This is a genomic window from Micromonospora orduensis, from assembly GCF_006228125.1.
In the GTDB taxonomy this organism is placed as follows: domain Bacteria; phylum Actinomycetota; class Actinomycetes; order Mycobacteriales; family Micromonosporaceae; genus Micromonospora; species Micromonospora orduensis.
The window spans coordinates 1-54,779 of record NZ_VDFY01000179.1 but is presented as its reverse complement, the minus strand read 5'-3'; the positions used below and the strand labels follow the sequence as shown (position 1 = coordinate 54,779).

The following is a 54,779-nucleotide window of genomic DNA, read 5'->3' as shown; positions in this document are numbered from 1 at the left end:
CGATCACGGGCCACCCGCACAACGTCATCGCGGAACTCACGGGGGTAGGGCTTGGGCACAGCAACATCCTTCCAGCCCGCCACCAGGGCAAGCCAACTCAGATGTCACCTATCGGTGCAGCAGACCCGCCCTTCGGCCAGTCGCCATGCTCAATCCGCCGGACGAAGACGAGGGATTCGGCTGGGTCCTGGCCGGTGACGCCGCGCTGGCCGACGCCACCGGTCAGGGGGAGCGTGAGTTGGCCGTCGCCCTGGCCCGGACCTTCGGGGTGCGGGCGCTGGTCGACGACGGTGGCAGCTACCCCGACCGCTGGGTCCTGGTCAGCACCGACGGCAGCAGTGGCCGGGTCCTCACCGACGAGGACGCTGCGTCCGACGGGCACCTGCGCGTGGTGCACGCTCTCGAACCGATCAGCGGTGAGCCGCAGCTCGCCGTCGTACCGCCGCCGGATTGGGCCCGCGACTGGTGAACAGCTAATCGCCTGCCGGCCGTCGCTGGAAGCGCTCAAGGATCGACGCCCTGCGGTATCCAGGCAGCTCGACCTGCACCACCTGGGTGAACTCCTGCCGCAGCGCTTCTAGGTGGACTGGATGGCCGGCGAGTTCAGCGCACAGATCAGCCAGCGGCCAGGCCGCGTAGTGCCCGTAACGAACCGCATAGATGGCAACCGAGTGCAGGGCGAAGGCATCGGAGTAGTCCAGCAGCACGTACCCCAGGAGCTGGTCCAGATCCTCCCGACGCAGCACCGCCGCTCGACTGCCGTCCGCCCGCGGCCTGGAACCCTGCCCCGCTTTGAAGTCCACAAGTATCCCGCCGACTATCAGATCCGCGTCGGCTTGGACGTCCGCGCTGCCGTCGAACGTTGAGCCGGTTGCGACCGGCCCGGCAGGCAGTGCCGGCAGCAGACACTCGGCCGCGACATCTCGCATTGCAATCAGGTCGGCGACCTCGTCCGCGTCGGCCAGCGCGAGCAGGTCCGTGGCGCTGCTGTCTGGACTGAGTCGCATCAAACGGGAGCCGTCAACGTTCCGCGCCCGGTACAGCTCTGCCAGCAGCGCCAGCGCGTACGAGACTCGCGCCCACCACTCGTCGGGCCGATCACCGAACCGAGTCGGGCGGATTGACCCGAGGTGATTGCCGCTGTTGTCGACCGCGCCCAGATCTCGCAGCAGTTCCAGGCCAGCCCGTCCGCACGGTGCTCGCCCTGAGCGCAGCCCCGCCACCGCGAGCCTCACCGACGGCGCTGGGTCGATCAGAAACCGCAACCACCAGTCGATAGCGGCGCCCTGCGTCCCGTGCGCAACCCCCGGCGACGGCAGCACCCGGGCCGGACCGGCAGCCTCCCGGTAGTCGGCCTGCACGCCCTGATGGTGCGGGAACGTCGACCGCAGCCAGCGAGCCACCGGGCTCTTGGCGTCTTTCACCTCACTGGTCAGCGTCGCCACGCCGTGAGCCTCTCTGCGGTGGGGCCGCCGGGCGGCAGGATCATGAGCCGATGTAGAGGCGAATCAGACTGAGGAAGTTGCGAAGCTTCGCCACCTCCGTGGGCCTGACTGGGTCCGGGTTGAAGTGCATGACGTTGTTGCGCACCTGGCGCAGCTCGTCCAGACGCGCGATGAACAAGGCGCGGTCCAGAGGCCACCCGAGCTGCCCCCAGCACGCGGCGTTGTTCAGCACGGCCTGGTACTGGCCGATTGACATCGAGTCCATCGACTTGAAGGTGAGCCGGGCTGCTACGCAGGCCTGCCGGACGGTTTCCTCGTCGAAGGTGTTCACGATCAGGTGTCGAAGCTCCTGGTCGATCTCGCCAATGAGGAAGAACGGTGTGGCCGTCTCGTCGTACTTGCGCACCACGTCGGCGGCCGTGACGATCCCGCTGATCTTCCGTTGGTCGTCGCGGACGAAGATGAAGCCGTGCTGCTGCAACGTGCCCAGTACGTCCAGCAGTCGGGTGTCGTAGTCGAACACCCGATCGCGGGCCCGGCGGTCGATGGCATCACTGAAGCTGGCACCCGGGTTCCGGTGCTTCGCGGCGGCAATCGACTCCCAGGAGACCGAGCCGTGGAGCTGGTGAGAGTTGGCAAGGACCGCGACCTGCGAATAATCGTTGATCTGCATGGCGGTGATCGCCTCTTCGAAGGTAGCCGAGGGCGCCACCGAGACCAGCGACATCCGGTGCGGGAAGAGGTTTTCCAGCGTCAACCCGATGTCGACGCTCTCTTCGCTCAATTCATCGGCGTTGGCCTCGACGGTGTCGCCGGCTCCGTCGTTCGCGTCTTCACTCTCCTCCTGCTCCGGCGGCGTGACGACCCGGATGATCCGGTCCAGGCTGACGGCTCGGAAGTCCGGGCTGGTGGTCAGGCCATGATTCGCCAGGTCCGCTTCGACCTGCGCGGTCGCCATTCGGTCCCGGTCCTCCAAGCCCCACAACCCGATGAACTCTCGAACGGTGAACGATCGGGGCTGCCCGGCTTCGGCTGCGGCCCGGGCACCCTCCAGCGTGGCGAAGCGGTGGCGGACTGCCTCCGCCTCATCCTCAGACGTCTCCCGGTCCGTGCTGACTTCCTTGGCGACGTCCTGAAGCAGTTCCAGCCGAAGTCGATGCAGGGTCGGACCATTCCGTCCCACCTGCCAGGCCGACCATCCCGCCACGGCTCTCCGTTTCGCCACCGTGGCACCCGCCCGGGAGGGAGTGCTGAATTCCCGGCCGTCAGGCAGCCGGAGCCTGCCACGGTCAGTCACCACAGCCTGGTGTGGGGCCTCGCCAATGCGCTGGTAGAAGAAGAGCTCCTCGCCTGGTTTGAGCCGTCCGGCGTCGATCAGGTCGGAGATTCGAACCCGGCGGCCGTTGAGGAGGTGCTTGCGGCGGGGCTGGGAAGTGCCGTTCGACGTCGCTACTTCGACTGCGTGCATTCCGTTGGTCTCGGTCACGGAGTATCTGCCCGTCCGTCGGATTCAGGTCGTCGCAGCGTAGATGTTGATCGACAGACGCGGGTGTCGCGAATCCGACTCACCCCGCCAGCGGGCTGTTGGGCAGGTCAACCCCGGTAAGGGGTGAAGTAGCATGCGGCGGTGATCCGCTCATGAGGCCGACCATCGCCGCCGACACACTGCGTCGGACCCTCACCCAGTACCTGACCACCACCTTCGGCCTGACCGAGGACGGCGTACGCCAGGGCCTGGAGGGCTTCCTCTCCCACCCGGAGCAGGGCATCTTCCGTGGCCCGTACCTGCGGATCCGCACCCCCTTCCGCCCGGCAGAGGGCGACTGGCGGGCGCACCTCGACTGGGCGCCGGCCGGTTTTACCCCGTACCTGCACCAGGCGAACGCGTTCGCCCGGTTGTCGACGAAGGGCAAGGCGGCCGAGCCGACCCTGATCACCACCGGCACCGGCTCGGGTAAGACGGAGTCGTTCCTGATCCCGGTGCTCGACCACTGCCGGCGACAGAAGCAGCAGGGCAAAGCCGGTGTCAAGGCGATCCTGCTCTACCCGATGAACGCCCTCGCGACGGACCAGACGCAGCGCATCAATGAGCTGCTTTCCGACCCGGCGCTCAGCCAGGTCACCGCCGGCCTCTACATCGGGGACGTCGCGGCCATCGAGTACCCGCACGTGTTCACCAAGCGGTCGGAGATGCGCCGCACGCCGCCGGACATCCTTATCACCAACTACAAGATGCTTGACCTCCTGCTCCAGCGCGCCGACGACCTGCCGCTCTGGGAGGGCGCCGAGCCGGCGTACGTGGTGCTGGACGAGTTCCACACCTACGACGGCGCGCAGGGCACCGACGTGGCGATGCTGCTGCGCCGGCTCGCCGCCGCGCTCGACCTCGACGAGCCGGAGAGGCCGCTCGGCCCGATTTGCCCCGTCGCCACCTCCGCGACGCTCGGTGAGGGCGGCGGCCGGGACGGTTGTACCGCGATCCGCGAGGTCGCCGAGCAGGTCTTCGGCGTTGCCTTCGACGCCGGGTCGCTGGCGGGGGAGGACCGGTACGGGGCCGGCGAGTTCGTCGCCCGCCAGGACTTCAGCCTGCCGCTACCTAGCCCGGAGCAGCTCGCCGCCGTCGACGACCGCGACCCCGAGTTGATGATGGCCGAGGTCGCCGAGCTGGTCGTCGGTGAGCGCTGCCTCGACGCCCCGACCCGACTCGGCGAGCTGCTCCGCCAGCATCCGTTGACGAAGGCGGTGCTCGACTCGCTCCAGGCGCGGCCATGCACGCTCGACGAGATCATCGACGTGCTGCCCCGCAAGAACGCCACCGGCTGGGGCAGCGTGATGAAGACCCCGCCGGAGATCACGGCGAAGGCTCTCGCCCGGTTCGTCGGCCTGCTCTCCATCGCGCAGAACCCGGCTGTTCCCGGCCGCCCGCTGCTCAACATCGAAACCCACCTTTGGGTACGCGCCGTCTCCCGCCTGCTTCGCGGCACCTCCCACGAGGCTGCCTTCGGTTGGTACGGCGAAGCGCCGCGCGAGCTGGACCCGTACGCCACCGATACCGACGCGGTCGTGGCCGACAATCGTTACCCACGGTTACCGGCCATCTACTGCCGGCACTGCGGTCGATCCGGCTGGATGGCGCTGTCGCCCGAGAAGGATCCACAGGAGCTGGAAACCGACCCCGACAAGATCTACCGCGCCAGCGTCGGTCGGGACAAGCGCCGGGTCCGCGCGCTGATCGCCGCGACCGACGACGAGGTACGCCAGCGCTCCCGAGGCCTGCTGGTCCTGGAGTACGGCCGTCGGGTGCGCCCCTTCGACGAGCAGCGCGACCGCAAGCCCACAGACGACGCGATCGTCGTGCTCGGCGACGTTCTCGACATCGACGGCGCAGAGAAGGACCGCTGCCCGTCCTGCGAACTGGACCACGGCATCCGCTTCCTCGGCGCCGGCCTGGCCACCCTCGCCTCGGTGGCGATCACGCAACTCTTCACCGGCGGGGAGTTGGACGAGGCCGAGAAGAAGACGCTGCTCTTCAACGACTCGGTGCAGGACGCCGCGCACAGGGCCGGTTTCGTCGCCAACCGGTCCTACTCGTTCTCGCTGCGGTCCCTGCTCGCCGGCCGGCTGAACGCCGGGGAGTCGATCGGGCTCGACGACCTCTTCGTCAGGATGATCGAGGAGGCGGCGAAGCCGGAGATCCTCTCCACCGTCGTGCCGCCGGACCTGCACGATCAGCCCGGAGTCGACAGCTTGCTCGCTGGCGAGCACAACGGTAGCCGGGAGACTTGGGAGCTGATCAGCGAACGGCTCGTCTTCGCCACCGTGATGGAGACCGGCTTGCGTTCGCGCCAGGGCCGCACCCTGGAGTTGACTCGTAGCGTGGCTGTCGAGGTGGCCCTGGACGATCCGGCGCGAGCCGCCGCGATCTGCCGGGACGTTCACCTCACCGGCCCCGGTCACCTGGCCGGAATGGCGCCGGACGACGCCCGCTACCTCGCCTTCCTCCGCGGTCTGCTGGAACGGCTACGGACCCGGGGCGCGGTGTTCCACGAGTGGCTGGCGCCGTACCTCAAGCGCGGCGGCACCCGGTGGCAGATCTGGGGCGGCCGGCCCGCCGGGATGCCCGCGTTCCCGAAGGGCCTGTCCGCGCCCGCGTTCCTGCTCGCGACGCCGAAGTCCCGCTCGGAATTCGACGTGATCACCGCGCGCGGCAACTGGTACCAGGACTGGACGTCGCGCTGCCTTGGCCTCGACTCCGGTGACGCTGCCGGGTTCCTCAGCCAACTGCTGCCGGCCCTCGCCGCAGAAGGCGTGGTCGCCGTTGGCGACACCGAGGACGGCAACAAGGTGTACGGGCTGATGCCCGGCCACCTGCGGGTGACCCGACTCGACGACGCGTCCGCCGTGACTGCCGGAGTCGGCTGCGACACCTGCCACTGGCAGCAGACCGAGCACCCCGACCGGGTGGCCGACTGGATCGGCCAGCCGTGCCGGCAGTACCGGTGTAGGGGCCAGCTCCAGGGGGCTCACGACGACAGCGCCGCCGACGACTACTACCGCCGGCTCTACCTGGACAGCCCGGTGTTCCGGGTCGTCACCGGTGAACACACCGGCATGCTGACCCGCGCCCAACGGGAGACGGTGGAGAAGCAGTTCCGCGACGGCGAGCGCTACACCGACCCCAACGTGCTCTCCTGCACGCCCACCCTCGAAATGGGCATCGACATCGGAGCCCTCTCCGCCGTGGTGCTGGCGTCCCTCCCGCACGGTCCGGCCAACTACGTCCAGCGGGCGGGCCGCGCCGGCCGCAAGAGCGGCAACGCGCTCGTGCTGACCCTGGTCGGGCGATCCGAGCGGGATCGCTACTACCTCACCGATCCCCGCGACATGATCGCCGGCCAGATCGTCCCGCCCGGCTGTTTCCTCTCCGCCGTGGAGATCCTGCGCCGCCAGTACCTCGCGCACCTGATCGACCTGGCCGCCCGTGGCCGCCTCGCCGGGGTGCTGCCGATGCCACGGCGGGCACACGTGCTGTTCGGGCCGACCGGCTGGCTGACCGGCCTCGCTGAGGCTGGTCGCCGCGACAGCGGACGGCTGGTGGAGGGCTTCCTGAGTTTGTTCGGGGACAAGGTCCTTCGCGCTGCCGCAGATCAACTGCGGGAGTTCGCGGCCGATGGCATCGTCCACCGGGTCAAGGAAGCCGACGAGGTCTGGGACTCCCGACTGGCCGACCTGCGGCGCCGGATGCAGGAACTCGCCGCCGCCCGGGGCACGCTGGTGCCCAGCGACCCGGACCACGCCCGCGAAATCAAGATGTTGAAGGCGGAGGAGGGTGCGGTCCGTCGCCGATTGCGGGAGGTCAGCGCGGCTGCCGCGCACGGCACGATGGTCGAGTTCGGTCTACTGCCGAACTACGCGCTCATCGACAGCCGGACCGACCTCGAAGCCACCCTGACCTGGGAGGACAAGGTCGACGGCGATCGCCGTTTTCACAGCGAACTGCGCGAGTACGCCCGCCCCGCCCGGCAGGCGCTGGTCGAGATCGCTCCCGGCAACAGTTACTACGTGCGGGGTTACAAGCACGAGATCTCGGGGCTCGACGTCGGTCCGACGGACCGGCCGGCGTATGAGCAGTGGCGGATCTGCGCCCAGTGTGGCTACGCCCGCACCCACCTCGCCAAGGAGGACACCAGCGCCTGCCCGCGTTGTCTGGACCCGGGCATCGCCGATCACGGGCGACTGTTCCAGGTCCTCCAACCGACCCGGGTGCTCAGCCGCGACAAGCGCGACGACGCCCGAATCCGCGACGACAGCGACGACCGTGACCGGCGCTTCTACGCGACCACCATCGCCGTCGACGTCGACCCGGCGAAGGTCGATTCTTCCTGGCGGCACGCTCACGACACGTTCGGTGTCGACTACAGCCGGCACGCGATGATCCGGAACTTCAACCTTGGAGCGCAGCGCTACGACCGGGCAGCTGAACTCTTCGCAGGCGAAGAGGTGCGGATCAATCGGTTCCACACCTGCACCGCATGCGGCGGGACCACGGTCGATGGTGCCCCGGCGGTAAGCCAACAACTCGCTGCGGAGACGTCCGGGTCGACCGTCCTGAAGGGCGCCGAGCACCACCGGCCCTGGTGCCCGTACCGGCGCTCGCCTGCCGCTGCGGACGCCCACGTCGATCTGATCCTCGCCCACGAGCTGGAAACCGAGGCGCTGCGCATCCTGATCCCGGCCGCGACGGCTGTGGTGCAGGAGCGCATCGCGTCGTTCGCCGCCGCTATCCGTCTCGGGATCGCCGCGCAGTACGGCGGGGACCCCGCCCACCTTCAGGCTGTGCCGGCCACCATGCCGGATGGGCAGAGCGACGGAACACGCAACTTCGTGGTCGTCTACGACACCCAGCCGCAAGGCACCGGTTATCTACACCGCCTCGCCAAACCGGAGGAGTTCCGGGCGGTCCTGGAGCTCGCGCGGCAGCGAATTGCCGACTGCGTCTGCCGAAACGAAGGCAGGGCGGCGTGCCACCGTTGTCTTCTGCGGCATGCGCGTAACGAGCACTTCGCCCTGATGAGCCGTGACGAGGCGTTGGGGATGCTGCACAAACTCCTCGACAACTGGGATGTCCAGGAGGGCACCCGCACGGACGAGATCTCGCTGATCCATCAGGTCGAGAGCGAGTTGGAGATGCGTTTCCTCACCAAGTTGCTGGCGCTTGGCGAGACACCCACCTCGGGCCTGCGGATCGAACCGCGCACCGATCATGACGGCGCCCGCATCGCTGACCTTCGGTTCGTCCGCGACAACGGCCAGAGCGTCACCCACTGGCAGATGAAACTGCAGAACACCGTTCGAGGCACCCGCCCCGACGTCCACTTCAAGCGCCTCGATGCTCCGTCGCCAGAGGTGGCGGTCTATCTGGATGGGTTCAAGTACCACGCCTCATCTCAGTACAACCGGCTCGCGGACGACGCCGAGAAGCGGGCCCGACTCCGCGCCCACGGCTATTTGGTCTTCGCGGCCACCTGGGACGACGTCAAGACCTGGGGGAGCGCGGAGGGGCAGGGGCGGTGGATTCCGTACGGCGGACTGAGCAAGCAGACCGCCCGGGAGAAGTTCCGTGGCCTGCTTCCTGGCGCGGATCCCGCAGAGCTTGAGGAGACGATCTGGGTCAATCCGATCGAACAGCTCATGCGCTTCCTCGCCGATCCTGATCTTGACCGTTGGCAGCGGCGGGCGGAGGCCGCTCTGTGGGGCATGCTCAAGCAGGCCCGGGACAACAGCACCACCGACTCTGCAGGCGTCGCGGAACGGTTGACCGCTGCTCTGCGTGGAAGATCTCTGCCGCCGTCGACCGCGCGGCACATCATGGTCGCCCGATCTCAGGACAACGCGGGCTGCCCGGTGACGATCGTCCTCGACGCGCGCAGCAAACCGATGCCGACGATGTCAGCTCTCGCCGTCATCGACGATCTGCCTGCCGCGGTCGCAGATGAGGGCCACAAGGACCGCTGGGCCGCGTGGCTTGCCTGGGGCAACGTCATCCAGTTCCTTGGCAATGGTGGCGGCGATGCAGGTCAGCTCGCCGTGTCCACACTTGATGCCTTCGAGCCGGCCTCGATGGCGGTCACTGAGGGCACCGGGCTCGTGCTCGCTCAACGCGCGTTGCCGCTTGACGAGGAGACGGCAACGTGGCTTGGCGTTGCGGCGCAGCCGGCGGCCGCCGAGCCCGAAACGCTCGACACGGAGTCGCCGTGGCGGGAAGTCCTGCGTTACCTGGACCCGGCCGAGAACACTCTGGATCAGCTGGTCCAGCAGCTCGCGCGGCAGGATCTGCCCGCACCGGTCGTCGGCTACGAGCTGGGCGACCAGGGTTGGCAGGCTGAGTTGGCCTGGCCCGACCGGCGGATCGCGATCGTGCTCACCGGTCCGTCCGACGACCCGGAGACGGAAGATCGCGACCGGGCGTACGCGGAAGCGGGCTGGCATGCCCGCACCGCTCGGGAGTGGTCGGTTGACGAGTTGGCCGCAGAGATCAAGGCGACGAGCGGGGGAGAAAGTCGATGAGCACCGGAGCAACAACCCTGCGGATGCTGGACCGGGCCGACAAGGAGGTCATGAAGCTCACCCGCGCCGACATCGGAGCGGTCTACGAGTTCATGCACAAGTTCCGGCACAACCCGGAGAACCCGGGGCTCAACCTGAAGGCGCTCAACAGCGACTCCCGGCTGATGTCCGCCCGGGTCAACAAGGACTACCGCGCGCTGCTGTTGCACATCTCCGAGCGCGACTACCTGCTCGTCGCGGTCAAGCACCGCGGTGAGGTGTACGACGACATCTCCCGGTACGCGTACCGCATCAACCGGATCACCGGCGGCATCGAGGTCATCGACATGGCGCCCGTTGGTGACAGCATCATCGGTCGGGTGGTGCCGCCGGACGTGGAACCGGAGCCCGCGCAGAAACCGCTCTTCGACACCTACACGGACGCGCAGCTGCTGGATCTCGGCGTATCCGAGCCGCTGCTACCACAGATCCGGGAACTGACCACCGAGGCCGAGCTGCTGGAACTGCTCGACAGGGCGCCGCAGCTCACCACCGACGTGCTCTTCGCGCTCTTCGACGGCACCCCTTACGACGACGTGCTGCAACAGGTCACGGACCCGGTCCGCGCCGACGAGCCGGTCGACCCCGAGGACTTCGAGGCGGCAGTGGAACGCCCCGCCACGCAGGTGACCACCGACGACGAGGCATTGCAGGCGATGCTCGGCGAGGCCTTCGAGCGGTGGCAGATCTTCCTGCACCCCACTCAGCGCAAGCTGGTCGAGCGCCGCTACAACGGCCCGGCGCGGGTTGGTGGTGGCCCGGGCACCGGCAAGACGATCGTCGCCCTGCACCGCGTGGCGCATCTCGCCCGGCAGTTGCCAGACGGAGCGGACAAGCCGATCCTGCTCACCACCTTCAACCGGAACCTGGCTGCCGACCTGCGGACCCGGCTCATGGCGTTGGGTGGGCAGGAGCTGGTGTCGCGTGTCGACATCGTCAACATCGACCGGTTGGCCAGCCGGGTGGTGGCAGAAGCCAAAGCGGGCGGAAGCCGCCGCGTGGTGGACGACAATCGAGTCCTTGAGCTGTGGGAAGAGTTCCTCATCGAGACCGGCGAGACCGCCTGGGAGGCGGAGTTCCTCGCCGCTGAGTGGACCCAGGTGATCCTCGGCCAGGTGCTCAACTCGCGGACGGACTACTTCAAGGCCCGCCGTCCCAACCGCGGTCGCAGCCTCTCCCGGATCGAGCGGGACCAGATCTGGCAGTTGACCGAGCGGTTCACCACCTGGCTGGAGAACCGAGGCGTCTGGACCTGGCGCCAGGTGGCACAACGGGCTGCCCGCCTCGAGATGGACCGCACGGCCCAGAACAACGGCGTCGCCGGCGAGTCGTCCGGCGGGTTCTACCGGCCGCGCTACCGCCACGTGGTGGTCGACGAGGCGCAGGACCTCAGCGCCGCCCACTGGAAGATGCTGCGTGCCATGGTCGCCCCAGGCCCCGACGACATGTTCCTCACCGGCGACACCCACCAGCGCATCTACGACAACCACGTCACGTTGAGCAGCCTCGGCGTCAACATTCGCGGTCGGTCGTCCAGGCTCACCCTGAGCTATCGAACGACCCGTCAGATCCTCGCCGACGCCCTGCAGATCATGACGGGGGAGGTGTACGACGACCTCGACGGCGGTGAGGAGAACCTGGCCGGCTACCGCTCGCTGCTGCGCGGCGGCCGACCGGTCTTTCGCGGTGCCACGACGTGGGCACAGGAGCGGGACCTGATCGTCGAGCAGTTGCACACTTGGGGCAGTCCGACGGACGGCTCGGTTGCCATCTGCGTACCGACCAAGGACCTGGCGGCGGACGTCATCAGCCGACTGGAGGCTGACGGCCTGGAAGTGGTGGAGATCGGCCCGGATGGCCCGAAGCGGCCTGACGGCGTGCACATCGGCACGATGCACCGATTCAAGGGCCTCGAGTACCAGCGCATGATCATCGCTGGGGTCAGCGACGGCCTGGTGCCTCGGCAGATGATCAGCAGGTACCGGGACGCTGACCCGAAGCGCTACCAGCGTGAACGCCAGCGCGACCGGTCGCTGCTTTTCGTCGCGGCTACCCGTTCGCGTGACGAGCTTGCGGTGTTCTGGCACGGCACGCCCAGTCCGTTCCTGACCGGGCGGCTCGTACAGCGACAGCTAGCCTGATTGCCGCTCCTGCTCAGGCGGGGTCGGCGTGCGATGCGGGGGGAGGCTGTAGGTGCAGGCGGGGGATCGCGTCGGTGACCGGTACGAGTTGACGTATCCGGTCGGTCGCGGAGGAATGGGCCAGGTCTGGGCCGGCTTCGACGAGCGACTCGACCGGCCGGTGGCGATCAAGTTTCTCCGACAGTTGGAGGTGCCGGAGGACGAGCGTGAGACGGCAGGCAAGCGCTTCCGGCGGGAGGCGAGAGCAACCGCCAGGCTCGACCATCCTGGCTTGCCGGCCGTGCACGACCTGGGCGTGCACGGTGAAGACCTCTTCCTCGTCATGCAGCTCGTGCCGGGGATCGTCCTCGCCGACCACATCGCCGAGCAGGAACGACTGCCTGTCGGCGAGGCGGTTTCCATTGCCGCGCAGGTCTGTTCGGTGCTGGCCGCCGCTCACGCCGCCTCTCTCGTGCACCGTGACCTGAAGCCCCAGAACCTCATGATCACCCCGTCGGGGGTGGTCAAGGTGCTCGATTTCGGTGTGGCGGCGCTGCTCGGCCCGGCCGGAGCATCTCGCCTGACCGCAACCGGGCGGACGCTCGGGACTCCCGCCTACATCGCACCCGAGCAGGCCCAGGGTGGCCCTGTCGGGCCTGCTGCCGATCTGTACGCCTTGGGCTGCATCCTCTTCGAGATGCTTGGCGGGAACCCTCCGTATGAGGCGGCAAACGCCCCGGACATGATGCGCCGTCATATCGATGCGCCCATTCCCATCATCACTGAGTATCGATCGGATGTTCCCGATGACCTGGCGCACCTCATCTACTGCCTGCTGGCCAAGGACCCAGCGGAAAGGCCCGCATCGGCTCGCGAGGTTCGTCAGCTACTGATGCCTTTCCTCGACGGCGGTGACTCTCTGGGGCTGGTGGCCGCCCGAACGGACAACCCCTTCTCCAACGCTGCGCCGCATACCGCCCCCGTGCCGGTTCCGCCGCAGAGATCCCCGCAGAACCTGGTGCAGTTGCGGGCGCAGGCAAGGGAACTCGCCGAGAACGAGCGTTTCCTGCAGGCAGCCGAGACGTTGGAGCGGGCCCTCCGCATGGTGCCGCAAGGTGGTGAGCGGCTGGCCACCGAGATCGTGGCGCTACGAGTGGACCTCGCGAACCTCTTGATGCTCGCAGGTGACTTCCGGCAGGCCCGTCGCGCGTTCCTGGCACTGGCCCGAGACCTCGATCAGTCGGACGAGGAGCAGGATCTTGTCGAGGAGTGCCGGCATCAGGCGATAGCCTGCCAGCTTGAAATGGGCGAATCTGCCGACGACATCGGTCCGTCTTCGATCCGTTAACTCACGTGGAAACAGTCTCTGTCTCTGGCCCGGCAAACCCTCCGGCCAAACGTGACAGCTCACGGTCGATCCAAGCCTCCGGGTATCCGCAAACCTCCACGTTCCACAGCGCAACACTGCATCAGCCGCTCCTGCAACTCGCATGGATTGCAGCAAAGAAAGTCAATCCACACTGGCGAAATCTCGGCCCGAAACATTGCGTCTCCGCTCCGGTCCATCGCAGGCTGATCCCAGCACGGCGGCCGGCCGGTCCCCCCCGAACGGCCGCCGTGCTTTCCCGAACAACCCTCGCTCAGCAATCGTGATGCCGTACCGCGGAGTGAAGCTGCGGTGTCAGGGCGGGGTGGGTCTGCCGCACCGGATGAGCGAGCAGGCCCGCCCTGCGCCAGGTCAGGAAGGCGGATAGACATGAACGCTCGTAACCAGCGATCAGCCCCAGTCGGCGGTGGTGCGACCTACCGCTCCGCCGCGTACACCAGCCTGTTGCCGTGGCAGGTGCGCGAGCGCCGCTTCCCGCCGACCGGGCTCGGACGTCGCGGCCTGAACCCCGACGACGTGTACGCCTTCCTCGACCGGGTCGCCATCGACATGGCCGCCGTCTACGCCGCTCTCGCCGAGAGCCGCCTCGAGACGGCCCGGATCAAGGCCGGCCTGCGTCGCCGGCAGGCCGACCAGGCCGGCGCCCGCAACGAGCGGGGCCAGACCAAATGAGCCAGCGGTACGTCATCCACCTGCCCGTCGTTGCCACCGATCTGCCCGCCGCCCAACGACTGGCCCGGGTCATCGGCCGGTGGATGCTGGTGCTGCCGATGGCGGACCCGGGGGAGACCACCGTCTCCGAAGAGGACCAGCAGTTCCTCCGCCACCGGGTCTTCTGCGACCTGCGGCTGCCTGGTGGCCGGCGCTGCCTCCTCCGTGACGGCCACGACGGCCCCTGCTCCCGTCGGCTGCGCCGCTGACACAACCGGACGATCCGGCACCTCAACTGCCCGTTGTGCCGAGTGCGCTGATGATCATCAGGCCGCTAGCGTGCGCAGCACGGGAGGTGGCGGGAATGGCCGATCGGCGTTGGGACGCCAGGTTCGAGGAGGAACATGTCGTCCTCCGGCGTTGGCGGTTGCTGCCGTGGCCGAAGCCCTATGTCAGGCGGATCCCGTTGGGCGCGATCCTCGATATCGGGTCACTCACCGCCGCCGACCAGGCGAGGCGGCACGCGCAACTCTCCGTTCGGGTCACGTCGGCACCAGACCCAGTCGAGGTCATCCCGGTCAGCTTCACACGGGAGCAGTGGAGGTTCGCCGGCTGGTTCGTGGGGGAACGTCGAGCGGGGGAACGGCGAGGCGCCCCGACCAAGCCGCCGCAACTCCGTGGGAAGGCGTCGTCAGGTCAGGTAGCCCTGTCCCGCCCGGCGGCCGACGTTGCGACCCTGTCGCGGCAACAGGCGCAGCTGGCGGCCGTCCTACGGGCCCACCTCGTGGCCAGGCAGGCCTCCACCACGCTAAGGGCCGGGCCGACAACGCCGGTGATGCGAGCCGGCGATGGCCGGAGGCCGGTGTGGCTGTGGCTTGAGAATGGGGAGATCCACGGGTCACTCGTCTCGGCCGGCAACGCCTCGCCGCGCAATCTGACCCCGGCCGACGTCGCTCATCTCCTGCTCGCTGACCCGTCCCGGGCGATGCCGGCGATTCGTGCGCTCACCGGCATCGCCGACAGCCAGCAAGCCTTAGCTCACCTGCGGAGTTGGCGGCGGCCGGACCGGGTCGTCGTCAACCTGAGCGCCTCCGACCTCGCCGGGAGGCGGGTGACGGAGGCCCAACAGAAGCCCGGCCGGAGCAACCCGGACGGCAGCGTGCGGACCGTGTCCGGTGGCCTTCCGAGTCTGAACAAGCGCCGACGTTGAGCACCAGCCACGGAGAGGCCGGCTCGCGCCGCGCCGACACCGTCGACCCTTCCGAGTGACGCCGGCGTCTCCGTCAACCCTCAAGCGGTGGGTGAGCCCAGGTTGACGCCGTCGAGCAGGTTGATCAGCTCGTCGTCGCGGGTCACCTCGTAGCCGCGTTCCCGCAGTTCCGCAACCAGCTCGGCCTCACAGTCGACAGGAACATCGAGGTACTCACCGTTGTGAACAGTGAGGACGAGTTTGGCGTACCGGTCCCGCAGGTCCTGCGGCAGGACGTCGAGCGCGCGCGTCGTGACCATCGGGGGCCAGTACCCTTCCACGACCGCGCCCACCTCAGTGATGTGGAAGGGCTCGTCGTCACCGTACCCGTCCTCCGGCTCGTAGCAGTCGGGGCCGGCGGGGTGCGACAGGTGGGTCATCTGAACCTGTCGCGCCTCGCCCCACGTTCGCGCGGCGGCGAGGGCCCGGATCTCCGCGGCCTCCTCGGTCGCGGTGCCGGCGTCGGCGAAGGCGAGGCAGTCGTGATTGGTGGCGTGGCCGTAGACCAGGTGCTGGTGGTGCGTCGTCATGGCGCACATCCTGCCCCAGGGGACGCCCACCAAGATCAGCCTACCGTCCGGGCCCTCTCCACCGGTCGGGTGACCGCTAGGCTGACCATTCCCGGCCTCGCCACCCTCCTGATTCGCCCGATCGGGATGAGGCACGGTCACCCCCGGTTCCGACACGCTGTCGAGGTACCAGGGCGCTGCGCGACAACCAGTTGGGGATCACGAGCGAGCTCAACGAGCGGGAACGCCAGGAATCCTTCTTTCGCCGCCGGGAACCCAGGGGCCAGCCAGTTCGAACACGTCGTGCCGCCATCAGGCAAGACGAACCGAATCGAAACGCGACGCATTGAGGTCAGGGGCGCACCTAACAGGCGGTTCGACGGCGATCGGGCCGGAGAGGAGAATCAGGTGGAATACGAGGATTTCATCAACGCAGTGGCCACGCGGGCGAAGGTGTCGACCGATCAGGCGGCGACGCTCACCAGCGCGACGTTGCAGACATTGGCAGATCGGATCAGCGCCGGCCAGGCTGAGGACCTTGCCTATCAGCTTCCCGACGGGCTCGACGATCACCTGCGCAAACCGCCACCGCTCCGAAGGCAGGAACATGCCCAGCCGTTCGGGCTCGACGAGTTCGTGCGGCGGGTGGCGGACCACCCGGCCATCGACCGTACGCTCGCCGGTCCCGGCGTCCGCGCGGTCCTCACCACGTTGCGTGAGGCTGTTACCCGGGACGAGTTCGAGGACGCGCTGGCCCAGCTGCCGAAGGAGTTCCGGCAGGTGATCGAGCCGGCGAGTGCCGGTAGCCGGCAGCGCCCCGGGTAGCACGCACGGACCCCGCGACGCACCCCAACCGGACCGGAAGGAGAACTGGTGGGAAGCGGGCGCGAACGCCGGCGGCGGAGGCGGCGAACGTCGTCGGAGCCACGCTGACGACCTTGGCGGAAGGGGTCAGTGGTGGCGAGGCGCGGCACCTGGCCACCCAGGTCCCCGAGGAGTTGCGGGGTTACCTGCACAAGGACGTGGACTTCACCGAACGGATCGACCTCGCGGAGTTCCTCAATGAGGTAGGCGACCCGGTGCAGGTGGGCCTCCGCCACGCCTGGGAGTGGTTGAGTCGCCCCCGCTGAACCTGGCGGGTAGTCCACACCAGGTGAACGCATGGTCGGCCCGTCGAGGCAGGCGCGGTTGCCGACGACAGACTGCTCCCGCCGCCTACGTCGCTGATCCGTCGGCTACGGCTGCCTGCGGTGCGGTGAGTGTCCTCGGCCGGGGGGTGAGGTGGAAGGTGTCCGTCAGCGGCAGCGCAGCCGTCGTACGGGCGGGGTCCTCTCCACCGGCCGGGTGACCGCTAGGCTGGCCCTCCACGGTCTCCCCACCTGGAGAAATGCCCATGTCCGACAGCGTCTTCGCGCAGTTCACCGCCGACGACGACCAGCTCGAAGTCGGGCTGCTCGTGCAGCCGGCGATCAACGCCGCCCTGGTGCACAACCGGGTGCCGCTGGTCCGTCATCTCACGCTGACCAACTGCGGCCCGGTGCCGTTGACCGACGTGACGCTGACGCTGGAACTGAGAGGCCCGGACGGCGCGCTGACCGAGCCGTGGTCGCGCACGCTGAGCGCGCCGTTGCGGCCCGGCGCGAGCACGAGCTGGGACGACTTCCGCGACTTCACGCCCGACCGGGTGCTGCTGTACCGCACCGACGAGGCGTTCCCGGTCGACTACACCCTCCGGGTGCAGGCGCAGGAGGAGATACTGCGGCTGGTCGCCCCGTCGAGGGTGCTGGCGCACAACGAGTGGTTCAACAGCCCCGCCCTGTACGACAGCCTGGCGGCCTTCGTGCAGCCGAACACCCGGGCGGTGGAGGCGGTCCTGCGGGCGGCTGCCCAGATCCTGCTCGCGCGCACGGGCTCCGGCTCGTTACAGGGCTACCAGGAGGGCTCGGAGCGGGCTGCGCTGATCGCGGGTGCGGTGTACGAGGCGCTGCGCCAACTGGAGATCACCTACCAGACCCTGCCGGCGTCGTTCGAGAACACCGGCCAGAAGGTACGGACGACAGCTGCGGTGCTCGACGGCCGACTCGGCAACTGCCTCGACCTGGCGGTCACGTACGCCGCGTGCCTGGAGGCGGCGGGCCTGCACCCGCTCATCTTCATCAGCGAGGGGCACGCCTTCGGCGGCTTCCTGCTGGAGGAGGAGCGGTTGGGTTCGGCCGCGGTGACCGAGCGCAACCTGCTGATCTCGATGGTGGACTCCGGCCGGGCGGTGCCGGTGGAGTTGACACGTATCGGTCCGGGCGCGCGGTCGGCCGCCTTCACCGAGGCGGTACGGGTGGGACTCGGCCACTTCCGCGGCGACGGTGAGCGCGTCCAGGGTCTCGTCGATGTGCACCTGGCTCACCGCTCGGGCATCCGACCGCTGCCGTCAACCGACGAACCGACCACCACCGCGCTCGTCGAGGAGCCGACCGCAGCCACCGGGGAGTCCATCGAGCTTCCGGACGGTGTCGCCGCCGCGAAGCTGCGTCAGCTCGCCGACGACGGCGACGAGGTGACGCAGCAGTCCGACGGCTCGCCGGCCCGGATCCAGCAGTGGAAGAAGTCGCTGCTCGACCTGAGCCTGCGCAACCCGCTGCTCAACCTGCCCAAGCGTGGTCGTGGCCTGGATCTGCACGTTCCGGCGGGCGCGCTGGCCCTGCTCGACGACCTCATCCATGACGGCCGTCAGGTGCAGGTCATCCCGCAGGACGACATCAGCCACGTCCACGAGCTGGCCGGGGCACGCCGTGCGCAGGACCTCGACGCCGAGATCCTGACCCGTGAACTGCGCACCGACCGGCGCGTCTACGGCGCGGTCACCGAGGCCCGCTACAAGACGGCGATGCGGGCGCTGCAGCGCGAGGCGCGCACGATGGAGCAGGAGACCGGCAGCAACTACCTCTACCTGACCATCGGCACCCTGGTGCACACCAAGACGACCGGGGGAGAGGCGTACGCGCCGCTGTTCCTCCTGCCGGTGCGCATCGAGGGCGGCACCGGCCGTCGCCCGTACGCGATGGTCATCGACGGCACCGAGGTCGCCAGCCCGAACCACTGCCTGGTCGAGTGGTTACGGGTCAAGCACGGCGTCCGGATCACCGAGCTGGAGCGGCCGGTCCTCGACGAGCACGGCATCGACATCGCCAAGACCCTCGCGGCGATCAACACGGGCCTGGTCGACAACCGGCTCAACTACCGCATCGACGAGACCGCCAGCCTGCGACTGTTGCAGTTCTCCACCTTCCAGATGTGGCGGGACCTCACCGACCACTGGCCCCGGTTCATGGAGAACCCGGTCGTCCGGCACCTGGTCGAGTCGTCCGGCGCCACCTTCGACGATCCGGCCCGTCCCGACGACGCCGAGGTGATGGTCGACGAGGCCGAGCTGCATCTGCCGATTCCCGCCGATGGGTCGCAGATGCAGGCCATCGTGCGTGCCGAGCGGGGCCACTCCTTCGTCCTGGAGGGTCCGCCCGGCACCGGCAAGTCGCAGACCATCACCAACATGATCGCCCGGTCGGTCAGCGCCGGCCGGTCGGTGCTGTTCGTCGCCGAGAAGCAGGCCGCGTTGGAGGTGGTGAAGCGCCGCCTCAAGCAGATCGGCCTCGGTCCGTTCGCCCTCGACCTGCACGGGCGCAAGCAGTCGCTCAACGCCATCCGCCAGCAGCTGCGTGACGCCCTCGACCAGCACGACCAGGGCGGCGACGGCGGGTGGACGGCCGTCGAGACGGCGTACCGGACGCGGCTCGCCCCGCTGACCGAGTACCCGGCACAGGTGCACACCACCAACCCCGTCGGAATGTCACTCTGGTCGGCCTACGAGCAGACCCTGGCGTACGGGGACGGCCCGGTCGCCCCGATCCCGTCGAGCTATCTGCACGCGCCAGCCGAGGCACGCGCGCAGGTCGAGACGGCCCTGCGGGAGTTCCCGGCGGCCGCACGGTCGGCGCGGCTGCGGGCCGCGCACCCGTGGGCGCTGAGCGGCTGCCGCACCCTCGACGGGCTGCACGCCGCCGCGCTCACCGAGATCGCCGCCGACCTCGAACGCCTCCGTGCCGACCTCGCCGCCCACCCGCAGCTGGTGGACCTGCTGCGGACGCTGCCAGCCCCGGCGACCGTCAGCGAGGTGCAGGCCGGGGCCTGGCTCGCCGTACGCGGACTGCTGCCGGACCGGGAGACCACCCTGCGCGCCGGCGACCGCCGGTGGGACGAGGCGGTGGCCCGGCTCCAGGCGGACCTGGCGGCGTTCCGTCAGGGGTTCGCCGATGAGCTGGCCACCTTCCGGCCGGACGTGTTCGCCAACCCGGAACTGACCGCCTGGCACGCCGAGGCGCAGGAGGCGGCCAAGAAGCTGTTCGGAAAGCGTAAGCGTCGGCAGGCCGTCGTGGACCGGTTGGCGGTGCACCTGGTCGCCGGCGCGGCGCTCGACGTCGACCGGGTGGAGGTCACCACCGGTCGGCTGGTGGCGGCGCAGGCGCAGGCGGCCTCGCTCCACCAGCAGCTTGTCGCGGTGGGCGGGGTGTGGCTGCCGCGGTGGCAGCCCACGGACCCCGCCGCGCAGGAGCGGCTGGCGGGGGCGGTCGAGGCGACCCGGGCCGGGCGGACTCTCCTGGCCCGGCACCCACAGGCCTGGGAGCTGTTCCACAACGGGTTCACCGATGTCGGCGCGGGCCTTCTCGACCGGGTCGCCTCACGGTGGCGGGCCTGGTGCGGGGTCCTGCGGTCGGCCGGGCCGGAGCTGACCCTGTGGGCCACCGGTTCGCACTGGGTGGACGCGTGGCAGCGCGACGGCAGTGCCTGGTTGCACGAGTTGCGGGCCGAGGAGCTGTTCCCGCTGCGCCGCTGGGCGACCGTCCTGACGCACGCCGACACGCTGGCCTCGGCCGGCCTCACCGACTACCGCGACCAGTTGCTGCGCGCTGAGGTGAACGCGCAGCTCGCCGAGGAGGTCTACCGGCGGGGAGTCGCGACGGCGTCCCTCGCCGAGCGGGTACGGGCCGGCGGCCTGCAGTACTTCGACCCGGAGTTGCACGACGACGAGATCAACCAGTTCGAGGCGGCCGCCGGTGAGCTGCGGTCCGCGCTGCCGACGCAGCTGCCGGCGGTGCTGGTCCGCCGACGCCCCTTCAGCCCGACCGACCGGCGGGGCCGCTTCGCGGACTTCGCCGCCGAGCTTCGCCGCAAGCGGGGTGGGCGATCCTTCCGGGAGCTGTTCGAGCAGTACCCGGACGCCGTGCTGGCGCTGACCCCGTGCGTGCTGGTCAGCCCCGCGTCGGCGGCGAACTTCCTGGCACCGGGGAGCCAACGCTTCGACCTCGTCATCTTCGACGAGGCGTCGCAGATCCGCGTGGCCGAGGCGATCGGCGCGATGGGTCGGGGCAGCGCCGTGGTGGTCGTCGGCGACTCCCGGCAGATGCCGCCGAGCAGCATCATGCAGGCCAGCCACAGCGTCGACGAGGTCGACGAGGGCGACGGCCCGGTGCCGGAGGACCTGGAGAGCATCCTCAGCGAGGCCGTCGAATCGGGGCTGCCGCAGCGCTGGCTCTCCTGGCACTACCGCAGCCACGACGAGTCACTCATCGCCTTCTCCAACCGCTACTACTACGACAACAAACTCTCCAGCCTCCCGTCGCCCGGCGCCGCCAGCTCGGCCGGCGTCACCTGGCGGCGCGTCGACGGCCAGTACGACCGGGGCGGCTCGCGGACCAACGAGGTCGAGGCGCGGGCGATCCTCGCGGACATCACCCGCCGGCTGCACGACCCGGCCACCGGCACCCGGTCGATCGGGGTGGTCACCTTCAACATCCAGCAGCGGGACCTCATCCTCAACCTGCTGGAGGAGAGCAGCGATCCGATCATCCGCGAACACCTCTCCGGGGCCGTCCCGGAGCCGATCTTCGTGAAGAACCTGGAGAACGTGCAGGGCGACGAGCGGGACGTGGTCCTCTTCTCCCTCGCCTTCTCCACCAACCCGGAGACCGGCCAGCTACCGCTGAACTTCGGTCCGCTCAGCCAGGCCGGCGGCGAACGACGGCTCAACGTCGCCATCACCCGCGCCCGCCGCCAGGTCGTCCTCTACTCGTCGTTCGACCCGTCGGACATCGACCTGTCCCGGACCTCCGCGCTTGGCACCCAGCACCTGCGGGCGTACTGCGAGATGGCCGCGGCCGGCGTGGACCGTCTCGGTGACCTGGCGGCCGGCCAGGCCGAACGGCGCAGCCGGATCCGCGACGAGGTGGCGGCGGCGCTGCGCCAGCGTGGCAACGAGGTCCGTACCTCGCACGGCCTCTCCGACTTCACCGTGGACATCGCCGTCCGTACGCCGGGAACACCCCGGTGGCAGGTGGCCGTCATGCTCGACGGTCCGGACTGGAGTGCCCGCCCGACGGTTGCCGACCGGGACTCCGCGCCCGCGCTGCTCCGGTCGATCATGGGCTGGTCGGAGGTGGTGCGGTTCTGGCTGCCGGCGTGGATCCATGACCGGTCGGCGCTGCTCGACCGGGTCGACGAAGCGCTCACCCGAGCTGCGGCCACCACGTCCGTCGAGCCGGAGCCTGAGCCCGTGGGGAATGCGGCGCCGCACAGCGTCGTCGTGCTGCCGCAGCAACGCATCGCGACCGGCACCGAGCCGGCACCGGCCGAGATGCCGCAGTCGCGTCTCGCGGCCGACGACGAACCCCGCCCGAGTGCGTCACCGCCACCCGTCACCGGACTCACGTCGGCGTCCGCACCGCCTCCGGTGACAGTCGCGGCGGCGACAGCGCCCAGCGCCATCACCCCGAGTCCGTTCATTCCGTACGTCCCGACGCCGCTCGGCGACCAGGCCGACCTCGACCTGCTCGCCACCGACCAGCGCGTCCGCGATCTGATGCGGACCGCGCTCCGCGAGATCATCGAGGCCGAAGGCCCCGTCGAGCAGCACCGCCTCGCGCGCCTGACCCTCGCCCGGTTCGGCTTCCTGCGCACACGCGAGGACCGGCGCGCCGCCGTCCTCGCCCTCGTCGACTCCCGCCGGCTGTACGCGCACCCCACCCTGGGTCGGTACGCGTGGCCCGACGGCGCTGACCCGCAGACGTACCGCGCGTACCGGGTCATCCAGGCCAGCAACGACCGGGCGTTCGAGGAGGTGCCGCCCGAGGAGGTCGCCAACGCCCTCGTGCACGTGCTGCAGGACGTACGGAGCATGGACGAGGAGCGGCTGCTGCGTGCCGGCCTGGAACGCCTCGGCTACCGTCGCCGTACCGAGAAGATCGACAAGCTCCTCCGGTACGGCCTGCACGTGGCACTGACCAGCGGCCGCCTCCGATACGACCAGGAGGGACGGCTCACCCTGGCGCGTCAGGACGGTTAGCCGGCGCCGTTGGTGCGCTGGATGAGGTGCTGGACCCACTTGTCGAACTTGCTGCTGGCTCCGCCGAGCAGGCCGGTCAGGTCCTGTTCGGTCACCACCCCACGGTCGGTCAGCGACATGATGAGGCTGCGCAGCCGCCGGTGGTCGTCCGCCTCGGAGGGTTCGACGGGGGCGGCGGTGCCCATGTGCCGTTGCAGGTCCTGGAGGATGTCCATCATCTGCGGCAGGGTCTCGATGACCTGCGACAGGCCCGTCTCGTGCGGGCTCGACGAGCCGCGCAGGTCCTGCAGGGTGAGGGCGACCGACATCGGGGTGACGATGTCGGCGTCGTCGGTTATCGAGTCGATGGCCCGGCCCAGCTGCTCCTTGGCGGCGTGCACGCTGCGCAAATTTCTGTGGTCGACCAGGATCGTGCGCATCCCCTGCACGTCGAAGGGGAGCTGCTGGTCCTTCGCCATCAGCTGCACGAACGGTTTACGCAGTGCGTGCCGCACGGCCAGCTCGTAGAAGACGTTCGCGTTCTGGTCGGTGAGGTCCGCGATGACCAGGTCGTTCTGGATGATCCGGTCGAGCACCTGTGAGGTGATCAGCCCGGCGCGTTCGATCTCGTCACCCCGGATCGCCTGGAATCCGCGGGCCTCGACCACCGGACGGATGACGTATTCGAGGATCTGGTCGCTGCGCTCGCGGATCTCGGAGCCCTCGGGGCCGATCGGTGCGATGACGAAGCATTCGCGGCGGGTGGGCTGCCCGTTAGCGTCCCCCATGGCGCCCAGCGTAGAGGAGATCGGCAAGCCTCGCTGTCACGCCGGCCGTGCCCCAGCCCGCTCCCGGTCCCAGTGGGCGCGGTGCGCGGCGAGCAGCCGCCCGGCGTCGGCCGCCGCGTCGGGCTCCACGGGCTCCCGCGCCCACCGGTCGAGGACCGGTGTCATGCCGTCGACGAGGCGCCGACCGACGGCGGTCAGGCGTGGCTGCGCGGCCAGCACCCGCAGGGTCTCTCCCACGGCCCGGGTCCACCTGACGAACTCGACCTCGGCGTGCTGGCGGGCCGCCGGGTCGCGTTCGACGAGCCGTTGCCGGCGCCAGAAGCCGGCCACCCCCAGGTGGGCGTACGCGCCGTGCAGGAGGCCCTCCAGCGGGCGGGGGTCGGGTCGCCACGGCGCGTAGAACGACTCGTCGGGGCCGGGCTCCACGAGCGGGAACAGGTCGGTCAGCGCGGCCAGCTTCAGGTGTTGGATCTCGTGGGCGAGGGTGACCGCCGCCGAGCGGGAGTCCGGTGGGAGGGACATCGCCACCGCGCCGAAGCCGTGGTGAAACGTGCCGCTGCGGACCCCGGCCCGGGGTGGGCTGAGCGGCACGAGCGTCCGCAGCGCCACGGACACCTCCTCGGCGACCGCCCGGTGCTCGTCGGCTAGCAGGCGCCACGCCCCGCGCAGCCGGTGCTGCCAGCGGCCGGGGTCGCGGACGGAATCGGCGAACGGATGAGCGCCGACCCCGAGCGCCACCGGCACGTGCCGCCACGTGCCGGTGTCCAGCAGCAGCCGCAGTGTGAGCCCGCCACGGGCGGCCCGCAGCTCCGGGTAGGGTCGCCAGCGGTGGTCGGGCGTGTGGTCGTACCCGATCTCGATTCGCTCCCCGGCGCAGCGCACCTCCGCGCGCCCGCCGGCGCAGCGCACGCGGGCGCGGGCCGCCGTGGGGTCGACCCGCAGGGTGCCCAGGCCGGGCAGGTCCAGCCGGCCCGGCGTGGCCGGGTCGAGCGGCACGTCCAGGTCGGCGTCCGCGCGGGCCCGCACCGCGGCGGCGGCGGCGACCGCCGCGAGCAGACCGGGGTACGCCGCGGCGTGTTCGCCCCGGCTCAGCAGCGACGCGGTGCCGAAGGCCCAGGCGGCCACCGGCGGATGGCCCCACGCCGCCTGGCGCTCGCCCCTGTCCAGGCCACCGACCAGCCGGTACGCGGCCTCGACGGCTGCCCGGTCCGGATGGTCGACCCGGTGGGTGAGGACGACAAGCGCCCGGATCAGCAGCAGGTTCTTGCTGTGCTGGGCGGAGCGCAGCACCTCGACGGCGGTCGGCCCGCCCCCGCCCGTGGCGAGGGCGTCCAGGACGGCCCGGGGCAGCCGGTGCCCGGCCGGTGTCACCGGGACACCGCCCGCAGTGCCGTCACGTCCCGGCGCAGGATGCGGCGGATGTGGCCGATGAGCCGGTACAGGTCGGCGCAGTACACCGAAGGGTTGTCGAAGCCGCTGCCGGCGCGCCACCGGTGGGTGTAGAGACCGCCGCCGCAGACCCGGTGCAGGTCGCAGGCCCGGCACTGCGCGCAGAGCCCCGCCACCCCGGCCTGCTGGGCCCGGACGCCTGGTTGCTCCAGGGCGGCGTCGAAGGTGTCCCGGTCGACGTGCAGGCCGGTGTCGCCGGCACCGGCGTGGGCGGCGCCGAGCGTGTCGTCCATCTCGATCGCCCCGTCGGTCTCCACCACCGCCACCGCGACCGGGCTGACGCCCACCCCGGCCAGGCGGGAGGACCCGCCGAGCAGGAGCTGGATGATCTCGTCGAAGAGCCGGACCCGGGTCCGTTGCCCGCCGTCGGAATACCACTCGTCGAAGACGGCGATCAGCCAGTCCGCGTACCGGGCCTGCCGTGGATCGGCGGGGCGACCGGCGGGCGGCGTCGACCAGGTGCCGTGCGGCAGCAGGAAGTCCACCACCGGCGGGCGGTGGACCAGCAGGCTGCGGTAGGTGGAGACCGGATCGTTGCGCAGGTCGACGGTGCACAGCAGACCGTTGAACAACCGGCGGTACGACCCGGTCAGCCGCAGCAGCGCGGCCTCGACCCGGTCGTGGCTGCCCCGGCCGTCCGGCCCCCGCCGGTGCCGATCGTGTGCCGCGCGGTCCCCGTCGAGGCTCACGCTGACCCCCACGTCGAGCCGGTCGAACAGGCGCAGGAACGCGTCGTCCAGGCGGACGCCGTTGGTCTGCACGGTCATCCGCGCGGGAACCGGGGCGGCGCCACGCCGCAGCAGCTCGACGGCTCGCTCGACACCGGCCACCCCGGCCAGTAGCGGCTCACCGCCGTGCAGGACCACGCTCACCCCGCGCAGCCGGTGCCGGCGGGCATGGTCGCCGATGCGCTCACCGGTGCGGGCGAGGGTCGCCGCCGACATCGTCCGCGGTCGGGAACGCCAACGCTGGTCGGCCATCGTGTACACGTAGCAGTGGTCGCAGGCCAGGTCGCAGCGGCTGTGCAGCTTCACCACGAACTGTCGAAAGGGCATCGGGGACCCGGGTGGCGCGGAGCGGGCCGCCGTGCCGAGTCCCGGCCGGTGGCCGCCAACGGGTCCGGGCATCAGACGCTCCGCCGTCCTGTCGGTCGCCGGTCGGGCCACCTACCAGAGTGGAGCATACATCGACAGGCGGCGTTCCGGGTGCCGCCGCTGACCGGCCGGCGGCGGGGTGGACCCGTCCTACCTGGTCCGGCCGCCGTCCGGGTGTCCGCCGGTGCGGCGGCGCACGGTTATCATGAGCACACTCAGCGGATCTGGCGACCGGTCAATGTCTGGCCCGGCGGTGGGACCGACCGGGCGGCGCGACACGAAGACAGGCGGTGGTCGGGGATGGACGCCGGAGAGGACGACCTCCGCTCGGAGTTGATCGACCTGACCGAACTGGACCTTGCCGAACTGGACGCCCTGCCCAACGGTGTCCTCGTCGCCGCGCTGGGGCGGCTCGACCGCCGTGCCGCCGCCGGTGACCAGTACGCAGGCTTCGAGAGCGCCCTCGATGGCGACGACTGACCCCACGGGCGCCGCGGTGACGCCGGCGACCCGCACCACCGCCCGGGCCGGGGGAGACCGATGAAGATGAGCAGGGATGCGACAGCTGGTGTCGCCACGATCGTCTCGTTCGTGTCGCCCGCCGACGACACCGGCCGCAGCAGCGCGGTGGCCAACGTCGCCTGGATCCTCGCCGGCAACGGCAAGAAGGTGCTCGCCGTCGACTGGTGCCCGAAGACCCCCCGGGTGTACGACTTCCTGCGCCCCGTGCAGGTGGACGCCGTCGCGGCGGCCCGCACGCTCGGCGACGACCTCGCCGCCGTGCTCACCCCCGCGCCGGACGCCCCGCCGGTGTCGCCCTCGACGGTGATCGCGCCGGTCGCGCCCGAACAGGGCACCCTCTACCGGTACGCGGTGTCCGGCTCGACGGCCACGTTCAGCATGGTCGGTCTCGGCGCCGCCACCGACGGGCTGCCCACCGGGGACGCCGCCCGGATCCGGCAACTGCTCCAGCAGGCCGACTACGACTACGTCCTCATCGACGCCCCGGTGGACCTGAGCGCGCCGGGGATCACCCACAGCGCGGTGCTCAGCGACGTCGCGGTGGTCTGCATGCCACCTCGTCGGCTGTCCGTGCAGCACGCGGCGGGGCTCGCCAGGGAGTTGCAGCAACGGGCCACCGGCGGGATCCGGGTGCTCGCCGCGCCGACCCTGCACGAGGTCCCCGACCCCGGGCACGGTGGGTCCCGGGACTACGTCCGGCAGGCCTTCGCCTGGCTGCTGGAGGAGGAGGCGGCCGACGACGCCCAGGGCCCCGCGCCGACGGGGATCCTGGAGGTGCCGGCGCACAACTACGACACGTTCGACGACGTGCTGTCCGTGCTCGCCGACGACCCGAAGGACGCGAACAGCCCGCTGAGGGCGTACGAGCGGATCACGGAGTGGATCACCGGGGGTGAGGTCACCCGGGCGGCGCCGGTGCCGGACGCGATCCGTGGGCGTTACCGGCACGCGGTCCTGCTGGAGCCTGCGGAGACCCTCGGCGACATCGCCGTGGCGTACGACCCGGTCGACCGGCCCTGGGCGGACTGGATCGGCGGGCAGTTGCGCCGTGCCGGGGTCCGGTCCCACCTGCGGGCGGTACGCCCCGGCGCGCAGCCCGGCCTCGGGCCGGGCAGCACGGTGCTGGCGGTCCTGTCGCCGGATCTCGCCGAGACGGGCCTGTCCGGGCTGCGTCCGGACGCCGCCGATGCGTCGGCGGAGGTGCTCGGGGTGCTGGTGGCCGGCGAGGCGTGGCGGGAGACGTCGGGCCCCGAGCGGGTCGTCGACCTGCGCGGGGCCGACGCGGTCCGGGCGCAGTCGTTGCTGTTGAGCCAGCTCGGCCTGATCGCTCCCGCGCAACCCGCCGGCGGCCTGCGCAACGTGCCGCGCTTTCCGGCGGACCCCGATCGGCGGGTGCGGTTCAACGTGCCTCCCCGCAACCCGTCGTTCGTCGGCCGCGACGACTATCTGGAGCGCTTGCGCGACCACCTCACCAGCGAGGACGGCCCGGTGACCCTCACCGGCGGGGCGGGGGTCGGCAAGAGCGAGCTGGCCCGCGAGTTCGCCCACCGGTTCGCCTACGACTACGACGTGGTCTGGTGGATCCCCGCGCAGGACCGGGAGACCGTGCAGACCGGCCTCGGCGCGCTCGCCGACGAGATCAAGGCGGTGGACAGCACCGGGGCGGCGGAGGCCGCGTTGAAGGCGCTCGTCGCGCCCGACGGCGCCTTCCAACGCTGGCTGCTGATCTACGACAACGCCGACGACGCGGACGTGCTGACCGGTCTTTGGCCGCACGAGGGCGTGGGGCACGTCCTGATCACCTCGCGGGACGACGGCTCGTCCGGGCTGCCCTCCCCACTGGAGGTCGCCGCCCTGACCGGCGACGAGAGCGTGGCGATGCTGCGCCGGGTGCTCGGCATCAGCACCGAGGACGCCCGGTCGATCGCGGTGGCGCTGGAGCACCTGCCGCTGGCCCTGCGCCTGGCGACGGCCTGGATGCGGCAGCGCGCCCTGGTGTTGGAGCGCGGCGGGGTGCCCAGCCTGGAGGCGGTGGGCCAGAGTGTCCGGGAGCTGCTGACCGCGCTGGAACGGCGGTCCGACGAGGAACTCGGGGAGAGCATTCCCGGGTCGCACACCTCAAGCGTGGCGAGGGTCCTGCGGATCACCCTGGAGGCGCTGCGTGCGACCCCCTTCGGGGAGCTGGCCATCCGGCTGGCCGAGCTGAGCGCCTTCCTCTCCCCGGAGGGCATCGGGCTGCCGCTGCTGCGGTCCACCTCGATGCTCACCCAGCTCGCCGCGGCGTCCGGCCGGGACGCGGACGAGCTGCTGCTCGACGCCGGCGAGGTGGACCTCGTCCTCACGGTCGGCGCCCGCTTCGCGCTCTACGACGTCGACTGGGGGCACGGGTCGGCGCTGCGGATGCACCGGGCCATCCAGGTGCTGCTGCGGGGCGCCATCCCGGAGCCGGAGCGGTACGAGCGGCACCGGCAGGTCCTGCGGGGCCTCGCCGGCTACGCCCCGACCGATCCGGAGGCCGACGACAGCCGCTACGCCGGCGTCTTCGAGGAGTTGCAGCAGCACCTGATTCCCTCCGGCGCGCTGGAGTCCGACGACCGACAGGTCCGGCACTGGGTCGTCAAACAGGTCCGCCACCTGTACCTGTCGAACGACAGCGACGCCTGGCGCTCGGCGCTGCAGCTGGCAGCGGCGACCTGCGAGCGGTGGGCCGGCGGCGACGAGATGGACCAGCTGACGATGCGGCTGTTCGTCCAGACCGCGAACCTGCACCGGGCGCTGGGCGACCACCAGGAGGCGTTGCGACTCGACGAGCTGGTGCTCAGCGAGCAGCGCCGCCGCTACGGCCTGCGCCACTTCCGTACCCTGGTCGCCGGCCGCGGTCGCGGCGGTGACCTGCGCGGCCTCGGCCGGTTCGAGGACGCCCTGGTCGAGGACCAGGCCACCTTCGAGGGTTTTCGCGGTCTGGTCGGCGACGACCACCCGAACACCCGGATGGCGGTGAACAACCTCGGCATCTCGTTCCTGCTCACCGGTGACGCCCGCGAGGCCCTGCGGCTGGCCCGTCAGGAACGGGATCGCCGGATGCTGCTGTTCGGCCCGGAGGACCCGCGGACCTGGCGGGCGTCGTGTCAGGTCGGTACGTGCGAGCGGGAGGTCGGCGAGTACGACAGGTCGCTGGCGACCCTGCGCGAGGCGCTCGCGCGCATCCACGGGCTGCCCACCGGCAGCCTCCTCGACGAGTTGCGGGTCAACCGCAGCCTCGCCGTCACCGAGCGCCGTCTCGGCCTGACCATCCCGGCCAAGAAGCGCAGCGCCGAGACGTACAGCGGCTATGTCAAGAACCTGGGCGAGGACCACCCGCTGACCCGGGGCAGCCTGCTCAGCCTGGCGGCCGACTACTACCGGGCCGGCGACGCCGGGATCGCCGTGAAGAGCGCGATGCGCTGCCTGCGCGGCTACGATCGGAAGCTGGCGCAGGGCCACCCCTTCACGGCGGTCTGCTCGGTCAACCTCGGCCTGTTCCAGCGCGGCCTGCGGGAGTTCGACCAGGCCGTCGGGTACGGCGATCGCGGCCTGCGCTCGCTGCGGGCGAAGCTCGGCGACGCGCACCCGTGGACGCTGGCGGCGACGACCGCCCAGGCCGGCCACCTGGCCGCACGCGGCGACCTGGACACCGCGCTGACGATGCAGGAGGAGGCGCACGCGACCGCCCTGGGCTACCTCGGTCGCGCCCACCCGGTCACCCGGGACGCCGCCGCCAACCTCGCGGCGATCGGCGCGCTACGTAACGGCACCCCTGGTGTCGCCGCGCTGACCGACGCCGACATCGACGTGCCGCAGAGCTGAGGGAGTGAGCAGGTGACGGATCCGGAGTTGCACGACGCCCTGGTCGAGGAGACGGCCGAGCAGGACGTCCCGGGCTTTCTGAAGAAGCGCGACCTCTGCCGGGCGTTGCTGCTCAGCGGCTGCGGTGTCTACCACGTCGCCCACTACACGAGCGGGGTGCTCGACTTCGCGCTGGACCTGCTCGACCACCCGTCGGTGCCGTCGCCGGACGAGGAGGAGCCGTCGCAGCGCCGCGAGGCGTACCGCCGGGTCGGGGCGCAACTGGTCTACCGGGTCAGCGAGTTGCACCGCCGGCTGGGGGAGTTGCACACCGGAGCGCTGATCCGGACGGTCGTGCAGACCCGCACGGGTCTCGTCTTCTGCAACTCGGTGGTCGGCAACGAGCACATCGTCGGATTCGCCGCCGTCCCCGAGGCGGACACCGGGCCGGTGGCCGACCCGGGCCGGGTCAGCATCGTCGACCAGGCCGCCGCGCACCTGGCCAGCGACCTGCGCCGGCTCCTGCGGCAGCGGTCGCAGAACCCGGGCGGCTGGGAGGCGGACACCGACGGTGAGGCGACATCGCCCACCACGACCGAGGAGTTCCGCCCCCACCGGAGCGGGGCGCCGTCGCCGGACGGGACGCTCACGGCGTTGCGCCCGCAGGGCCTGCACTACCTGAGCCACCACCGGATGGGTGAGCAGGAGTGGGCCGTGGACATCCTCGACCACCCCGACCTGGACCCGTTCTTCAACCGGGGCATCTCGGTGGCCGATCGGCGGGACCGCTACCACCGCCTCGCCGGCGACCTGTCGCTGCTGGCCCTTCAGGTGGGGCGGGACCTGCGTCGGGCCGTGGTCGGGAACGTCACCCGGCTGGTGCTCGACGTGGAGATGGGCGCGGTCTACTACTACCGGCTCTCCCCGGACGACTACCTGGTCGGTGTGACCCTCGGCCAGGACTCGGTCGCCCGCGCCGACGAGGACCTGGCGGCGGTGGCGCGACGGTTCACGGCGTCGGCCTGAATTGTCGCGGGGATTCACGTGGTTCGCGATTGAGGTGGTTGGCCGGCGCCGATATCCTCAGCTCGGATCAACCAGGTTCGACGCGTCGGTTGGGTGGCCGTGACCGTACTGGCGAGATCAGCGGCCGTGGTCGCCGCCGCCCTGGCCGGCTTGGTCGTGGCCTGGGCCGGCGACGTGGACGGGCTCGAACGCGCCCCCGCGTACCTGCTGCTCGCCTCGGTCCTGCTGGCGGTGGGCCTGGTCGGCAGCACCCGCGACATCAGCCTCGCCGAGGTACGCACCCACCTGGGCACCGTGCTGCTGGCCGTCACCGTCGGCGTGGTCGCCAAGGCCGCGCTCATCGCCGGGGTGATGATGCTGGCCTTCCGCGACCCCGCGTTCCTGGTCCTCGGCGTGGCCGTCGCCCAGATCGACCCGCTCGCCGTGGCCGCGATGAGCCGCCCGGACCGCACCTCCGCGCGGGCCCGATCCATCCTGTCCATCTGGGCGTCCTTCGACGACCCCATCACCGTGCTGCTCACCGTCTACGTCTCCGCGTTCGCCCTGGACCTCAGCGGCGGCGACGGCGGCGCGCTCGCCGGCGCGATCAGCGACCGGCCCCTGGACCTGCTGATCGACCTGTTCGCCAACGTCGGCTTCGCCGTGGGCGCCTGGCTGCTGTGGCGACTGCTGCGCGCCGCCGGCCTGCGCGAGGACGCGCACCGCCCCCGGCTCCGTACGGCGCTCAACTGGCTGGCGGTGGCGCTGCTGATCGCGCTGGTCCTCCTCGCCGCCTGGCAGTTCCTCATGCTCGGCCTGGCGATCGCCGGGCTCTTCTTCCGCCCCCGCCTCGGCCCCGTCGTCGGCCGGTCCACCCAGGCGGCGTACCTGGTCGCCACCTTCCTGCTGGGACTGCTGCTGGTGAACGGCGTCGACCTCGTGCCCGGTGTGGTGCTCGGGCTGGCGGCGGTGGCGGCGCAACTTGTGGTGTCGGTGCCGATCACCCGTGGCCTGCCCGCGACCGACCGGCGCTATCTCGCCTGGGGGCAGCAGAACGGCATCACCGCGGTGATCCTCGCCCTCGTCCTGGAACGGGACTTCCCCGGCACGGTGGGGATCGTGGCGACGGCCATCGTGGTCGTCAACGTCATCCACGCCCTGGCCACGGCGGTGCTCGACAGGCGTCGACCCGGCGGCCCCGGCGACACCGCGCCCCGACCGGACGCCGACCCGACCCCGCTCGGCGCTCAGCCGGCCAGCAGCAGCTGACGGACCCGACCGCCCAGCCCGTCGAAGACCGACCGCGCCTGTGACCAGGTACGCGAGCGATCGACCGGATCCGCGCCGTCCTCGCCACCGGCGCCGGCGGCGGCCAGCCCGCTCAGGGTGTCCAACTGGAACAGCGGCAGGTACTCGGCGATCCCGTCGTACGTCTCGCAGAGCAGATCCAACCGTTCCAGGTCCGTCGGTTGGGGATCGGCGCGGTGGCCGTCGTACCACTGCTCCACGCCCTCGCGGAACGCCTCGATGAGGCGGCGCAGGACCACCGACGTGCCGACCGCCCGCTGCACGTCCCGCGAGCGCAGCAGCGACCGTAGGGCCTGGCCGCCGTCGGCGCCGCCGACGGTCGCCACGCGGTGCGGGGCGAACGCGTCCCGCAGGCGGCGCTCGAAACCGGTGAGCTGATCCAGGGCGTCGATGGCCTCGACGAACATCCGTGCGACCCGCCCCGGCAGCGGCGGCGTCGCCCCCGCCTCCGGCTGGTGCTGCCGTACGACGCCGAGCAGGCCGGCCGGACGCAGCTCGCCCCGGATCTCGTCGAGCTGGTACGACAGGTGCTCGATGGAGCGCTGGGTGTTGCTCTGCTGCCGGTGGATCCGTTCGACGCGCTGGCGTACCGAGGTCAGCGCGTCCGCGCCGATCGCCTGCTCCAGCCGGCGCATCAGGGCCTTGACGCTGCCCGACAGGTCCTCGGCGAAGGACTGCGGGTCGTGCACGATCGGCTCGACGCTGAACGTGCCGGCGAGTTCCGCGGCGAACTCCGCGGGCAGGTGGCCGACGACGACGAGGATCACCTCGCTGTCCGGGACGGCCGCCCGGATCGCGACGACCCTCCGGTGCAGATCGTCGACCTCCTCCGCCTTGAGGATCGACTCGCTGAGCAGCACGCAGCAGCCCGCGTTGCGTTCCTCCAGGGGTATCCAGAAGTCGACCGGCAGGTCACGCATCGACCCGATCAGATGGTCCCGCTGGTACGACCAGCCGTCCTGGGTGAGCACCCGCCGCACGTCGGCGGCGACGTCCTGCCGGCTGGCCAGGTCGAACTGGACCCGCACGACCTCGCGGACCATGACGTGGGTGACGGGTGTGCCGGCCTGGGCGGCGCGCTGGAACAGGTGGTAGCAGAGCCGGATCACCCGCCGGGGCACCCCGTCGGCGAGGTTGGCCAGGTATTCGGTGGTCTCCACGGTGAACGGCGCGAGCCGGGCCTGGCCGAACGCCCGGAGCTGGGTCTGCCGGATGAACGTGCGCACGTCCTCGCCGGTGAGCGCGGACATCCGGACGATCGGCCCGATCCGCTGGCGTACCTCGGTGCTGAGCAGGTGCAGCATGTCGGGCAGCCCGGCGATCACCAGCAGGGCCCCGGCGGAGGTGAACACGCCGAGCAGCCGTTGCAGGCGGGCCATCGTCTCCGGGCCGGGCCGGCCACCCGCGGTGAGGATCTTGTCGAGCTCGTCGAGGACCAGGACGAAGCGGTCGTGCCGTCGACCGTGCAGCAGGGCCAGTACGCCCATCGCCTCGACGGCGGTGGCCTCCACGTCCGTACTGGGGGTGACGCCGGCGGCGACGAGCGCCGGGCCCGGCGGGTGACCCGACAGCCAGTCCCAGGCGGCGGCCTCGGTGCTCGGGTCGAGCAGCATCGCCAACGCGGTGCCGAACGCCGGGTCGGTGGTGACCTCCGCGAGATCCGCGCGGAGCCGCTGGACGAGCTGATCGGCCGAGGGGTCGGGCGGGTAGCCGGTCAGCAGCTCACGGACCGCGTCCCGGGACAGTCGGGTCAGGAACCGGCGGTGCAGTGACAGGAAGGTGTCGCCCGGCGCGTCCAGGTAGATGGCCTGCCCGGCGGCTCCGGTGACCCGCCGTGCGTGGGCCAGCAGTTCGACCGCGAGGTGGGTCTTGCCGGTGCCGTAGTCACCGACGAGGGCGACCACGGCGCCGTCACCGGTGCGGAGGTAGTCGTCGAGCTGGTCGGTGGCGTCGCGGACGGCGGCGGTGACCACCGTGCTCCCGCCGGTGCCCTGTTCCGTCACCCGGGCCACGGCCGTCGGGGAGAAGGGATTGACCGGGCCTGCCGCCGGTGGACCTTCGACTGCGTCCATCTCCGTGATCCTCCGGTAGCTCCGGCCTGGGCGCCAGGTGTCGGGGGACCCGAGGCCGACCCGTTTCTGCGCCCCTCCGGCCCGTCTTGCAATCGTAACCCTCGGTGGCGAGTCAGGGGGACCGGTACGCATCCGCCGAGTGCGTCGTTCACCTGGGAAAAGAGCCGATCAGCCGGGGTGCCGATGGTCCGGTCGGATCGACTGCGTCGAATACGATGCGAGGTGGCCCGGTCCCGTGGATCGCGGCGTCGCGCGGACGAGGGAGTTGGTCGATGACGGGTCCGGTCCCCGGCGCGTACCGCCCGGCCGGGAGGGCACTGCGGATGGTCTTCGCGGTGATCGGCCTGCTCGCGCTGGTGCTGGGCTACGTGGGCTTCGACCGGCTGCTGCGGGCCGAGCCGGGCAGCGGCTACGACCTGTACGACGTCGTCTACTACGACATCCAGCTGTTCGTGCTCGGCGCGGAGCCGTTGCAGGATCCCGGCCCGTACCCGTGGCAGTTGCAGGTCGCCCGGTTCGCGGCTCCGCTGTTCACCCTGCTCGCGGTGGTGGAGGCCAGCCGGTTGCTGCTGGCCGCCGAGATCCGCCGGTTGCGCGCCCGGCGGGCTCGCGGGCACGCGGTGGTCTGCGGCGACTCCCAGTTCGCCCACATGCTCGCCGACCGGCTGTTCAGCGAGGGCGAGCGGGTGGTCGTCGTGCGGGCCGAACCGTTCGGGCCGCTGGAGTACCGGCGGCGCCGCTACCTGGGGGTCACCGGCGACCCGACGAGCCCCGAGGTGCTGCGCGGCGCCGGTCTGCCGCACGCCCACACGGTCTACGCCTGCACGGACGACGACGACCGCAACCACGCCATCGCCAACGCGGCGAGCCGGTTGATCCAGGACCGGCGGCAACCGGCCCGGGTCTACGTGCAGGTCCACGACCCGGAGATGTGCCTGTCGTTGCAGGCCCGACGGTTGGGCGCGGCCGGTTCGAGCCGGCTGCGGCTGGACTACTTCCACGTCGACGACGTCGCCGCCCGGGCCCTGCACCGGCACCACCCCCTGCCCACCCCGACGGGTCGACCGGTCCGGATCCTCATCGCCGGCCAGGGCAGCTTCCGCCGTGCCGCCCTGGTGGCCAGCGCCCGACACTGGCAGCTGCGCCAGGCCGAGGCGCCGCCCGGTCGGCCCGTGCCGCCGCTGCGCGTCGACCTGGTGGCGCCGGACGCCACAGTCGAACTCGAGCTGGCGACCGCCCGGCACCCCTTCCTGCCCGCCGCCTGCCAGGTCCGGCCGTACGACCTGGACCTCGACGGTCTGGTCGGGTCGGGGATGCTGCGCGGTGGCTACGACCGGCTCTACGTCTGCGCGGTGGACGAACGCAACGGCCTGCAGTTGGCGTTGGACACCCCGGCTCTGTGGCAACGGGCGGAGAGCACCGTCTTCGTACCCGTGTACCGGCAGGCGGCGCTCGCCGCCGCGTTCCACGGTGACCGGCGGCACGATCTGCTCGACGAGGTGCACGGCCGGCTCCAGCTCTACCCGGTGCTGACCCGGGCCTGTGACGCCCAGTTGATCGCCGAGGACCTCACCGAACGGCTGGCCCGGCAGATCCACGACAAGTACCTCCAGTCGCAGGCGAAGGCCGGTGTGCGCCGGGGTTCGGCGCCCGCCATGGTGGACTGGGCTCGGCTTCCCGAGTCGTTGCGCCGGGCCAACCGGGCCCACGTGCAGGACATCGCCGCGAAGCTGCTGAGCCTCGGTTGTGTGGTGGCGCCCCGGCACGGCACCACCGCCGGTACGGCGGATCCGGGCGCCAGCCGGGCGATCGACGACCGGATCGACGAGCTGGCCCGGTTGGAGCACGAGCGGTGGTGCCGGGAACGGCGGGGGGAGGGCTGGGTGTACGGCGAGCCGCGCGACGACGTCCGCCGCCGGCATCCGACGCTGCGGCCCTGGGACGAGCTGCCACCGGACGTCCAGGAGATGAACCGCAACGAGATCCGGGCGCTGCCGGAGGTGTTGTCCGATGCCGGCTTCGAGATGATCCGGCTGACCGCCGAGGGCGCCGATCCCACCGGCCCGCCGGCGCCGCCCCGGCAGACCGGCGCCGCGGGTGAGTCCCCGCGTGCCTCCGGCGGCGCGTCGGGGGAGATGATCGGCGGATGACGCTGGACCCTCGGCCGGTCCGGGTGGGGATCACCGGGCACATCAACCTGACCCCCGTCACCGAACGGCTCGTGTACGACGCGCTGCGTACCGAGCTGCGCCGGATCAGCGAACGGCCGGTGCGGGGCGTCACCTGTCTGGCCGCGGGCGCCGACCAGGTCTTCGCGCGGGCGGTGCTGGCCACCGGCGGCGTGTACGAGGTGGTCCTGCCGGCGCCGGACTACCGTGAGCGGGCGATCCCGGTGGCTGGCCGGGCCGCCTTCGACGAGCTGCTCGGCGGGGCGGTCGAGGTCGTCCACACCGGATTCCGGCACTCCGGCACGGCGGCGTACGTGGCCGCGAACCGGGAGCTGCTGCGTCGGGTGCAGCGTCTGGTGGCCGTCTGGGACGGGGAACGCGGCTGCCACGAGGCGGCGACCGACCGTACCGTGGGCTGGGCGCGGCAGCGCGACATCCCGACGACGGTCCTGTGGCCGCCAGGGGCGCGCCGGACGGACACGGCGGGCTGAGACCCCGTGGTCTACGCCCTGTACGCGCTGGGCGTGGTCATCGGGCTGCTGGTCTTCGGCCGGCTCTCGGACCAGATCGGCCGTCGTCCGGTCATCCTGACCGCGCTGGTCCTCTCCGTCGCAGCCGACACCGTCTTCCTGTTCGCCGTGGACCTCGCGATGATCATCGTGGGTCGGGTGCTCGCCGGCCTCTCGGCCGCGCTGGTCATCGGAGCGGCGACCGCCGCCCTGGCCGAGCTGATCGACAGGCGGCACCCGAAACGTGCCGCCACCGTCTCGATCTTCGCGAACCTGGGTGGTCTCGCCGCCGGCACGCTGCTGGCCGGAGTCGTGTCGGACGTGGCACCCGAGCCGCTGCGGCTGCCCTGGGCCATCGTGCTGATCCTCGCGGTGCTCGCGATCGTCGCGCTGCGCGGCGTACCGGAGACGGTGCGGGAGCGTTCCCCGGTGACGATCCGGGTGCAGCGGCTCTCCGTACCGGCGAACATTCGCGGTGACTTCGTCCGGTCGGCGATCACCGGCGGTGCGGGCTTCGCGGCGCTCGGAGTGCTCACGTCGGTGACCGGGTTGTTCCTCGGGATGGTCCTGCACGAGACCTCGCACACACTGGCCGCGCTTGTGGTCTTCCTGGCCTTCATCGGCGCGGCCTTCGGTCAGCTCCTGACCCGCGTGCTGTCGTCGCGCGCCGCGCTGGCGTACGCCTGCGTCGGTCTGGTCGTGGGGGCCGCGCTGCTCGGGTTCAGCATGTGGATGGCGGTACTGGCGACGCTCATGGTCAGCGCGGCGCTCACCGGGGTCGCCGCCGGGGTGGCCGTCGGCGACGGCATCGCGACGATCACCATGAGGACAGCGCCGCAGCACCAGGCCGAGGTGGTGTCGACCTTCTTCGCCATCCTCTTCGCCATGCTCGGCGTGCCCGCGGTCGGGGTGGGGCTGCTGATCCAGGCGACCGGTCTGCGTCCCGCCGGCGAGATCTTCAGCGGGGTGGTGGCGGTGCTCGCGCTGGGTGTCCTGTTCAGCCTGTCGCGGGGCGGCCGGACCCGGTCCCCGGGCTGATCGCGGGTCGGGATCGTCCGGAGCGCGGAGGTCTTGCGGCGGTCATCGTATACAACATACGCTCCCCGAATCGCCCACTTGAGGAGCTCTCCATGACGAACCTCTCCGTCAGCGAAACGAGCCGTCTACTCCGGGCCGCGGTGGCGATCGTCGCCGTCGCCTGCACGGTTGTCGCCTGCTCACCGGTGTCGGACGACGGGGGCGGCACCGGATCGGGCGACAGCCGGTCGGCCGGCCAGGACTCCTTCGGTACGCCGGCCGACCCCGCCGCCGTCAAGAAGGGCGGAAAGCTGGTCATCGCCCTCTCCGCGGAGCCCGACGCGCTGGACCCGACACTCTCGCGCAGCCTCTACTCCCGGTACGTCTTCCAGGCCATGTGCCAGAAGCTCTACGACGTGAACGAGCAGGCGCAGGTCGTACCCCAGCTCGCGACCGCGCTGCCCACGACGAGCGGCGACGGCCGGACGGTCACCATCCCGCTGCGCCAGGGCGTGCGTTTCGCGGACGGGACCCCGTTCGACTCCGCCGCGGTCAAGGCCACCCTGCAACGGCACCTCACCAACAGCCGGTCGGCGCGCCGCAGCGAACTCGGCCCCATCGACGGCGTCGACACCCCCGACGCGCAGACCGTCGTGCTTCGGCTGAAGCAGCCGTTCGCACCCCTGGTCGGCGCCCTCGCCGACCGCGCCGGCATGATCATGAGCAGCAGGGCGTTGCAGAGCCTGGGCGACGACTTCGCGTCGGCGCCGGTCTGCGTCGGCCCCTTCAAGTTCGCCAAGCGGGTCCCGCAGAACTCGATCGACGTGGTGAAGGACCCGAACTACTACGAGGCCGACAAGGTCCACCTCGACGCGATCTCGTGGCGGATCCTCAGCGACGCCAGCATCCGGGCCGCCAACCTGCGCTCCGGCGACGCCCAGGTCGCCGACAGCGTCTCCACCCAGGACGTCGCGTCCCTGCGGCAGGACTCCTCGGTCTCCGTCCTGCAGTCGCAGTCCCTCGGCTACCAGGGCCTCACCATAAACGTCGGCAACGTCGACGGGGTCGGCACCGCACCCAAGCCGATCAACCGCCCCCTCGCGCAGAACGCCAAGGTCCGGCAGGCCTTCGAGCACGCCATCGACCGCAAGGCCCTTGTCGACGCCGTCTTCAACGGCGTGCACACCGCCGCCTGCTCGCCGATCTCGCCCGCCAGCCCGTTCTCGTCCCCCGAGGCGCAGAACTGCCCGGCGCACGACCCCGCCAAGGCCAGGCAACTGCTCACCGAGGCGGGCGTGCAGACGCCGTACCCGGTGACGATGCTCGCGTCGAACACGCCCGACACGCTGCGCCTCGCGCAGGCGTTGCAGTCCATGGTCAAGGACGGCGGGTTCGACCTGAAGATCAACCCAATGGAGTACTCGTCGCTCCTCGACGAGCAGGACCGGGGCAACTTCGAGCTGCTGCAACTGGGGTGGAGCGGACGGATCGACCCGGACGCCAACATCACCAACTTCGTCGGCACCGGTGCCAGCCAGAACGTCTCCGGCTACAGCAACCCCCAGCTCGACACCCTGCTGACCCAGGCCCGCCAGGCCGGCGACGTCGAGGAGCGCAAGAAGCTGTACGGGCAGGCGGTCACCCTGCTCCAGCAGGACGACGCGCTGATCTACCTGTACCGGCAGCGCAACCTGACCGCCGTCGCCAAGCAGATCCAGGGCCTGCAGGTCTTCCCGGACGGGGTGATCCGTGCGGCCTTCGCCGGCTACAGCAAGTAGGTCGCCGTGGCCCGATACCTGCTCACCCGCGCCTGGCAGTCGGCCCTGACCCTGCTCCTGTCGACGATCGTGGTGTTCGTCGGCGTACGGGCGCTGCCCGGTGACCCGGCCCTCGCCCTGGCGGGGGAGGACCGGTCGCCGGAGGCGCTGGAGGCCATCCGCCGGCACTACGGCCTGGACCAGCCCCTGCCGGTCCAGTTCGCGCAGTACGTGGAACGCGTGGCGCAGGGCGACTTCGGTGTGTCGATCCGCACCGGCACGCCGGTCTCGTCGATGCTCACCACCGCACTGCCGGTGACCGTCGAGCTGTCCGTCCTGGCGATCGCCATCGCCTCGCTGCTCGGCGTCGGCGCCGGGGTGCTCGCGGCGGTCCGCCGTGGCCGCCCGGCGGAGTGGTTCGCCAACGCGCTCGCCCTGATCGGGCTGTCGGTGCCGCACTTCTGGCTCGGGCTGCTCGCCATCCTCTACCTGTCGGTGGCGACCGGCCTGTTCCCCGCCTCCGGGTTCGTGCCGTTGCTGGAGGACCCGGTCGACAACCTGCACCACATCGTCCTGCCGGCGGTGATCCTCGGCACCGGCCTGGCCGCCATCATCATGCGGCAGACCCGTTCGGCGATGCTCGACTCGCTCTCCTCGGACTACGTACGCACGGCGAAGGCGAAGGGCCTGCGCCCCCGCGCCGTCGTCACCCGGCACGCGCTGCGCAACAGCCTCATCGTGGTGGTGACCGTCGTGGGCCTCCAACTCGGAGGGCTGATCTCCGGCGCGGTCGTCACCGAGCAGATCTTCGGACTGCCGGGCTTCGGCAAGATGACGATCGACGCCGTGTTCCAGCGGGACTATCCGGTGATCCAGGCCGTCGTGCTGCTCACCGCGACGGCCTACATCGTGATCAACTTCTTCGTGGACCTGCTCTACTCGGTCATCGACCCCCGCATCCGGGTGACGGGAAATCCGGCATGACCGTCCTCACCGTACCGATGGCGGAGACCGCCGTCAGCGTCACCCGCCGGACCCGCGTACTGCGCCGGTTGCGCCGCAACCCGCTCGCCGTGGTGAGCTTCGTCGTCCTCGCCCTCGCGGCCGCCGTCGCGCTGCTGTCGCCGTGGCTCGCCCCCTACTCCGTCGACCAGACCGACTTCGCCCGTACCTTCGCACCTCCCGGCACGGCCGGTCACCTGCTCGGCACCGACGACCTGGGGCGCGACGTGCTGTCCCGGATCATGCTCGGGGCGCGGGCGTCGTTGCAGGTGGGGCTCCTGGCGGTGGCCACCTCACTCGTCGTCGGCGTACCCCTCGGGCTTGCCGCCGGCTACTTCCGGGCCTGGGACGCGGTGATCTCGCGCTTCACCGACCTGCTCCTCGCGTTTCCGTTTCTGATCATGGCGGTGGGGCTGGCGGCCATCCGGGGCGCCAGCCTCGGCAACGCTGCCGTGGCCATCGGCATCGCCCAGATCCCCGGCGTGATCCGGGTGGTGCGGTCGGACACGCTGCGCCTCAAGTCGCTGGACTTCGTCGCGGCGGCCGTCGTGGACGGCGCCAGTGACCTGTGGGTGCTCGCCCGGCACATCCTGCCCAACGCGACGTCGGTGATCCTCGTGCAGGCCACTGTCGCGATCCCGGCGGCGATCCTCGGCGAGGCCGTGCTCTCCTTCCTCGGCCTCGGCATCCAACCCCCGGCCCCCAGCCTCGGCACCATGCTGGCCACCGCCCAGCAGTTCGCCGCCCGCGCACCCTGGGCCGCCGTCCTGCCCGGTGTCGTGATCATGGGGTTGGCGCTGGCGTTCAACGTCTTCGGTGACGCCCTGCGGGACGCCCTCGACCCCAAGGGAGACCGGCGATGACCACGGCCCCCGCGAGCACCGCCACGACCGTCCTGGAGATGCGCGACCTGTCGGTCTCGTTTCCGACCGAGACCGGCACCGTCTCGGCGGTCGACGGGGCCGCCCTCGACCTCGCGGCCGGGGAGATCGTCGGCATGGTGGGCGAGTCGGGCTGCGGAAAGAGCGTCACCGGCATGAGCATCGCCGGTCTGCTCCCGGGCAGCGCCCGGGTCACCGGTTCGGTGCGCCTCAACGGCACCGAACTGGTCGGCGCCCGCGAGTCCGCCCTCCGCCGGGTACGCGGCCGGGAGATCGCGTACATCTTCCAGGAGCCGATGACGTCGCTGAACCCGGTGCTCACCGTCGGGCGGCAGATCGGGGAGGTGCTCCAGGTCCACGAGCGGATGTCGCGGCGGGCCGCCCACGCCCGCGCCGTGGAGCTGCTGACCCTCGTCGGCATCCCGTCCGCGACGCACCGCGTCGGCGCCTACCCGCACCAACTGTCCGGAGGCATGCGTCAACGCGTGATGATCGCGATGGCGGTCGCCTGTGGCCCGAAGGTGCTGGTGGCCGACGAACCGACCACCGCGCTCGACGTCACCGTCCAGGCCGGGATCCTCCAGGTCCTGCGGGACCTGCGGGACCGGCTCGGCACGAGCATCCTCATCATCACGCACGACCTCGGGGTGATCGCCGACATCGCCGACCGCGTCGTGGTCATGTACGCCGGCCGCGTGGTGGAACGGGCGCCGGTCACCGACCTGTTCGCGCGCCCGTACCACCACTACACGGCCGGACTCCTGTCGGCGTCGCCGAAGCCGGGACGACACGCCAGCACCGCGCGGCTGGCGGAGATCCCCGGTCTGGTGCCCGTCCTGTCGACCCAGCCGGACGCGTGCACGTTCGCCGACCGCTGCCCGGCGGCCGACGCGCGGTGCCGCGAGTCCGCGCCGCCGCTGGAGGTGGCGGGGGACGGGACCGACCACCTCGCGGCGTGCTGGCACCCGTGCCCGCCGCAACCCCGGGAGGCGAACCGATGACATCCCGACCGAACGCCCTGGAGATCGAGGACCTGGTGATGCACTTCGGTCCGGTCCGCGCCGTGGACGGGGTGTCCCTCACCATCGCCGCCGGTCGGGTCACGGCCCTGGTCGGGGAGAGTGGCTCCGGCAAGTCGACAGTCGGTCGCTGCGTCGTACGCCTCGTCGAACCGACCGCCGGCGTGGTCAGGATCGCCGGCGCGGACGTCACCCACCTGTCCCGACGGCAGCTGCGTCCGCACCGCGACGCGGTGTCGATCGTCTTCCAGGACCCGGCCGCCTCCCTGGACCCGCGAATGCTGGTGGGTGAGATCGTGGCCGAGCCGCTGCGGCTGGCCGGCCGGCGCGTTCCGCGGCGCGAGCGGGAGGCCCGGGTAGCTCCGCAGCTCGAACGGGTGGGCCTGCGCGCCGAGGTGGCGCGGCGTTACCCCCACGAGCTCTCCGGCGGGCAACGTCAGCGGGTCAGCATCGCGCGGGCCCTGGTCTCCGAGCCGATGCTGCTCATCGCGGACGAACCCACGAGCGCGCTTGACGTGTCGGTGCAGGCGTCGGTGCTCAACCTCCTCGCCGACCTGCAACGCGACATCGGTTTCGCCTGCCTGTTCATCACCCACGACCTGTCCGCTGTCGAGTACCTGGCCGACGACATCGCCGTCATGTACCTGGGCCAGCTCGTCGAGAAGGGCTCCCGCGAGCGGATCTTCGCCCGGCCCGCCCACCCCTACACGCAGGCGCTGCTGGCGGCCGCGCCGGTGGCCGATCCGGTACGCCAGCGCCAGCGCCAGCCGGTGCTGCTCGGCGACGACCTGCCGTCCGCACTGGACCCGCCGTCCGGTTGCCGCTTCCGGACCCGGTGCCCGCTGGCGTTCGACACATGCGCGACCGAGGTGCCGCCGCAGGTGCCGATCGGCGACGGTATGGCAGCCTGCCACCTGGTCCGGCCGGACGGCACCGGCCCCGACGTCCGCACCGCAGATCCGAGTGAGGTGTTGTCATGACGTTCACCACCAGACCGACGTTGCAGGGCACGTTCGGCATGGTGTCCTCGACGCACTGGCTGGCCAGCCAGTGCGCCATGGGGATCCTCGAACGCGGGGGCAACGCCTTCGACGCCGCGGTCACCGCCGGGTTCGTCCTGCACGTCGTCGAGCCCCACCTCAACGGGCCGGGCGGCGAGGTGCCGGCCATCGTGGCGACCGCGCAGGACCCGGCCCCGAAGGTGCTGTGCGGGCAGGGGCCGGCGCCGGCGGGCGCCACCATCGCGCACTTCCGGTCCCTCGGCATGGACCTGATCCCGGGCGCCGGGCCGCTCGCGGCAGCCGTGCCCGGCGCCGTGGACGCCTGGCTCCTGCTGCTGCGGGAGCACGGCACGCTGTCCCTCGCCGAGGTGCTGGAGCCGGCGATCGGCTACGCCGCCGCCGGGCACCCGCTGGTGGGCAGGGTCGGCGACACCGTGGCGGCGGTGCGTTCGCTGTTCGAGGAGCACTGGCCCACGTCCGCTCAGCTCTGGCTGCGCGACGGCCGGCCACCGGCCGCCGGGGAGATGGTCACCAACCCGGCGTACGCCCAGACCCTGCGCCGGCTCGTCGAGGCGGGGCAGGCGGCCGGCGCCGACCGGGAGGCGCAGATCGAGGCGGCGCGCAGGGCCTGGGGTACGGGCTTCGTCGCCGACGCCATCGACCGGTTCAGCAGGCTGCCGTTCCAGGACTCCAGCGGACGCCCGCACGCCGGCCTGGTCACCGGCGACGACCTGGCCGCGTACTCGGCGACGTGGGAGGCGCCGACCACACTGGACTGGCACGGCTACTCGGTGGCGAAGACCGGCTTCTGGGGGCAGGGGCCGGTGCTGCTGGAGACGCTGTCGGTCCTCGACGCGCTCGACGATCCGGGCGCGTACGACCCGGCCACCGCGGCCGGCATCCACGCCCAGGTCGAGGCGCTCAAGCTCGCCTTCGCCGACCGGGAGGCCTGGTACGGGGACGGCGCCGACGTGCCAGCCAAGGCGCTGCTCTCGCGGGAGTACGCGCGGGAGCGGGCCGCCCTGATCGGTGACCGCGCCTCGGCGGAGCTGCGTCCGGGGCACCCGGACGGGGCGCGGCCACGCCTCGCGGCCCACGTCCGGCCCGGCGCCGGCCGTCGTGCCGATCCGTCGGACGCGACCACGGGGGAGCCGACGGTGCAGTCCGACGGGGTGACCCGGGGCGACACCTGCCACGTGGACGTGGTCGACAGGTGGGGCAACATGATCTCGGCGACCCCGAGTGGCGGCTGGTTGCAGAGTTCGCCCACGATCCCGGAGCTCGGGTTCCCGCTCGGCAGCCGGCTGCAGATGTTCTGGCTCCAGGAGGGTCTGGCGTCGTCGCTGGCTCCCGGCCGCCGGCCACGGACCACACTCAGCCCGACCATGGTGCACCGCGACGGTGAGCCGATCCTGGCGTGCGGCACGCCCGGTGGCGACCAGCAGGACCAGTGGCAGCTGCCGTTCCTGCTGCGTCACCTCGTCGCGGGGCAGTCCCTCCAGCAGGCGATCGACGCGCCCGCCTGGCACACGGTCAGCCTGCCGGGGTCGTTCTATCCGCGCGACATGCAGCCCGGCGTCCTGGTGGTGGAGGAACGGCTCGACGAGGACGTGCGGGCGGCACTGCGGTCGTACGGACACGACGTGCGGATCTCCGACGCGTGGAGTCTCGGCCGGCTCTGCGCGGTCACCCGGGATCCGGGCACCGGCGTGCTCGCCGCCGGGGCGAACCCGCGCGGTATGCAGGGTTACGCGTGCGGTCGCTAGCGGGCGCCGTACCCGCCCTCGGCGTTCTCGTACGCCGCCGCGGAGGCCGCGTCGAGGTGGGCCAGCGCGGCCCGTTCGGCGCGGTCACCGTCGCCTGACTCGATGGCGTCGACCAGCTGGATGTGCTCGGCCCACGAGTGTGGCGCGCGTTGCTCGGCCCCCAGCCGGAAGACCCACTGGACATGGAGGTACAGCGACTTGGCGATCGACGACAGCCAGGGGTTTCCGCTGATCTGGAGGATGCGCAGGTGCAGGGCGCTGTTCAGTTCGGCGACCCGGGGCAGGTCCTGCCGTTCGGTCGCCTCGCGGCCCTGGTCGAGCAGTGCGCGCAGGGCCGCGACGTCCGCCGCGCTCGCGCGTTCGGCCGCCAGCCGGGCGGCCAGCGTCTCCAGGCGCTCGCGGACGGCGAACATGTCCCCGATGGTCCCGCTGCTCGGCGAGGCGACGACCGCGCCCCGGCGGGGGAGGATCACCACGAAACCCTCGGCCTCGGCGACGCGCAGCGCCTCCCGGACGGGGTTGCGGGAGACGCCGAAGTCCTCCGCCAGCCGGTCTTCGGTCAGCCGCTCGCCGGGCAGGTAGTCGCCGTCGATGATGGCGGTCCGCAGCGCGGTGAGGACCTGGTCGCGTAGCGGCAGGTGCTGAGCGCCGAGCTTGTTCCGCAGGTCTTCCGCCACCTGGTCGCCTCTCCGTGATCCGTCCGGCAAAAGTGTATACGAAGAACAATTTTTGGAGGACAGCGACAGTGTCGAGCACCGCGCCCCGCGTCACCCGTCCTCGCGTCGCCCCCCGGGACGACGATCGTCTCCTGCGACGACGGCACGCCCTCGTCGTCCTGCTCACGTTCCTCACCGGCAGCGCCGACGCCGTCGGCTTCCTGTCTCTCGGCGGGGCCTTCTCCAGCGTCATGACCGGCAACATGGTCCTGCTCGGACTCTCGGCCGGCAGAGGCGACGCCGACCTCGCCCTGACCTCCGGATGCGCGATCGTCAGCTTCATCCTCGGCGTCCTGGCCGGCGCCCGCGTCGTCGGCTCGGCACAGCCGGACGATCCCGTCTGGCCCCGGCGGGTCACCTGGGCGCTCGTCCTGGAACTGCTCGTGTTCGTCGTGTTCCTCGTCGTCTGGGTGGTCGACCTCCCCACCCACAGCGGCCGCGTCGACCTCGCCCTGCTCATGCTGTCGGCGACGGCGCTCGGCGTGCAGAGCAGCGCCATCCAGCGCTTCGGCGTGCCGGGACTGTCCTCCACGTACCTGACCGGCACCCTCACGAGCCTCATCGCCGGCGTCGCCGCGCGCAGCCCCTGGGGCGGCCTGCGGCCCAAGGCTCAGGTGCTGCTGGCCCTGATGACCGGCGCGGCGGCCGGCGCCCTGGTGGCCCTGCACCTGCCGCTGGCCGCGCCGGCGCTGCTGATCGTGCCGCTCGTGCTCGTCATCGCCCTGTCCACGCGGATCCGGGCCTGACCCTCAGACGCCGCGCGCGAACAGCGCCAGGCGTACCCGGTTGGGGCTGCCGGTCTTGGTCATCAGGCTCGTGATGTGGGTCTTGACCGTGGTGACACCGATGTGCAGCCGGTCGGCGATCTCGGTGTTGGACAGGCCGTCGGCGACGAGCGCCAGCACGTCCCGCTCGCGGGCGGTGAGGCCCGGCGCCGGTCGCGGCGCCTCGGCGCGCGCGTCAACCGCACGCTGGACGAGGCGGCGCAGCACATCGGGGCTGAACGGACTGTCGCCGACCGAGGCGCGGCGGATGCCGTCGAGCAGGTCGCCCGGGGGCGCGTCCTTGAGCAGGAAACCGCACGCCCCGGCGGTCAGGGCCGGGTAGAGGTGGTCGTCGTCGCCGAACGTGGTAAGCACCAGGACGCGGGTGGCGGGGCGTTCGGCGAGGATCCGGCTCGTCGCGGTGATCCCGTCGACACCTGGCATCCGCAGGTCCATGACGACGACGTCGGGGAGCAGCCGCGCGGCGAGGGTGACCGCCTCACGACCGTTGTCCGCCTCGCCGACGACCTCGATGTCGGGCTGGGCGTCGCAGAGCATGCGCAGCCCCGCGCGGATGAGGTGCTGGTCGTCGACCAGCAGGACGCGGATCACGCCGGCTCCGGCGTGGGCGACCCGGTGGTGGCCTCGGGGTCCCGGGGCGCCGGCGGTGCCGACGCCCCGGCGGCGGGGGTCAGCGCCGGCAGGACGGTACGCACGCGGAACCCCGTCCGGGTCGGGCCAGCCTCCAACCGCCCGCCGAGGACCTCGACGCGCTCGCGCATGCCGGTGATCCCGTGGCCACCGCCGGTCGGCACCGCCGCCGGCTCACCCGCCAGCCCGTCGTCGGACACCTCCCAGTGCACCGCCCCGTCCTTGACGGCGACCACGAGACGCGCCAGCGCGGAGGTCCCGGCGTGCTTGGCCACGTTGGTCAGCGCCTCCTGGGTCAGTCGCAGCACCGCGAGGCCCCGTACCGCGTCGAGCGCGCCGACCGCCGGGTCGATCTCGGCCTCGACGGTGACGCCGGTCTGCCGGGCCCGGTCGACAGTCGCGCCGAGGGCCGCCGGCAGCGCCGACGGCTCGATGGCCGTCAGCGCCGCGTCACCGCGTACCCCATCGGGGTCGCGCAGCACCGCGACCAGCCGGCGCAGCTCGGCGAGGGCCGCGGTGCCGGTGCCGTGCACGTCGTCGAAGACCGCGCCCACCCGGGGGTCGACGTCGGTGAGCACGTGCCGGGCCACGCCGACGCGCAGCACCATCGACGCCACGTGGTGCGCGACGACGTCGTGCAGCTCGCGGGCGATGGCGCTGCGTTCGTCGGCGCGGGCCGCGCGGCTCTCCGACTCGTGCCGCCGCTGCTCGGCGGTCGCCCGCTCGACGGCCTGCCGGCTGAGCTCCCGGTTGGCGCGGATGACCAGGCCGAGCAGCACCGGCACGCCGACCTCCAGGGCCAGCCCGACGACGCCGGAGGCGACCCGGCGGGCCGGGTCGCCGATCGAGTCGGTCAGGTCCACCACCACCAGCAGCGCGGTGGACAGCCAGATGACGCGGGGCCGGCCGGCCCGCATGGTGACCTCGAGCAGCGCCCAGCTGGCGCCGACCTGGTTGATCGTGAAGTCGTCGACCAGCTGGATCGCGACCGCCAGCAGGGCGGCCTGCGCCACCAGGTTGACCAGCGGCCGGCGGTGCGCCAGCAGCGCCACGGCGAACGCGAGCACCGCGAGGATCCACTGTGCCGCCGACGGCGTGCGGGTGGAGTGGGGGCCGAAGAGCAGGTAGCCCACCCCGGTGAGGTCGAGCAGCACCATCCGCACGAGCGTGTCCCGCATGTCGAACACGCGCCGCGGCCACCCCACGCAAGTCAGCCTAGGTGCTGCGGACCGGTGACGACGGCCGGCGCCGGCCGCCACCGGGTCCGGACCGCCAGGTACACGGCGAGGCCGAGCGGTCCGAGCAGGATGGTCAGCACCAGGACCGGAGCCATGACCAGCGCCGGTACCCCCCGATCCCGGCTGTCCAACCACGCCCACCTCCCGACGAACAGGTCGAACGCGATCATGTGCGCCCAACCCGCCGCCGCCCCGTCGGAGGTGCCGAGCAGGTCGCGCACCCCGGCCAGCGTCGGCGACGCCACCGCCGGCAGCACCTCGCCGAACGCCGGGAGCACCAGCAGCGCGTAGATCACCACGACCGGAAGCACGATCAGCGGCGAGCCGATGATCCGGGCGGTCCACGACCAGCGGGGCAGCAGGATCATCAACGCCCAGAACGGCGCGGCCACCGCGAACGTCAGTGAGAACAGCGTGGCGGTCATGCGACCAGCTCCAGTTCCGGTCGGCGTTGGCGGGCCAGCACCAGGCCGGTCGCGGTCGCCGACGCCAGGACCAGGGCCGCGAGCGCGGCAAGCGTGCCGGCGTCCGGGCGCAGCAGCGGCTGGCCGCGCAGCGCCTGCCAGGTCAACAGTACGGTGAGGACGCCGTACGCGCCGCCCGCGACCACCAGCAGCCGGACGCGGGTGCGTTCGTCCAGCCGCGTCGCGAACCGGCTCAGCAGGATCGCCAGGATCGGCAGCGCCTGCAGGGCGTGCAGCCCCACGAAGTGCCCGATCCGCAGGTCGCCGCCGGTGGTGCTCCAGCCGACCACCGGCAGTCCCGGCCCACCGTCGGGCACGCCGACGCTGTGCGCCCCGGAGATCCCCTCGATCCCCGGGTCCTGCGTCGGCAGCGCCATCGGCACCGCCGCGAGCATCCCCAGCAGGGACAGGCCGAGCCCCCACCCGACGGCGGTCGCCGCGACCCGGTCGGGGATCCGCCGGATCAGCACGACGATCCCGAGGACGAGGTGCGCGAGGAACAACACCATGATCGCCGCGCCCATCGCCGCGAACAGCGCGGTGTTCAGGGGACTGCTGTCGTTGAAGTGGCTGGCCTGCCCGCGTACCACCTGGCCGACGATCACCGCCATCTCGATCACCGCCACCGCGACGATGACCGTGACCGCGCCCTCGGCGACCCGGCTGCGTCGCGGCAGCAGCGAGAGCATCCAGGCGAGCGTTCCGCCGTACAGGACGAAGGACACCGCGAACTTGAGCGGCTTGAGCCAGATCGGCGCCCCGGTGAGGACGCGCGGATCGATGAGAACGCCGGCCGTGGCGACGACGGCGAGCACCGCCATCGCGCCGACAAGGACCATGAGTGGGCGGTTCCAGTGTGTCGCCCGGTGCAGAACGGTAGTCATGTCTGCAGATGGTCGTTGTCGTACCCGTCGGTCGCGTCCGACCCGGAGCCCCGCCCGTGGCCTTCGGTGGGAGCCGGCCTCCTCCCTGGGTAGGAGGCGACAAATCCCGTCGAGGCCGGTCACCGGTGCTGGCACAATGGCCGGCCTGCCGACCCGGACCGGGAGTGACGATGACGACCAATGAGGACCGTGTCCACCCAAACGAGACGGCCGTGCCGCTGCTGCCGTGCCCGGCGCCGCAGGAGACCCTGGCGTTCTGGCGTGCGCTCGGGTTCGAGGTGACCCACGAGCAGATGAGGCCGTACGTGTACCTGGCGTTGCGGTGGAGTGGGTTCGACCTGCACTACGGGCCCGCGCCGAAGGACCTCGACCCGGCGAGGGAGCAGAGCGGCGGCTGCCTCGTCATGGTGGACTCGGTCGCGCCGTACCACGCGGCGTTCACCGACGCGATGCGCCGCGCCTACGGCAAGGTGCTGGTCAAGGGACTGCCCCGGATGAGCCGCTACCGTGCCGGCGCGTCGCGGTTCAGCATCGTCGACCCGTCCGGCAACACCATCATCTTCATCCGCCGGGACGAGCCGCAGGATTTGGAGTACGGCGGGTCGAAGGCGCTTGAGGGGCTGGCCCGGGTGCTCGACAACGCGCGGATCCTGCGCGAGTTCAAGTCCGACGACCGGGCGGCGTACCGGGCGCTGGACTCGGGGATGCGCCGGCGGGCCGAGGACGCTCCGGTGGTCGAGCAGGCGACGGCGCTCGCCGGACTGATCGAACTGTCGGTCGCGCTGGGCAAGACCGACCGGGTGCCCGAATGGGGAGCCCAACTGCGCGCGCTCACGTTGACCGAGCCGGAGCGTGCGCAGGTCAGGAGCTTCGTCGCCGACCCGGCCCTGCTCGAACCGTGGTGGCGGCCCCAGGCGACCTGACCCGTTACCTTTTTGATCGTCCCCAGCCGGGGACTCCTCGGTCGCTCGGCCCGGTATGACTTCCTGCCCCTGTCGTTCGAATGATCCGGGGGGTGTTGTCGCCGGGTCGGGTGGCGTCGGTGGACCGCTGATAGGGACACGGCCACCCGTGTTCGGGGTAGGTCTCTTCGTAACGTGGCTGCCGGCAGTCCGACGCCTGGACCAGCGGCCGAGGCCACGATGCGATGCGTGGAGGCGGGTGCGGTGAACGATAGTTACGGCGTCTACCTCGGCTTGGACGTCGGCAAGGGTGATCACCACGCGGTCGGGTTGGCGCCCGATGGCAAGCGGCTGCATGACGCGGCGTTGCCGAATACCGAGGTCCGGCTGCGGCAGTTGTTCGACAAGCTGGCTCGTCACGGCCGGGTGCTGGTGGTGGTTGACCAGCCCGCCTCGATCGGCGCCCTGCCGGTCGCGGTGGCTCGGGCGTGTGGGCATCAGGTGGCCTACCTGCCCGGGCTGGCGATGCGCCGCATCGCTGACCTGCACCCGGGCACGGCGAAGACCGACGCTCGGGACGCTTACGTCATCGCTGACGCGGCCCGCACCCTGCCCCACACGCTGCGGCGCGTCGACGTCGGCGACGAAGCCCTCGCGGAGCTGGAGGTGCTGGTCGGGTTCGATGACGATCTCGCGGGTGAAGCCACCCGCGTGTCCAACCGGATCCGTGGCCTGCTCACGCAGATCCATCCCGCGCTGGAACGGGTCCTCGGCCCGAAGATTCACCACAAGGCGGTCCTGGAGTTGCTGTCGCGCTGCGGCGGCCCCGTCGGGCTGCGCAAGGCCGGCCGCCGCAAGCTGGTCTCGATCGCCGCCGTCCATGCACCACGCATGGGCGAACGCCTGGTCGAGCAGATCCTGACCGCCCTCGACGAGCAGACCGTGACCGTCCCGGGCACCCAGGCTGCGGAGACGATCCTGCCTCGGCTGGCTGACAGCCTCCGCGATGTCCTGCGGCAACGTGACCAGGTCGCCGGCGAGGTTGAGAGGATGCTTGATGCGCACCCTCTTGCCCCGGTCCTGACCTCGATGCCCGGCATCGGTGTCAGGACCGCCGCCCGGATCCTGCTCGAAGTCGGCGACGGCACCGCGTTCGCCACACCCGGGCACCTCGCCGCCTACGCCGGGCTTGCCCCGGTCACCCGACGATCCGGAAGCAGCATCCGCGGCGAGCATCCACCTCGCGGCGGCAACAAGAACCTCAAACGCGCGTTCTTCCTCGCCGCCTTCGCGTCCTTGGCCGACCCGGTCAGCAGGGCCTACTACGACCGCAAACGCGCCGAAGGCAAACGCCACAACGCCGCCCTCATCTGCCTCGCCCGCCGCCGCTGCGACGTCCTATACGCCATGCTCCGCGACAAGATCCCCTACCAACCCCGCCCAGCCACACCGATCGCCGCTTGACGAACGCCATAGGGACACCCCCCGTCGGGCCCAACACCGGCGTGCCGTGGCCGGCGGGGACGTGCGTAGCGCGAAGGGCGCGAGTGATCCGACCGCTTACACCACGCCTCCCCTGTTCTGCCGGGAAATGTCCGCAGGAGGCACCGCTCTCGTGATCCGGCTGCGACCCCGCCGTGGCCTCGTCTAGTGTCGGGCTGTTCACATTTGGTGGTATTGGCCGGAAAGGTGCTGCGATGGGGGTGCGCCGCTGGTTCGAGAGCTGGCCCCTCTACCGCCAGCTCACCGGCACGGACCCGCTCGGGCGGGGCACCGCGGCCAAGTCCGCCGGCTCCCTGTCGCTGACCGCCCGCACCGACACCGCCGACTCGATGGCCCGCTCGGTGTGCCCGTACTGCGCGGTGGGCTGTGGCCAGCGGGTGTACGTCAAGGACGGGCAGGTCACACAGATCGAGGGTGATCCGGACAGCCCGATCTCGCGGGGACGGCTCTGCCCCAAGGGCGCGGCGAGCAAGAGCCTGGTGACCAGTCCGCTGCGGCAGACGACGGTCCGCTACCGCCGTCCGTACGGCACCGAGTGGGAGGACCTCGACCTCGACACGGCGATGAACATGATCGCCGACCGGGTGCTGGCGGCCCGGGACGAGACCTGGGAGGACGTGGACGACGAGGGGCGACCACTCCACCGGACGCTGGGTATCTCCAGTCTGGGTGGGGCGACGCTGGACAACGAGGAGAACTACCTCATCAAGAAGTTGTTCACCGCGATGGGCGCTCTGCAGATCGAGAACCAGGCCCGTATTTGACACTCCGCCACCGTCCCCGGTCTGGGGACCAGCTTCGGTCGCGGCGGCGCCACCCAGTTCCAGCAGGACCTGTCGAACTCCGACATGATCGTCATTCAGGGTTCGAACATGGCCGAGGCGCACCCGGTGGGTTTCCAGTGGGTGATGGAGGCCAAGCGTCGCGGGGCGAAGGTGTTCCACGTCGACCCGCGGTTCACCCGGACCAGTGCGGTGGCGGACGCGTACCTGCCGATCCGGGCGGGCACCGACATCGCCCTGCTCGGTGGGGTGGTGCGCTACATCCTGGACAACGAGCTCGACTTCCGGGAGTACGTCGTCGCCTACACCAACGCCGCGACGATCGTGACCGAGGAGTACCGCGACACCGAGGATCTGCACGGGCTCTTCTCCGGCTTCAAAGAGGACAACGCCAGTTACGACCAGACCAGCTGGCAGTACGAGGGTCACGAGGCGAACGGCTCCCACGACACGGAGACGCAGCGCGAAACCGGGGCCGGACTGGAACACGAGTCGCACGGCGCGCCGGTCAGCGGGCAGACGCGGCGCGACGAGACGTTGCAGCATCCGCGCTGCGTCTACCAGATCCTCAAGCGGCACTACGCCCGCTACACGCCCGAGATGGTGGAGCGGGTGTGCGGGATCCCGCAGGAGAAGTTCCTCGAACTGGCGCAGGCCTGGACGGCGAACTCGGGCCGGGAACGGACGAGCACGCTCGTCTACTCGGTCGGGTGGACGCAGCACACCGTCGGCGTGCAGTACATCCGTACCGGAGCGATCATCCAGCTGTTGCTGGGCAACATGGGTCGTCCGGGTGGCGGTGTGATGGCGCTGCGCGGACACGCCAGCATCCAGGGCTCCACCGACGTCCCGACGT

General features: G+C 71.2%; 38 protein-coding genes and 1 pseudogene. 27 read left to right on the top strand and 12 right to left on the bottom strand.

Annotation, left to right across the window (positions count from 1 at the left end; genetic code table 11):
- The first annotated feature begins 145 nt into the window (after positions 1-145).
- Positions 146-469 (top strand): hypothetical protein, encoded by a 324-nt coding sequence (locus tag FHG89_RS19715; protein ID WP_139585865.1) that lies wholly within the window; start codon positions 146-148, stop codon positions 467-469.
- Positions 470-473: 4 nt separating this feature from the next.
- Here FHG89_RS19715 and FHG89_RS19710 read toward each other — a convergent pair whose 3' ends face one another.
- Both FHG89_RS19710 and FHG89_RS19705 read right to left on the bottom strand, forming a co-directional pair.
- Positions 474-1,445: a hypothetical protein gene (locus FHG89_RS19710; RefSeq protein WP_139585864.1), complete on the bottom strand. Its 972-nt coding sequence runs from the start codon at positions 1,443-1,445 to the stop codon at positions 474-476.
- Between the two features lie 40 nt (positions 1,446-1,485).
- Positions 1,486-2,931 carry a restriction system modified-DNA reader domain-containing protein gene (locus FHG89_RS19705; RefSeq protein ID WP_139585863.1) on the bottom strand — a complete coding sequence of 482 codons (1,446 nt, stop codon included), beginning with the start codon at positions 2,929-2,931 and terminating at the stop codon, positions 1,486-1,488.
- Positions 2,932-3,083: 152 nt separating this feature from the next.
- On the opposite strand from FHG89_RS19705, the gene FHG89_RS19700 reads away from it, so the two are divergent.
- The 6 genes from FHG89_RS19700 to FHG89_RS33870 all read left to right on the top strand — a co-directional run bounded on the left by FHG89_RS19700 (position 3,084) and on the right by FHG89_RS33870 (position 14,919).
- Entirely contained in the window at positions 3,084-9,512 is a 6,429-nt protein-coding gene (locus FHG89_RS19700; RefSeq protein WP_139585862.1) for a DEAD/DEAH box helicase, read from the top strand.
- Complete coding sequence (locus FHG89_RS19695) at positions 9,509-11,692, top strand: UvrD-helicase domain-containing protein (protein WP_139585861.1); 2,184 nt, start codon at positions 9,509-9,511, stop codon at positions 11,690-11,692. The genes FHG89_RS19700 and FHG89_RS19695 overlap by 4 nt, the downstream gene beginning before the upstream one ends.
- 52 nt (positions 11,693-11,744) lie before the next feature.
- The gene (locus tag FHG89_RS19690) at positions 11,745-13,019 is read left to right on the top strand and encodes a serine/threonine-protein kinase (protein WP_139585860.1); all 1,275 of its coding nucleotides are present in this window, start codon (positions 11,745-11,747) and stop codon (positions 13,017-13,019) included.
- 408 nt (positions 13,020-13,427) lie between these two features.
- Positions 13,428-13,730, top strand: a complete 303-nt coding sequence (locus FHG89_RS19685) for a DivIVA domain-containing protein (RefSeq protein ID WP_139585859.1) — start codon at positions 13,428-13,430, stop codon at positions 13,728-13,730.
- Positions 13,727-13,978: a hypothetical protein gene (locus FHG89_RS19680; protein WP_139585858.1), complete on the top strand. Its 252-nt coding sequence runs from the start codon at positions 13,727-13,729 to the stop codon at positions 13,976-13,978. The genes FHG89_RS19685 and FHG89_RS19680 overlap by 4 nt, the downstream gene beginning before the upstream one ends.
- A gap of 95 nt (positions 13,979-14,073) precedes the next feature.
- Entirely contained in the window at positions 14,074-14,919 is an 846-nt protein-coding gene (locus tag FHG89_RS33870) for a hypothetical protein (protein WP_244295634.1), read from the top strand.
- An 80-nt stretch (positions 14,920-14,999) separates the two neighbouring features.
- Here FHG89_RS33870 and FHG89_RS19670 read toward each other — a convergent pair whose 3' ends face one another.
- Entirely contained in the window at positions 15,000-15,488 is a 489-nt protein-coding gene (locus FHG89_RS19670) for a hypothetical protein (RefSeq protein ID WP_139585857.1), read from the bottom strand.
- Between the two features lie 387 nt (positions 15,489-15,875).
- Between FHG89_RS19670 and FHG89_RS33035 the strand changes: the two genes are divergently transcribed.
- From FHG89_RS33035 to FHG89_RS19655, 3 genes and pseudogenes are all read left to right on the top strand, one after another.
- Positions 15,876-16,292, top strand: a complete 417-nt coding sequence (locus FHG89_RS33035; RefSeq protein ID WP_167517471.1) for a DUF2267 domain-containing protein — start codon at positions 15,876-15,878, stop codon at positions 16,290-16,292.
- A 68-nt stretch (positions 16,293-16,360) separates the two neighbouring features.
- Positions 16,361-16,597 (top strand): annotated as a pseudogene (locus FHG89_RS19660) (DUF2267 domain-containing protein); the annotation flags it as partial.
- A 263-nt stretch (positions 16,598-16,860) separates the two neighbouring features.
- Positions 16,861-22,857, top strand: coding sequence for a DUF4011 domain-containing protein (locus FHG89_RS19655; protein WP_139585854.1), 5,997 nt, complete (start codon positions 16,861-16,863; stop codon positions 22,855-22,857).
- Here the strand turns inward: FHG89_RS19655 and FHG89_RS19650 are convergent.
- Genes FHG89_RS19650 through FHG89_RS19640 form a run of 3 tightly spaced genes read right to left on the bottom strand, consistent with a single transcriptional unit; the run spans position 22,854 to position 26,128 of the window.
- A complete protein-coding gene (locus tag FHG89_RS19650) occupies positions 22,854-23,624 on the bottom strand; it encodes a hypothetical protein (RefSeq protein WP_139585853.1) in 771 nt (256 codons plus the stop codon). The two genes, FHG89_RS19655 and FHG89_RS19650, sit on opposite strands and share 4 nt — an antisense overlap.
- Positions 23,625-23,660: 36 nt before the next feature.
- Entirely contained in the window at positions 23,661-24,995 is a 1,335-nt protein-coding gene (locus FHG89_RS19645) for an HEXXH motif domain-containing protein (protein ID WP_167517470.1), read from the bottom strand.
- A complete protein-coding gene (locus tag FHG89_RS19640) occupies positions 24,992-26,128 on the bottom strand; it encodes an FxsB family cyclophane-forming radical SAM/SPASM peptide maturase (RefSeq protein WP_244295631.1) in 1,137 nt (378 codons plus the stop codon). Before FHG89_RS19640 ends, FHG89_RS19645 begins: the two co-directional genes overlap by 4 nt.
- Positions 26,129-26,467: 339 nt before the next feature.
- Here FHG89_RS19640 and fxsA point away from each other — a divergent pair, with 339 nt between their 5' ends.
- From fxsA to FHG89_RS19620, 4 genes are all read left to right on the top strand, one after another.
- Positions 26,468-26,647 carry an FxSxx-COOH cyclophane-containing RiPP peptide gene (gene fxsA / locus FHG89_RS19635; RefSeq protein WP_139585850.1) on the top strand — a complete coding sequence of 60 codons (180 nt, stop codon included), beginning with the start codon at positions 26,468-26,470 and terminating at the stop codon, positions 26,645-26,647.
- A gap of 66 nt (positions 26,648-26,713) precedes the next feature.
- Positions 26,714-30,535: an FxSxx-COOH system tetratricopeptide repeat protein gene (gene fxsT, locus FHG89_RS19630; RefSeq protein WP_139585849.1), complete on the top strand. Its 3,822-nt coding sequence runs from the start codon at positions 26,714-26,716 to the stop codon at positions 30,533-30,535.
- 12 nt (positions 30,536-30,547) lie between these two features.
- Positions 30,548-31,540 (top strand): hypothetical protein, encoded by a 993-nt coding sequence (locus tag FHG89_RS19625; protein ID WP_139585848.1) that lies wholly within the window; start codon positions 30,548-30,550, stop codon positions 31,538-31,540.
- A 99-nt stretch (positions 31,541-31,639) separates the two neighbouring features.
- Positions 31,640-32,788, top strand: coding sequence for a cation:proton antiporter (locus tag FHG89_RS19620; RefSeq protein ID WP_139585847.1), 1,149 nt, complete (start codon positions 31,640-31,642; stop codon positions 32,786-32,788).
- On the opposite strand, the gene FHG89_RS19615 is transcribed toward FHG89_RS19620, so the two are convergent.
- A complete protein-coding gene (locus tag FHG89_RS19615) occupies positions 32,767-34,899 on the bottom strand; it encodes an AAA family ATPase (protein WP_167517469.1) in 2,133 nt (710 codons plus the stop codon). The two genes, FHG89_RS19620 and FHG89_RS19615, sit on opposite strands and share 22 nt — an antisense overlap.
- A gap of 272 nt (positions 34,900-35,171) precedes the next feature.
- On the opposite strand from FHG89_RS19615, the gene FHG89_RS19610 reads away from it, so the two are divergent.
- The 9 genes from FHG89_RS19610 to FHG89_RS19570 all read left to right on the top strand — a co-directional run bounded on the left by FHG89_RS19610 (position 35,172) and on the right by FHG89_RS19570 (position 46,019).
- Complete coding sequence (locus FHG89_RS19610) at positions 35,172-37,049, top strand: RyR domain-containing protein (RefSeq protein WP_167517468.1); 1,878 nt, start codon at positions 35,172-35,174, stop codon at positions 37,047-37,049.
- Entirely contained in the window at positions 37,046-37,558 is a 513-nt protein-coding gene (locus FHG89_RS19605) for a hypothetical protein (RefSeq protein WP_139585844.1), read from the top strand. Before FHG89_RS19610 ends, FHG89_RS19605 begins: the two co-directional genes overlap by 4 nt.
- Before the next feature lie 6 nt (positions 37,559-37,564).
- Positions 37,565-38,614, top strand: coding sequence for an MFS transporter (locus tag FHG89_RS19600; protein ID WP_139585843.1), 1,050 nt, complete (start codon positions 37,565-37,567; stop codon positions 38,612-38,614).
- A 92-nt stretch (positions 38,615-38,706) separates the two neighbouring features.
- Complete coding sequence (locus tag FHG89_RS19595) at positions 38,707-40,371, top strand: ABC transporter substrate-binding protein (RefSeq protein WP_139585842.1); 1,665 nt, start codon at positions 38,707-38,709, stop codon at positions 40,369-40,371.
- 6 nt (positions 40,372-40,377) lie between these two features.
- Positions 40,378-41,334 carry an ABC transporter permease gene (locus FHG89_RS19590; RefSeq protein ID WP_139585841.1) on the top strand — a complete coding sequence of 319 codons (957 nt, stop codon included), beginning with the start codon at positions 40,378-40,380 and terminating at the stop codon, positions 41,332-41,334.
- Positions 41,331-42,215, top strand: a complete 885-nt coding sequence (locus tag FHG89_RS19585; protein ID WP_139585840.1) for an ABC transporter permease — start codon at positions 41,331-41,333, stop codon at positions 42,213-42,215. The genes FHG89_RS19590 and FHG89_RS19585 overlap by 4 nt, the downstream gene beginning before the upstream one ends.
- Positions 42,212-43,234 (top strand): ABC transporter ATP-binding protein, encoded by a 1,023-nt coding sequence (locus FHG89_RS19580; protein ID WP_139585839.1) that lies wholly within the window; start codon positions 42,212-42,214, stop codon positions 43,232-43,234. The genes FHG89_RS19585 and FHG89_RS19580 overlap by 4 nt, the downstream gene beginning before the upstream one ends.
- Positions 43,231-44,232, top strand: a complete 1,002-nt coding sequence (locus FHG89_RS19575) for an ABC transporter ATP-binding protein (protein WP_139585838.1) — start codon at positions 43,231-43,233, stop codon at positions 44,230-44,232. The genes FHG89_RS19580 and FHG89_RS19575 overlap by 4 nt, the downstream gene beginning before the upstream one ends.
- Positions 44,229-46,019, top strand: coding sequence for a gamma-glutamyltransferase family protein (locus FHG89_RS19570; protein ID WP_139585837.1), 1,791 nt, complete (start codon positions 44,229-44,231; stop codon positions 46,017-46,019). Before FHG89_RS19575 ends, FHG89_RS19570 begins: the two co-directional genes overlap by 4 nt.
- On the opposite strand, the gene FHG89_RS19565 is transcribed toward FHG89_RS19570, so the two are convergent.
- Complete coding sequence (locus FHG89_RS19565) at positions 46,016-46,696, bottom strand: GntR family transcriptional regulator (protein WP_139585836.1); 681 nt, start codon at positions 46,694-46,696, stop codon at positions 46,016-46,018. The genes FHG89_RS19570 and FHG89_RS19565 overlap by 4 nt on opposite strands.
- A 68-nt stretch (positions 46,697-46,764) precedes the next feature.
- On the opposite strand from FHG89_RS19565, the gene FHG89_RS19560 reads away from it, so the two are divergent.
- The gene (locus tag FHG89_RS19560; RefSeq protein WP_167517467.1) at positions 46,765-47,481 is read left to right on the top strand and encodes a YoaK family protein; all 717 of its coding nucleotides are present in this window, start codon (positions 46,765-46,767) and stop codon (positions 47,479-47,481) included.
- Between the two features lie 3 nt (positions 47,482-47,484).
- Here FHG89_RS19560 and FHG89_RS19555 read toward each other — a convergent pair whose 3' ends face one another.
- From FHG89_RS19555 to FHG89_RS19540, 4 genes are read right to left on the bottom strand one after another with little or no spacing between them, the layout of a single operon-like run.
- Positions 47,485-48,111, bottom strand: a complete 627-nt coding sequence (locus FHG89_RS19555) for a response regulator transcription factor (RefSeq protein WP_139585834.1) — start codon at positions 48,109-48,111, stop codon at positions 47,485-47,487.
- Positions 48,108-49,355, bottom strand: coding sequence for a sensor histidine kinase (locus FHG89_RS19550; protein ID WP_139585833.1), 1,248 nt, complete (start codon positions 49,353-49,355; stop codon positions 48,108-48,110). The genes FHG89_RS19555 and FHG89_RS19550 overlap by 4 nt, the downstream gene beginning before the upstream one ends.
- A 5-nt stretch (positions 49,356-49,360) precedes the next feature.
- Positions 49,361-49,813, bottom strand: a complete 453-nt coding sequence (locus FHG89_RS19545) for an ABA4-like family protein (RefSeq protein ID WP_139585832.1) — start codon at positions 49,811-49,813, stop codon at positions 49,361-49,363.
- Positions 49,810-50,736 (bottom strand): hypothetical protein, encoded by a 927-nt coding sequence (locus tag FHG89_RS19540; RefSeq protein ID WP_139585831.1) that lies wholly within the window; start codon positions 50,734-50,736, stop codon positions 49,810-49,812. The genes FHG89_RS19545 and FHG89_RS19540 overlap by 4 nt, the downstream gene beginning before the upstream one ends.
- Positions 50,737-50,906: 170 nt before the next feature.
- On the opposite strand from FHG89_RS19540, the gene FHG89_RS19535 reads away from it, so the two are divergent.
- From FHG89_RS19535 to FHG89_RS33865, 3 genes are all read left to right on the top strand, one after another.
- On the top strand, positions 50,907-51,659 hold the full coding sequence (locus tag FHG89_RS19535; protein ID WP_139585830.1) for a VOC family protein: 753 nt from the start codon (positions 50,907-50,909) through the stop codon (positions 51,657-51,659).
- A 243-nt stretch (positions 51,660-51,902) separates the two neighbouring features.
- Positions 51,903-53,102, top strand: coding sequence for an IS110 family RNA-guided transposase (locus tag FHG89_RS19530; protein ID WP_208761023.1), 1,200 nt, complete (start codon positions 51,903-51,905; stop codon positions 53,100-53,102).
- Between the two features lie 233 nt (positions 53,103-53,335).
- Positions 53,336-54,779 (top strand): molybdopterin-dependent oxidoreductase (locus FHG89_RS33865; protein WP_244295630.1); only part of this gene is annotated, 1,444 nt, incomplete at its 3' end.

Excerpts from the sequence above, each read along its gene's own strand:
- FHG89_RS19715 (WP_139585865.1), top strand. The coding sequence starts at position 146 with ATGCTCAATCCGCCGGACGAAGACGAGGGATTCGGCTGGGTCCTGGCC.
- FHG89_RS19700 (WP_139585862.1), top strand. The coding sequence starts at position 3,084 with ATGAGGCCGACCATCGCCGCCGACACACTGCGTCGGACCCTCACCCAG.
- FHG89_RS19695 (WP_139585861.1), top strand. The coding sequence starts at position 9,509 with ATGAGCACCGGAGCAACAACCCTGCGGATGCTGGACCGGGCCGACAAG.
- FHG89_RS19685 (WP_139585859.1), top strand. The coding sequence starts at position 13,428 with ATGAACGCTCGTAACCAGCGATCAGCCCCAGTCGGCGGTGGTGCGACC.
- FHG89_RS19680 (WP_139585858.1), top strand. The coding sequence starts at position 13,727 with ATGAGCCAGCGGTACGTCATCCACCTGCCCGTCGTTGCCACCGATCTG.
- FHG89_RS33870 (WP_244295634.1), top strand. The coding sequence starts at position 14,074 with ATGGCCGATCGGCGTTGGGACGCCAGGTTCGAGGAGGAACATGTCGTC.
- FHG89_RS19670 (WP_139585857.1), bottom strand. The coding sequence starts at position 15,488 with ATGACGACGCACCACCAGCACCTGGTCTACGGCCACGCCACCAATCAC.
- FHG89_RS19655 (WP_139585854.1), top strand. The coding sequence starts at position 16,861 with ATGTCCGACAGCGTCTTCGCGCAGTTCACCGCCGACGACGACCAGCTC.
- FHG89_RS19650 (WP_139585853.1), bottom strand. The coding sequence starts at position 23,624 with ATGGGGGACGCTAACGGGCAGCCCACCCGCCGCGAATGCTTCGTCATC.
- FHG89_RS19640 (WP_244295631.1), bottom strand. The coding sequence starts at position 26,128 with ATGCCCTTTCGACAGTTCGTGGTGAAGCTGCACAGCCGCTGCGACCTG.
- fxsA (WP_139585850.1), top strand. The coding sequence starts at position 26,468 with ATGGACGCCGGAGAGGACGACCTCCGCTCGGAGTTGATCGACCTGACC.
- fxsT (WP_139585849.1), top strand. The coding sequence starts at position 26,714 with ATGAGCAGGGATGCGACAGCTGGTGTCGCCACGATCGTCTCGTTCGTG.
- FHG89_RS19615 (WP_167517469.1), bottom strand. The coding sequence starts at position 34,899 with ATGGACGCAGTCGAAGGTCCACCGGCGGCAGGCCCGGTCAATCCCTTC.
- FHG89_RS19610 (WP_167517468.1), top strand. The coding sequence starts at position 35,172 with ATGACGGGTCCGGTCCCCGGCGCGTACCGCCCGGCCGGGAGGGCACTG.
- FHG89_RS19605 (WP_139585844.1), top strand. The coding sequence starts at position 37,046 with ATGACGCTGGACCCTCGGCCGGTCCGGGTGGGGATCACCGGGCACATC.
- FHG89_RS19595 (WP_139585842.1), top strand. The coding sequence starts at position 38,707 with ATGACGAACCTCTCCGTCAGCGAAACGAGCCGTCTACTCCGGGCCGCG.
- FHG89_RS19585 (WP_139585840.1), top strand. The coding sequence starts at position 41,331 with ATGACCGTCCTCACCGTACCGATGGCGGAGACCGCCGTCAGCGTCACC.
- FHG89_RS19580 (WP_139585839.1), top strand. The coding sequence starts at position 42,212 with ATGACCACGGCCCCCGCGAGCACCGCCACGACCGTCCTGGAGATGCGC.
- FHG89_RS19575 (WP_139585838.1), top strand. The coding sequence starts at position 43,231 with ATGACATCCCGACCGAACGCCCTGGAGATCGAGGACCTGGTGATGCAC.
- FHG89_RS19570 (WP_139585837.1), top strand. The coding sequence starts at position 44,229 with ATGACGTTCACCACCAGACCGACGTTGCAGGGCACGTTCGGCATGGTG.
- FHG89_RS19545 (WP_139585832.1), bottom strand. The coding sequence starts at position 49,813 with ATGACCGCCACGCTGTTCTCACTGACGTTCGCGGTGGCCGCGCCGTTC.
- FHG89_RS19540 (WP_139585831.1), bottom strand. The coding sequence starts at position 50,736 with ATGACTACCGTTCTGCACCGGGCGACACACTGGAACCGCCCACTCATG.
- FHG89_RS19535 (WP_139585830.1), top strand. The coding sequence starts at position 50,907 with ATGACGACCAATGAGGACCGTGTCCACCCAAACGAGACGGCCGTGCCG.